The 55,344-nt window shown below is 69.4% G+C and carries 58 protein-coding genes (2 of these 58 only partly in view); 28 read left to right on the top strand and 30 right to left on the bottom strand.

Annotation, left to right across the window (positions count from 1 at the left end; genetic code table 11):
• Together ACFC06_RS21720 and ACFC06_RS21715 are read left to right on the top strand one after the other, a co-directional pair.
• Positions 1 to 25, top strand: the 3' portion of a protein-coding gene (locus tag ACFC06_RS21720; protein WP_375934039.1) for a hypothetical protein. The gene continues 560 nt to the left of window position 1, outside the view; the window shows 25 of its 585 coding nt (coding positions 561-585); the start codon falls outside the window, past its left edge; the stop codon is at positions 23 to 25.
• 14 nt (positions 26 to 39) lie between these two features.
• Entirely contained in the window at positions 40 to 453 is a 414-nt protein-coding gene (locus ACFC06_RS21715) for an actin-binding ADF family protein (RefSeq protein ID WP_375934037.1), read from the top strand.
• Between the two features lie 89 nt (positions 454 to 542).
• Here the strand turns inward: ACFC06_RS21715 and ACFC06_RS21710 are convergent, their stop codons facing one another.
• Complete coding sequence (locus ACFC06_RS21710) at positions 543 to 1,124, bottom strand: TetR/AcrR family transcriptional regulator (RefSeq protein ID WP_375934034.1); 582 nt, start codon at positions 1,122 to 1,124, stop codon at positions 543 to 545.
• A 216-nt stretch (positions 1,125 to 1,340) separates the two neighbouring features.
• On the opposite strand from ACFC06_RS21710, the gene ACFC06_RS21705 reads away from it, so the two are divergent.
• Positions 1,341 to 2,714, top strand: a complete 1,374-nt coding sequence (locus tag ACFC06_RS21705) for a wax ester/triacylglycerol synthase family O-acyltransferase (RefSeq protein ID WP_375934031.1) — start codon at positions 1,341 to 1,343, stop codon at positions 2,712 to 2,714.
• Positions 2,715 to 2,847: 133 nt separating this feature from the next.
• Here the strand turns inward: ACFC06_RS21705 and ACFC06_RS21700 are convergent, their stop codons facing one another.
• Entirely contained in the window at positions 2,848 to 3,258 is a 411-nt protein-coding gene (locus tag ACFC06_RS21700) for a hypothetical protein (RefSeq protein WP_375934029.1), read from the bottom strand.
• Positions 3,259 to 3,388: 130 nt separating this feature from the next.
• Here ACFC06_RS21700 and ACFC06_RS21695 point away from each other — a divergent pair, with 130 nt between their 5' ends.
• Positions 3,389 to 3,559 (top strand): hypothetical protein, encoded by a 171-nt coding sequence (locus ACFC06_RS21695; RefSeq protein WP_375934026.1) that lies wholly within the window; start codon positions 3,389 to 3,391, stop codon positions 3,557 to 3,559.
• A gap of 76 nt (positions 3,560 to 3,635) precedes the next feature.
• On the opposite strand, the gene ACFC06_RS21690 is transcribed toward ACFC06_RS21695, so the two are convergent.
• The 3 genes from ACFC06_RS21690 to ACFC06_RS21680 all read right to left on the bottom strand — a co-directional run bounded on the left by ACFC06_RS21690 (position 3,636) and on the right by ACFC06_RS21680 (position 5,796).
• Positions 3,636 to 3,776, bottom strand: a complete 141-nt coding sequence (locus ACFC06_RS21690; RefSeq protein WP_375934024.1) for a hypothetical protein — start codon at positions 3,774 to 3,776, stop codon at positions 3,636 to 3,638.
• A 150-nt stretch (positions 3,777 to 3,926) separates the two neighbouring features.
• Positions 3,927 to 4,916: a helix-turn-helix transcriptional regulator gene (locus tag ACFC06_RS21685; RefSeq protein WP_375934021.1), complete on the bottom strand. Its 990-nt coding sequence runs from the start codon at positions 4,914 to 4,916 to the stop codon at positions 3,927 to 3,929.
• 232 nt (positions 4,917 to 5,148) lie between these two features.
• A complete protein-coding gene (locus tag ACFC06_RS21680) occupies positions 5,149 to 5,796 on the bottom strand; it encodes a type IV toxin-antitoxin system AbiEi family antitoxin (protein ID WP_375934018.1) in 648 nt (215 codons plus the stop codon).
• 194 nt (positions 5,797 to 5,990) lie between these two features.
• Here ACFC06_RS21680 and ACFC06_RS21675 point away from each other — a divergent pair, with 194 nt between their 5' ends.
• A complete protein-coding gene (locus ACFC06_RS21675; RefSeq protein WP_375934015.1) occupies positions 5,991 to 7,064 on the top strand; it encodes a hypothetical protein in 1,074 nt (357 codons plus the stop codon).
• Positions 7,057 to 8,514 carry a hypothetical protein gene (locus ACFC06_RS21670; RefSeq protein ID WP_375934012.1) on the top strand — a complete coding sequence of 486 codons (1,458 nt, stop codon included), beginning with the start codon at positions 7,057 to 7,059 and terminating at the stop codon, positions 8,512 to 8,514. Before ACFC06_RS21675 ends, ACFC06_RS21670 begins: the two co-directional genes overlap by 8 nt.
• 15 nt (positions 8,515 to 8,529) lie before the next feature.
• Here the strand turns inward: ACFC06_RS21670 and ACFC06_RS21665 are convergent, their stop codons facing one another.
• Both ACFC06_RS21665 and ACFC06_RS21660 read right to left on the bottom strand, forming a co-directional pair.
• Positions 8,530 to 9,501: a DUF389 domain-containing protein gene (locus ACFC06_RS21665; protein WP_375934008.1), complete on the bottom strand. Its 972-nt coding sequence runs from the start codon at positions 9,499 to 9,501 to the stop codon at positions 8,530 to 8,532.
• Positions 9,502 to 9,683: 182 nt separating this feature from the next.
• Positions 9,684 to 10,514, bottom strand: coding sequence for a helix-turn-helix transcriptional regulator (locus ACFC06_RS21660; protein ID WP_375934005.1), 831 nt, complete (start codon positions 10,512 to 10,514; stop codon positions 9,684 to 9,686).
• Positions 10,515 to 10,532: 18 nt separating this feature from the next.
• Here ACFC06_RS21660 and ACFC06_RS21655 point away from each other — a divergent pair, with 18 nt between their 5' ends.
• Both ACFC06_RS21655 and ACFC06_RS21650 read left to right on the top strand, forming a co-directional pair.
• Positions 10,533 to 10,709, top strand: coding sequence for a hypothetical protein (locus ACFC06_RS21655; protein ID WP_375934002.1), 177 nt, complete (start codon positions 10,533 to 10,535; stop codon positions 10,707 to 10,709).
• Between the two features lie 330 nt (positions 10,710 to 11,039).
• A complete protein-coding gene (locus tag ACFC06_RS21650) occupies positions 11,040 to 12,386 on the top strand; it encodes a lipase family protein (protein WP_375934000.1) in 1,347 nt (448 codons plus the stop codon).
• A 49-nt stretch (positions 12,387 to 12,435) separates the two neighbouring features.
• On the opposite strand, the gene ACFC06_RS21645 is transcribed toward ACFC06_RS21650, so the two are convergent.
• Positions 12,436 to 12,585 (bottom strand): hypothetical protein, encoded by a 150-nt coding sequence (locus tag ACFC06_RS21645; RefSeq protein ID WP_375933997.1) that lies wholly within the window; start codon positions 12,583 to 12,585, stop codon positions 12,436 to 12,438.
• A gap of 196 nt (positions 12,586 to 12,781) precedes the next feature.
• On the opposite strand from ACFC06_RS21645, the gene ACFC06_RS21640 reads away from it, so the two are divergent.
• Positions 12,782 to 13,864, top strand: coding sequence for a fatty acid desaturase family protein (locus ACFC06_RS21640; RefSeq protein WP_375933994.1), 1,083 nt, complete (start codon positions 12,782 to 12,784; stop codon positions 13,862 to 13,864).
• 6 nt (positions 13,865 to 13,870) lie between these two features.
• Here the strand turns inward: ACFC06_RS21640 and ACFC06_RS21635 are convergent, their stop codons facing one another.
• Positions 13,871 to 14,566: a TetR/AcrR family transcriptional regulator C-terminal domain-containing protein gene (locus tag ACFC06_RS21635; RefSeq protein WP_375933991.1), complete on the bottom strand. Its 696-nt coding sequence runs from the start codon at positions 14,564 to 14,566 to the stop codon at positions 13,871 to 13,873.
• A 117-nt stretch (positions 14,567 to 14,683) separates the two neighbouring features.
• On the opposite strand from ACFC06_RS21635, the gene ACFC06_RS21630 reads away from it, so the two are divergent.
• Entirely contained in the window at positions 14,684 to 15,145 is a 462-nt protein-coding gene (locus ACFC06_RS21630) for a DUF5994 family protein (protein WP_375933988.1), read from the top strand.
• Between the two features lie 62 nt (positions 15,146 to 15,207).
• On the opposite strand, the gene ACFC06_RS21625 is transcribed toward ACFC06_RS21630, so the two are convergent.
• Positions 15,208 to 15,387, bottom strand: a complete 180-nt coding sequence (locus tag ACFC06_RS21625; protein ID WP_375933985.1) for a hypothetical protein — start codon at positions 15,385 to 15,387, stop codon at positions 15,208 to 15,210.
• Positions 15,388 to 15,547: 160 nt separating this feature from the next.
• Between ACFC06_RS21625 and ACFC06_RS21620 the strand changes: the two genes are divergently transcribed.
• The 3 genes from ACFC06_RS21620 to ACFC06_RS21610 are packed head-to-tail and all read left to right on the top strand — an operon-like array spanning position 15,548 to position 18,621.
• Positions 15,548 to 16,819 (top strand): hypothetical protein, encoded by a 1,272-nt coding sequence (locus tag ACFC06_RS21620; RefSeq protein ID WP_375933983.1) that lies wholly within the window; start codon positions 15,548 to 15,550, stop codon positions 16,817 to 16,819.
• Entirely contained in the window at positions 16,819 to 18,138 is a 1,320-nt protein-coding gene (locus tag ACFC06_RS21615; RefSeq protein ID WP_375933980.1) for a lipase family protein, read from the top strand. Before ACFC06_RS21620 ends, ACFC06_RS21615 begins: the two co-directional genes overlap by 1 nt.
• Positions 18,139 to 18,189: 51 nt before the next feature.
• Positions 18,190 to 18,621 carry a hypothetical protein gene (locus tag ACFC06_RS21610; RefSeq protein WP_375933977.1) on the top strand — a complete coding sequence of 144 codons (432 nt, stop codon included), beginning with the start codon at positions 18,190 to 18,192 and terminating at the stop codon, positions 18,619 to 18,621.
• Between the two features lie 10 nt (positions 18,622 to 18,631).
• Here the strand turns inward: ACFC06_RS21610 and ACFC06_RS21605 are convergent, their stop codons facing one another.
• Together ACFC06_RS21605 and ACFC06_RS21600 are read right to left on the bottom strand one after the other, a co-directional pair.
• Entirely contained in the window at positions 18,632 to 18,916 is a 285-nt protein-coding gene (locus ACFC06_RS21605) for a hypothetical protein (RefSeq protein WP_375933974.1), read from the bottom strand.
• A 156-nt stretch (positions 18,917 to 19,072) separates the two neighbouring features.
• Entirely contained in the window at positions 19,073 to 19,510 is a 438-nt protein-coding gene (locus ACFC06_RS21600) for a DUF6194 family protein (RefSeq protein ID WP_375933972.1), read from the bottom strand.
• Between the two features lie 61 nt (positions 19,511 to 19,571).
• Between ACFC06_RS21600 and ACFC06_RS21595 the strand changes: the two genes are divergently transcribed.
• On the top strand, positions 19,572 to 20,324 hold the full coding sequence (locus ACFC06_RS21595; RefSeq protein ID WP_375933969.1) for a MerR family transcriptional regulator: 753 nt from the start codon (positions 19,572 to 19,574) through the stop codon (positions 20,322 to 20,324).
• Here the strand turns inward: ACFC06_RS21595 and ACFC06_RS21590 are convergent.
• The 4 genes from ACFC06_RS21590 to ACFC06_RS21575 all read right to left on the bottom strand — a co-directional run bounded on the left by ACFC06_RS21590 (position 20,267) and on the right by ACFC06_RS21575 (position 25,160).
• On the bottom strand, positions 20,267 to 20,767 hold the full coding sequence (locus tag ACFC06_RS21590) for a pyridoxamine 5'-phosphate oxidase family protein (RefSeq protein WP_375933966.1): 501 nt from the start codon (positions 20,765 to 20,767) through the stop codon (positions 20,267 to 20,269). The two genes, ACFC06_RS21595 and ACFC06_RS21590, sit on opposite strands and share 58 nt — an antisense overlap.
• A 124-nt stretch (positions 20,768 to 20,891) precedes the next feature.
• Positions 20,892 to 22,697 carry an alkyl/aryl-sulfatase gene (locus tag ACFC06_RS21585; protein ID WP_375933963.1) on the bottom strand — a complete coding sequence of 602 codons (1,806 nt, stop codon included), beginning with the start codon at positions 22,695 to 22,697 and terminating at the stop codon, positions 20,892 to 20,894.
• 97 nt (positions 22,698 to 22,794) lie between these two features.
• Positions 22,795 to 24,489, bottom strand: coding sequence for a SulP family inorganic anion transporter (locus tag ACFC06_RS21580; RefSeq protein ID WP_375933960.1), 1,695 nt, complete (start codon positions 24,487 to 24,489; stop codon positions 22,795 to 22,797).
• Positions 24,490 to 24,500: 11 nt separating this feature from the next.
• Positions 24,501 to 25,160, bottom strand: coding sequence for a GAP family protein (locus ACFC06_RS21575; RefSeq protein WP_375933957.1), 660 nt, complete (start codon positions 25,158 to 25,160; stop codon positions 24,501 to 24,503).
• Between the two features lie 98 nt (positions 25,161 to 25,258).
• Between ACFC06_RS21575 and ACFC06_RS21570 the strand changes: the two genes are divergently transcribed.
• The gene (locus tag ACFC06_RS21570) at positions 25,259 to 25,594 is read left to right on the top strand and encodes a hypothetical protein (protein ID WP_375933954.1); all 336 of its coding nucleotides are present in this window, start codon (positions 25,259 to 25,261) and stop codon (positions 25,592 to 25,594) included.
• On the opposite strand, the gene ACFC06_RS21565 is transcribed toward ACFC06_RS21570, so the two are convergent.
• Complete coding sequence (locus ACFC06_RS21565; RefSeq protein ID WP_375933951.1) at positions 25,591 to 26,448, bottom strand: NAD(P)-binding domain-containing protein; 858 nt, start codon at positions 26,446 to 26,448, stop codon at positions 25,591 to 25,593. The two genes, ACFC06_RS21570 and ACFC06_RS21565, sit on opposite strands and share 4 nt — an antisense overlap.
• Before the next feature lie 193 nt (positions 26,449 to 26,641).
• Between ACFC06_RS21565 and ACFC06_RS21560 the strand changes: the two genes are divergently transcribed.
• The 7 genes from ACFC06_RS21560 to ACFC06_RS21530 all read left to right on the top strand — a co-directional run bounded on the left by ACFC06_RS21560 (position 26,642) and on the right by ACFC06_RS21530 (position 33,891).
• Positions 26,642 to 27,637: an adenylate/guanylate cyclase domain-containing protein gene (locus ACFC06_RS21560; RefSeq protein ID WP_375933948.1), complete on the top strand. Its 996-nt coding sequence runs from the start codon at positions 26,642 to 26,644 to the stop codon at positions 27,635 to 27,637.
• Positions 27,634 to 28,455, top strand: a complete 822-nt coding sequence (locus ACFC06_RS21555) for an RluA family pseudouridine synthase (RefSeq protein ID WP_375933945.1) — start codon at positions 27,634 to 27,636, stop codon at positions 28,453 to 28,455. Before ACFC06_RS21560 ends, ACFC06_RS21555 begins: the two co-directional genes overlap by 4 nt.
• Positions 28,456 to 28,606: 151 nt before the next feature.
• Complete coding sequence (locus tag ACFC06_RS21550) at positions 28,607 to 29,386, top strand: metallophosphoesterase (protein ID WP_375933942.1); 780 nt, start codon at positions 28,607 to 28,609, stop codon at positions 29,384 to 29,386.
• A 103-nt stretch (positions 29,387 to 29,489) separates the two neighbouring features.
• On the top strand, positions 29,490 to 31,568 hold the full coding sequence (locus tag ACFC06_RS21545; protein WP_375933939.1) for an ABC transporter ATP-binding protein: 2,079 nt from the start codon (positions 29,490 to 29,492) through the stop codon (positions 31,566 to 31,568).
• Between the two features lie 4 nt (positions 31,569 to 31,572).
• Entirely contained in the window at positions 31,573 to 32,313 is a 741-nt protein-coding gene (locus ACFC06_RS21540; RefSeq protein WP_375933936.1) for an energy-coupling factor transporter transmembrane component T family protein, read from the top strand.
• A gap of 48 nt (positions 32,314 to 32,361) precedes the next feature.
• Positions 32,362 to 33,039: a DUF1345 domain-containing protein gene (locus ACFC06_RS21535; RefSeq protein ID WP_375933933.1), complete on the top strand. Its 678-nt coding sequence runs from the start codon at positions 32,362 to 32,364 to the stop codon at positions 33,037 to 33,039.
• A gap of 213 nt (positions 33,040 to 33,252) precedes the next feature.
• On the top strand, positions 33,253 to 33,891 hold the full coding sequence (locus ACFC06_RS21530) for an ammonium transporter (RefSeq protein WP_375933930.1): 639 nt from the start codon (positions 33,253 to 33,255) through the stop codon (positions 33,889 to 33,891).
• Between the two features lie 154 nt (positions 33,892 to 34,045).
• On the opposite strand, the gene ACFC06_RS21525 is transcribed toward ACFC06_RS21530, so the two are convergent.
• The 5 genes from ACFC06_RS21525 to ACFC06_RS21505 form a co-directional block, all read right to left on the bottom strand.
• Positions 34,046 to 34,225, bottom strand: coding sequence for an antitoxin (locus tag ACFC06_RS21525; protein ID WP_375933927.1), 180 nt, complete (start codon positions 34,223 to 34,225; stop codon positions 34,046 to 34,048).
• A 72-nt stretch (positions 34,226 to 34,297) separates the two neighbouring features.
• Complete coding sequence (locus tag ACFC06_RS21520; RefSeq protein WP_375933924.1) at positions 34,298 to 36,556, bottom strand: ATP-dependent DNA ligase; 2,259 nt, start codon at positions 36,554 to 36,556, stop codon at positions 34,298 to 34,300.
• 48 nt (positions 36,557 to 36,604) lie between these two features.
• The gene (locus ACFC06_RS21515) at positions 36,605 to 36,853 is read right to left on the bottom strand and encodes an antitoxin (protein ID WP_375933921.1); all 249 of its coding nucleotides are present in this window, start codon (positions 36,851 to 36,853) and stop codon (positions 36,605 to 36,607) included.
• Positions 36,854 to 36,880: 27 nt separating this feature from the next.
• Positions 36,881 to 38,014: an MBL fold metallo-hydrolase gene (locus ACFC06_RS21510; protein ID WP_375933918.1), complete on the bottom strand. Its 1,134-nt coding sequence runs from the start codon at positions 38,012 to 38,014 to the stop codon at positions 36,881 to 36,883.
• Positions 38,014 to 38,742, bottom strand: a complete 729-nt coding sequence (locus ACFC06_RS21505; protein ID WP_375933915.1) for an enoyl-CoA hydratase — start codon at positions 38,740 to 38,742, stop codon at positions 38,014 to 38,016. Before ACFC06_RS21505 ends, ACFC06_RS21510 begins: the two co-directional genes overlap by 1 nt.
• Before the next feature lie 91 nt (positions 38,743 to 38,833).
• Here ACFC06_RS21505 and ACFC06_RS21500 point away from each other — a divergent pair, with 91 nt between their 5' ends.
• On the top strand, positions 38,834 to 39,952 hold the full coding sequence (locus ACFC06_RS21500; protein WP_375933912.1) for an NAD(P)-binding domain-containing protein: 1,119 nt from the start codon (positions 38,834 to 38,836) through the stop codon (positions 39,950 to 39,952).
• On the opposite strand, the gene ACFC06_RS21495 is transcribed toward ACFC06_RS21500, so the two are convergent.
• From ACFC06_RS21495 to ACFC06_RS21470, 6 genes are all read right to left on the bottom strand, one after another.
• Positions 39,933 to 40,787, bottom strand: coding sequence for an aldo/keto reductase (locus ACFC06_RS21495; RefSeq protein WP_375933909.1), 855 nt, complete (start codon positions 40,785 to 40,787; stop codon positions 39,933 to 39,935). The genes ACFC06_RS21500 and ACFC06_RS21495 overlap by 20 nt on opposite strands.
• Before the next feature lie 92 nt (positions 40,788 to 40,879).
• Complete coding sequence (locus ACFC06_RS21490; protein ID WP_375935686.1) at positions 40,880 to 42,391, bottom strand: carboxyl transferase domain-containing protein; 1,512 nt, start codon at positions 42,389 to 42,391, stop codon at positions 40,880 to 40,882.
• Between the two features lie 118 nt (positions 42,392 to 42,509).
• A complete protein-coding gene (locus tag ACFC06_RS21485; RefSeq protein WP_019044951.1) occupies positions 42,510 to 43,112 on the bottom strand; it encodes an ATP/GTP-binding protein in 603 nt (200 codons plus the stop codon).
• Positions 43,093 to 43,467 (bottom strand): DUF742 domain-containing protein, encoded by a 375-nt coding sequence (locus tag ACFC06_RS21480; RefSeq protein ID WP_019044950.1) that lies wholly within the window; start codon positions 43,465 to 43,467, stop codon positions 43,093 to 43,095. Before ACFC06_RS21480 ends, ACFC06_RS21485 begins: the two co-directional genes overlap by 20 nt.
• 7 nt (positions 43,468 to 43,474) lie before the next feature.
• Positions 43,475 to 43,888 carry a roadblock/LC7 domain-containing protein gene (locus ACFC06_RS21475; RefSeq protein WP_011207200.1) on the bottom strand — a complete coding sequence of 138 codons (414 nt, stop codon included), beginning with the start codon at positions 43,886 to 43,888 and terminating at the stop codon, positions 43,475 to 43,477.
• Positions 43,885 to 47,688, bottom strand: a complete 3,804-nt coding sequence (locus ACFC06_RS21470) for an ATP-binding protein (RefSeq protein ID WP_375933904.1) — start codon at positions 47,686 to 47,688, stop codon at positions 43,885 to 43,887. Before ACFC06_RS21470 ends, ACFC06_RS21475 begins: the two co-directional genes overlap by 4 nt.
• 333 nt (positions 47,689 to 48,021) lie before the next feature.
• Here ACFC06_RS21470 and ACFC06_RS21465 point away from each other — a divergent pair, with 333 nt between their 5' ends.
• The 4 genes from ACFC06_RS21465 to ACFC06_RS21450 all read left to right on the top strand — a co-directional run bounded on the left by ACFC06_RS21465 (position 48,022) and on the right by ACFC06_RS21450 (position 53,492).
• The gene (locus ACFC06_RS21465; RefSeq protein ID WP_375933902.1) at positions 48,022 to 50,064 is read left to right on the top strand and encodes an AMP-binding protein; all 2,043 of its coding nucleotides are present in this window, start codon (positions 48,022 to 48,024) and stop codon (positions 50,062 to 50,064) included.
• Positions 50,065 to 50,194: 130 nt separating this feature from the next.
• On the top strand, positions 50,195 to 50,899 hold the full coding sequence (locus ACFC06_RS21460; protein ID WP_375933899.1) for a response regulator transcription factor: 705 nt from the start codon (positions 50,195 to 50,197) through the stop codon (positions 50,897 to 50,899).
• Between the two features lie 107 nt (positions 50,900 to 51,006).
• Positions 51,007 to 52,263, top strand: a complete 1,257-nt coding sequence (locus ACFC06_RS21455) for a sensor histidine kinase (RefSeq protein ID WP_375933896.1) — start codon at positions 51,007 to 51,009, stop codon at positions 52,261 to 52,263.
• A gap of 68 nt (positions 52,264 to 52,331) precedes the next feature.
• A complete protein-coding gene (locus ACFC06_RS21450; protein ID WP_375933893.1) occupies positions 52,332 to 53,492 on the top strand; it encodes a hypothetical protein in 1,161 nt (386 codons plus the stop codon).
• Positions 53,493 to 53,543: 51 nt separating this feature from the next.
• Here ACFC06_RS21450 and ACFC06_RS21445 read toward each other — a convergent pair whose 3' ends face one another.
• Positions 53,544 to 54,182, bottom strand: a complete 639-nt coding sequence (locus tag ACFC06_RS21445; RefSeq protein WP_375933890.1) for a hypothetical protein — start codon at positions 54,180 to 54,182, stop codon at positions 53,544 to 53,546.
• 237 nt (positions 54,183 to 54,419) lie between these two features.
• Between ACFC06_RS21445 and ACFC06_RS21440 the strand changes: the two genes are divergently transcribed.
• Positions 54,420 to 55,124 (top strand): hypothetical protein, encoded by a 705-nt coding sequence (locus ACFC06_RS21440; RefSeq protein WP_375933887.1) that lies wholly within the window; start codon positions 54,420 to 54,422, stop codon positions 55,122 to 55,124.
• A gap of 57 nt (positions 55,125 to 55,181) precedes the next feature.
• On the opposite strand, the gene ACFC06_RS21435 is transcribed toward ACFC06_RS21440, so the two are convergent.
• On the bottom strand, positions 55,182 to 55,344 hold the final stretch of the coding sequence (locus ACFC06_RS21435; RefSeq protein ID WP_375933884.1) for an FKBP-type peptidyl-prolyl cis-trans isomerase. 197 nt of this gene lie beyond the right edge of the window; only the last 163 of its 360 coding nucleotides appear in the window; its start codon lies beyond the right edge, outside the window; its stop codon occupies positions 55,182 to 55,184.

The following is a 55,344-nucleotide window of genomic DNA, read 5'->3' as shown; positions in this document are numbered from 1 at the left end:
TCAGGCGAGAGGAAGACTGTCTTGACATCAGGTGTCACCGTGGCCGACGACGTAGTCATCCAGTTCAACGACTTCAAGCTCAAGCGGCCGCCGCACGACTTCCGGTATTTCATCTACAAGATCGAGAACGACGCGCAGATCGTCATCGAGTCCACCGGCCCCATCCAGACCGACTACGAAAACTTCTTCGACGCCATCTCCTCGATCGAAGACGAATGCCGCTACGCACTCGTCGACGTGCCGGTCGAAACGAGCGACGGCAGACCGACCTCGAAGATCGTCTTCATCAGCTGGTCGCCGGATACCGCGAAGATCAAGAGCAAGATGCTGTATGCCTCGAGCAAGGAAGCGATCAAGAGGGTCCTGGTCGGTGTGGGCATCCACCTCAACGCAACCGACGTCAGCGAACTCGAACGTACGAACGTACTCGACAGCATCAAGAAGTACCTCTGACCGAACAACCGGCCGCACGCTGCCCCGTCTTCGACCTGGGAAGTGCCCCGTTCCTGATTCTCGTCGTGCCGTCGGCGGGGCGGCAGCAGTCAGCCCAGCGCCCGCAGCAGTTGCTCACGAATGTCGGGCCAGCCGATCGATATGCTCGGGGTGCTCAGTGGCGCGGCGAGAAGGTAGCCACGCATGGCCGCGATCACCGTCATCAACCACCCGTCGAATCCTTCGCGCGCGGCGAGTGTCGGGAACTGCTGGCGGGCAACCTGCATCGCGAGGGTCAACGCGGTATCGAGAACCGGCGCGAAACGCTCGCGCAGTTCGATGTCGGTGTGGGCGATCAGATGCAGTTCCAGGACCGCCCCGGCGACCGGGAGGTTGTGGACCTTCCACAGCGTGTCGAGGAAGGTCTGGCACCGTTCTCGCTCCGTCGCCGCGGCAGGGGAAGCCGCGGCGACGGCCAGCCACTCGCCGACCTGACCCATCAGACGTAGCAGAGCCGCTTCCACCAGGGACACCTTGGAGGGAAAGTGGTGCTGCAGGGCACCCTGACTGACACCGGCACGACGGGCCACTGCACGCGCTGACGTTGCCGCGTAACCGCGTTCACGCAAGCTTTCCATCGCGGCGTCCAGCAACGCTTCGCGAGTTCCATGTGCCACCGGTTCGGCACTCATATGAGGATCTCGCGAAGACGGCACCACGGTGTGAGCATATCCACCCCTCGCCCAAGTCGGCGACTTGCCACCCTGCGCGTCGACGGGATAGCCTCACCGCCGACCGACCACAAGTGACCCCAGTCACTGTCTGCCAGCCGTGGTTGCACATATTGCGAGGACTCGCAGGAAGCCCAACGATGCCCGAGTCCCGCACCGCACAGATGGAGACAACCCATGGCCCTGATGTCCCCGCTGGATTCCATGTTCCTGCTCATGGAATCTCGCGAACACCCGATGCACGTGGGAGGACTGTCACTGTTCGTCCCGGACGCGGGACGCCCTGATGCGACGGCGCGCACCCTGTACGAGGATCTGTGCGCCGCGGGCGAGGTCGGCTCGGCCTTTCGCCGTCGTCCCGGCCGCCTGCTGCAGAACTTCTCGGCGCTGCAGTGGATCGCCGACGACGACATCGAGATCGAGTACCACGTCCGGCTGCTCTCACTGCCCGCGCCGGGCCGCGTCCGTGAATTGCTCGAGCTGGTCTCGATGTTGCACGGTTCGCTGCTCGATCGCCATCGTCCGCTGTGGGAGGTCTACGTCATCGAGGGCCTGTCCGGCGGGCGGATCGCGCTGTACGCCAAAACCCACCACGCCCTGATGGACGGTGTCAGCGCGGTGAGGTCCTGGCAGCGGGCACTGTCGGCGGACCCGGACGCCCGCGACTGCCGTCCACCCTGGGCACGGCGTGACGAGCACGGCACGTCCGCTCCGCCGAGCCTGCTGAGCCGGACCGCGAGCACAGCCGGCGCGATCGCGCGCCTGGGGGGTTCGCTGCCCGACACCGTGTCGGGACTACGGGCGATGGTTCGCGACTATCCCCATCCTCGCCCGTTCCAGGCACCACCCACGATGCTCAATGTCCCCATCACCGGGGCGCGCCGGTTCGCCGCGCAGTCCTGGTCACTGCAGCGATTGCGGGCGGCGGCGACGCGTTACGAGGTGTCGCTCAACGACGTGGTGCTCGCCATGTGCGCCGGCGCGTTGCGGGACTATCTCCTCGCAGAGCAGGCGCTGCCCACCGATCCACTGGTCGCGATGGTGCCGGTGTCGTTGCGAGGGCGTCAGGAGTTCGAGGGATCCGGCAATGCCGTCGGTGCGGCCCTGTGCGACCTCGCCACCGATACCGCCGACCCGCGCCTTCGGCTCGCCCGGATCCACAATTCGATGAGCCTGGCCAAGTCGACGGCGTCGAAGCTGACGCCCCTGCAGGTGCTGGGCATGTCCGCGGTGAACGTCGCCGGTCTGGCGCTCCCGGCGCTTCCGGTGCCGCTGCCGCTCTCGGCACCGCCGTTCAACATCGTCATCTCCAACGTGCCCGGAGCCGTCGAACCGCGATACTGGAACGGCCTGCGGCTCGACGCCGCCTATCCCGCATCGATTCCGCTCGACGGCCAGGCGGTCAACATCACGACGATCAGCTCGGGGGGCGGAATGCATTTCGGCATCGTGGGTTGCCGTCGTACCGTGCCCCATCTGCAGCGGCTGCTGATCGGGTTGGAGGACGCGCTGCGCGCACTGGAGGACGCCCCGCTACCCCCACGTCGGTGAGTGAGTGGCCGAGCCGATGCCCGGTTCTTCGAAATGAAGAATTCAGACCCGCCATTCAGTGTCGCGATACTAAAGAAATGTCGAAAAATTCGCCGTCGCCGATATTGTGAGACATCGACAAGTCGGCGACTTGTCATTGATGTGCAAGATAGTTGATCTCACTCCCGATCCGATCACCGTGATACCAGTCACGACAATCCGAGAAGCGAATAGAACGCTCACACAACGGAACGATCGATCGTGGGATACGGCCCCACCGCTCGCCGTGGAGAAGGAGCGTCGTGAACAAGGGATTCTGGCAGCGGAACAGCAGGGGCGCTGGATTTTCCACTGGTCGGCCCGACGGTGGTCGCCGCGGCTGGGCGCTGACCGCTGCTGTCGTCGCGGGCATGTTGTGCGCGGCGGCGCCGACCGTACCGGTCTCGGCCGAACCGGCCCCCGCCGGGATCATCACGGTCGTCACGGCCGCGTAGGGCCGGCCATCGGCACCGGTGGTTCGGTACAGCAACTGCCAGGCCTGGACATCGAGGGGCAGCAGCTGCATCGACTTCAGCGCGACCGGGCGAGACTTCAGGATCTGGCCGGGTGTGGCGGCCGCCAGGTCGGACGGCAGGTCATAGAACGCGTCGGCAGGAGGCGCGGGCTCGACGACCGAACTGGCTGTCGACCGGGTCGTGGCGACCGACGAGCTCGTCGCGGCGACGGTCCGCTTCACTGCGCGCCGCGACGGCCGAATCGCACTCGACCAGAACGGCGTCGACGTGTTCCGCGTCAGCGGCGACCGGATCGCCGAAGTGTGGTTGATCAGCGCGGATCAAGATGCTGAAGACGAATTCTGGGGCTGACCCGATCCCGTTCACGAACGAATACCGGCGCCGCCTCGACGACCCATCCGCGCGAAGGTCGTCGAGGCCGGTCGAATCAGCCGGCGCTGATGCTGCTGAACCAGTTCTGGATGAGGTTGCCGATAATGGCAGCCGCGAACTCGGAAGCCGAACCGGACAAGGCGATCTCCTTCTTTCGTGAACTCATCTGGGTGATGCGATCGAACAACTGAATCATGCATGCTTCACTTCGCCATGGTTCGATTTCGCACTTTCATCCCGGGCTTTCTGCTCACGAGACGAATCAGGTCACCGGATTTCTCCGCCACGCCGGCGACTGCGGACGAATTCAGATCGGCGAACTCGCCGGCCGACCGACAATGATCGTCTACGAAGGCATTTCGGGGTGACTCGGCGTCGTGAGGGCTCGTTCGCGGAACTCGGCGGGGCTCAGGCCGGTTTCGGCGCGGAATGCGCGGTAGAAGCTTCGGTCGCCGCTGAAGCCGCTGGCGCGGGCGATGGCGGCGACCGTTTTGTCGGGGTAGTTCAGCAATAGTTCGCGGGCGTGCTCGATGCGCAGGTGGCGCAACAGTTTCATCGGGCCGCCCCAGGGTTCGGCCAGGATGCGGTGTAGCTGGCGTCTCGACATCCGGCAGCCGCCCGCGATCGCATCGACGTCGAGGTCGGGATTCTCGAGATGTTCGCCGAGGAACGCGAACACTCGCTCGAGCGCGACGGTCCGGGCGGCTTCGTCGCCGGGCCGGGCGCCCAGTCCCAGGGCGATTCCCGCGCCGAGCAGGTCGATCCCGGCGCGTAACAGCGCAGGGGCCGCGGCTTCCGAGGTGGGCAGGGTCGACAGGCGCCGGAAGTAGTCGATGACCAGCGCGGCGCGCCCGGCGGGCTCGAGGACCACCGCCCCGGGGAACTGGTCTTCGCCGAGGCCGGAGGCGGCCATCACCAGGTCGCGGTCCGCGCGGATCATCAGCGAGGTCAGCTGGTCACTGTTGCGTAGTTCTTGCGGGTGGCGGTCGTCGATGATGTACATCGATCCGACGGGTGTGCTCCATCGCCGGCCGTCGACGAGCGCCTCGCAGTGGCCCGCGAGCGGGATGACCGCCACCACCGAGGTCGGGTTCGAGCGGGAGATGTGGCGTCCCGTGCGCCGGGCGACCTCGGCGGCGGTGCGGACTCTCGCCGTCGAGATCGCGGCCGAGTACAGCAGCGGTGTCATCGTGGCGTGGAACGGGTCGGTGCCGATCGGTTCGATCGAGCACGAGGTCATGTGCTCCTGCAGGATCGCTTCCCACATGCCGAACGCCTCGCGCGGTGGCACCACCGCGGTGGAGACCGTTTCCCCGCCCACCACGACCTCGTCCATCCAGCAAGTATTCCGCACGAGTCACCTGGAAATAGCGATCCGGGCCGGTTGTCGGTGTAGACGTGTTTCCCGCCTTGCTGCGCGAACACTTCGTTGTTGAAAACGCCGCGGCTTGATCGCGAGTCTTGTCGCTACGCGACTTTGTCACTCGGAAACGCGCGCCCACGCGTCGCGAACTGTGTGCAGCGCAGTCGCGACGACGCCGAAGTCGGTGGCAACGCGATCGTGATCGTCAATCTTCAACTCCCACCCAGCTTTCCACACGTCGGAGCACCGCGACTCGGCGCTGATCTTTCGCCAGGCGAGCCAGGTGAGCCGGATCGCTTCGGCGATAGAGGGTTTCGACCGCCGCACGCACCTCCGGTTCGGCGTTGCCTAATTCTGGGCGCCGGATGAGGTCCAATACAGTCTGCTCGGGAGTGGTCACCAATGCCGGGCCGAGTGGTGTTTCGATCCGCTCCGCGTCGAGCGCGTCGGTGTCGCGGCGGACGAATCTGATCTGTGCGGGTCTGTCGACCATCGCGATCGGCCGGTGCTGGGTGGGAACCGCGACGACCGCGGTCGCCAATGCGCGCGGTATCGCGCCGAGTAGGCGTGCCGCGCTCACGCCCATGACGATGGCGTCGTCCGGACCGTAGATCGATGTCGCGATGCCCGCCGCGGCGACCTCGAGTCCGGGTTGCCAGCGACGGCCGATCCGGTCGGGCGGGACGATGATGTAGTAGCCGTGTGCTGCTCGATGCATTGCGCCGTGGTCGACGAGCCGTGCGATCTCCGGGCCGGGTTGCGCGTAGACGTTCGCTAGGTCCTGCGGTCGAATGGTGCGCAGCGGAGCCCGTAGGAGCTCGACCGGCAGGGTGATACTGCGACGCTCAGCCATTCACCCTCCCGAGAGTATGCGAATAATTGGTTCTTACCCAATGAAATGCATACTATCAAACTCTTGGGGCGCACTGGCGTGGAGGTCGGTCCCGGACTCTGACGCGGTAGCGACCGGGCTGGGTGGGTCGGTGTGTGGAACCCGTCCGAACTATCGCCTGTCATCGATATTCTCCGTTACGTTGTTGAGCCGCAATGGTCTTGGAGGGTGTGATGGTGGAGCGGGTCGATGTGGGCGATGCCGGGGTCGATGGGGGTGGTGTCAAGGAGGGGTTCGGCCGGACCGTCGATGGGATCGGGAAGGCGGCGCGGACGGCTTCGTCGCAGTTCGCCGGGCAGTTCGGGAATGTCGCCGGGCAGTTCGGCACTGTCGCGGGGCAGTTCGGCTCGGTCAAGGACGCTGCCAAGGGGCGGGTCGAGAAGCTGACGGTGAAACAGCCGGACCCCTATGAGGTGGCCGTCGCGGAGTACAACGCCGCGTTCACGGCGATGGCCGACAAGGGTTTGTCGCTGTTGCGTCAGCGTGAGCGTTCGACGGATCTGATCGAGCTGGTCGAGCGGTTGGTGAACAGCATCGCCAACACCCCGAAGTCGTTCGATACCGAGTTCGAGGAGATCGAGGTTCATCGGCAGCGGTTCCTGAACACCGAGGACTTCGCGCAGAAGGAGCTGGAGGCGGCGCGATTGTCGGCGGTCGGCGCCGGTGCCGGGTTCGCGGCGGGGACCGCGGTGGCGGGTCTGGCGCCCTCGGCGGCGATCTGGGTCGCGACCACGTTCGGGACGGCCTCGACCGGCACCGCGATCTCGACCCTGTCCGGGGCGGCGGCCAGTCAGGCGGCGCTGGCGTGGCTCGGTGGTGGTGCGCTGGCCGCCGGTGGCGGCGGTACCGCGGCGGGCACCACACTGCTCGCGCTGGCAGGCCCGATCGGCTGGACGATCGCGGGCGCGACCCTGCTGGCGTCGATCGCCCTGTTCGCGAAGAAGAAGTTCGAGAATCGGGAGGCCAAGCATGAAGCGCTGACCGCGATCAAACGCAACACCACCCTCGTCGCGGGCATGGACGCGCAGATCGGCGACCTCCTCACGCGGACGACCTCGCTGCGCGAAGGACTGGTGACGAACTATGGCGACGCGCTGGTGCACTACCGCGCCGATTTCCAGGCACTCGCTCCCGCCGAGCGGTCGGCACTCGCGACCTTGGTGAACAACACGAAATCGTGTGCGGCCATGCTGAGTATGCGCGTCGAACAGGATGCCGAGAGTGCGTGACACCGCCGAGTTCGTCACGAACGTCCAGGAACAGGCCGTCGATTCCTGGGTGGGCTATCTCAACCAGCTCCGCATAGACACCCTGCTGAGCGCGCTCGGCAGACAGGACCAGCACCTGCGCGATGCGCTCACCAGCGTCGACGAAGCCGTCAGCAGGATCGATCTCGAGGTGGTCGCCGCCAACCGCGGCGGGCAGCGTGGCATGCATGGTTTCATCGCCGAGATCGCCGAGGTGGGGATCGGCAATGCCCGCAAGCAGATTCTCGGCCTGGCGGCCGACTACCGGTGGGTGAACGACAACGGGCCCGTCGACCTGATGCGCGGCACCGTCGAGATCCAGCAGAAGTTCGTCGCGGCGGGTGGGCGTTACTCGCTGGGCGCGATCACCGAGCACCTGCGGAAGTATCCCGAGTACGTGAGCAACGGTGGGAGGTACCAGATCCCCCGCGATCACTTCGAGGTGATCCAGCGGCTGTATGCCCTGTCACCCGAGGACGCGAGCAAGCTCTCGCGCAGTGGCGACGGACCATCCCTCGGGGACTGGCAGCGGGTTCAAACTTTCTTCCAGGACAGAGCGGTCGGCTTCGAAGCGCTCGAGCCCTCGACGCTCGACTACGACGAGGTGCAGCGCGATGTCTACGCCACGACCATGACGGCCGAGAAGGACTCGCTGCGCGCCACCGACCGGTCCCTGCGCGAGGACGCCTACCAGGACAGCAGGCCGTCGATGCGGGAAGGAGGCACCGCTGCGCTCACGGCCGCCGCGACCGCGGGCGGGACGGCGTTCGTCATGGCCGTGGTCACCAAGCGCCGGGAAGGCAAGCGGTTCAACGAGTTCAGCGGTCAGGACTGGACCGAGATCGCCGGGAAGACCGGGTCGGGATTCGGCAAGGGCGCCGTCCGTGGACTGAGTGTCTACGCGCTGACGAATTTCACCGCGACCTCCGCGGCCGTCGCCGGCTCGATCGTCGCCACCTCGTTCAGCATCGCCGAGCAGGCGAACAAGCTGCGCCGCGACGAGATCGACGAGCTCGCGTTCATCGAGAACTCCGAGCTCATCGCGCTGGAGGCCGCGGTGCGCGCGCTGTCCTCGTTCGTCGGCCAGGCGACCATCCCGATCCCGATCCTCGGCGCCGTCATCGGCACGACGGTCGGCACGGTGATGTACAAGGCCGTCGCCTCGTCGCTGACGAAGCGCGAGGCGGCGCTGATCGAACGCTACCTCGACGAGCAGCGCACCCTCGACGCACAACTCGCCGCAGAGCATCAGGCCCTACTGGCAGAGCTGGATCGGAGCATGTCGGACTACCTCGGACTGCTCGAACGAGCCTTCTCCCCCGACGTGCAGATCGCCCTCCTTGGCTCGATCGAGCTGGCGACGGAACTCGGCGTGGCCGCAGCCGAGATCCTCGATTCCGAGGAGAAGATCGACGCCTTCTTCCTCGACTAGCGGAGGTGCGCGACCCTAACGCTGGGCTTCGATGCGGCCGCCGACGGTGTGGATCACGACCACATCCGGATGCCACGGAACCAGGTCGTCGACCGCGGACTGCAGCTGCGATACCGGGGGCAGCTGGTCGGGGCCCAGCACGGTCACCGTGGCCAGCTCGCCGTGCAGGGTGACATCGACGACCTGGGCGTCGGTGTCCTCGCGCAGCCAGTCACGCGCGGCATCGGCGATCTGGCCCGCCCACAGCGTCGACAGCGAATTCACGACCAGCGGGACCGCGATGATCGCCAGTGCCGCGCCCAGCACCAGGTAGGCGCGGCCGCGGCGCAGCCCCGCGGCCTGCGCGTCGTGGTGGTAGCCGGTGAGCAGCAGGACGACGGTCGCGGTGATCACCATGGCGACCACGTTCGAGGCGAACAGCACGAAGGCGCCCAGCGCGAGAGCCGGGGCATTCGAGCCCAGGCAGACACCGACCACGCCCAGCGGTGGCACCAGCGAGATCGCGATCGCCACCCCGGGAAGCACGTCACCGACATCGCGGCGCACCACCGCGATCGCCGCGACCAGGCCCGTGGCCAGCGCGGCGGTCAAGTCCATCAGCTTCGGCGAGGTGCGCCCTTGCACCTGGGCATTCGACAGCACGTTCACCGGATTGGGCAGCACCTGCGCGAACAGGTAGCCGAGCACGACGACCACGAGCACCCCGGCACCGACGAACAGCAGACTGCGCGCCAGCACCGCGCCCCGGCCGGTGACGATGCCCAGCGCGATTCCGAGGATCGGCACCGACAGCGGCGCCACGATCATCGCGCCGATCACGGTCGCGGTGGAGTCACCGATGACACCGGAGATCGCGATGACCGCCGACAGCACCAGCATGATCCAGAACGCCGACTGTTTGGACCGGGCCTCGCCGTCGGCGAGATCGAGCCGGTCGGTGAGTTCGACGAGGGTCCGGCGTTCGGTGTCGGGGACGAGATAGCCCATCGCGCTGCTCCTTTCGAGGTCGGCTCCGGTTACATGGTCAGCGCGACCACATCCCGCGTCGCCATGTTCCTCGAATGTCTGGGCCGCACGCATCACCCGGATCGGATGAACCCGCGACATCGCCGCTCGGTGATCCTGCGCGGCCACGTCACCATCGGCGCCGGTGCGCCCGGCGGTCCACGCTACGAACCGCAGGCCTGCAATCCGGGGTGGTTTTCGTGGGTCGTCGCGTAGGCCCGGAATTCCGCGGGTGTCATGGCTTCCTCGCGCCGGAAGGTTCGGTAGAGGGTGCGTTCGTCGCGGAAGCCGGCTTGGGCCGCGATCAGGGTGATCGGTCTGTCCGGGTAGCGGCGCAGGGCTCTGCGGGCATGGTCGATGCGCAGGCGGCGCAGCCGGCCTGCGACGCCGTCGGAGCCGACGATCCGGAACAGGGTGCGCCGCGAGACCAGCAGCGCGGCGGCGACATCGTCGACGGTGAGGTCCGGGTTGTGGTAGTTGGCGTGGAGGAAGGCCGTCAGTTCGCGTTGCAGATCGGTATCGCGCCCCGAAGCGGGGCGATCGTGGCCGGTGGCGATGTCGATCGCCGCCGCCAGCAGGCCGGGTGTGTGCTCGGCCAGGGTCTGCGCGTTCCGCGGTTCGCGCACGGTCAGTTCGACGATCGAGGCTAGGAATCCGGTGATGACAGCGGCCGCCGAGGCGGGGACCTCTACCGTGGCCGCGCCGAACAGATCGCGCCCATGACGTGACTTCTCCGCTACCGCCTCGCGATTCGCACGCAGAATCAGCATGGTGCGCGGACTTTCGATCATGAGCTGCGCGGGGCGGGCGGTGTCGAACAATGTCATCGCTCCCGGCGTATAGCGGCCGGACGCGGGGAGCACCTCGGCGAGATCGATGACGGCGACGACGAATTCGACCTCGGCGCGGGCGGTGTGCGCCTTCGTGCGCGTGGACAGCTGACCCGCGCAGCGTGACCAGGTGAGATCGACCGTGTCGGTGGCGACCACCGGCACGATCTCACCGTAGAAATCATGATCACCGACCGGCACCAGAGTGACCGGCGCGGCTACTTTCTCGACGACCGACTTCCAGAAATCGACGACATCGCCGGGGTCGACCTGATCCGTACTGATCCGCCCTTGCTCACCGAACACATTGTCCCCCAATCGAAAGCAATGGATATCCGCACCGCATCAATCAGATCGTGATCAACACGCGCGCGAAACACCACCCACCCCAACCCGGCGAACATCTCTGTACGACGACTGACCATGCCTCCCGAAACTTCGTGATACTCCACTACGCGCACGCGGGCCCACGTCGCCGTCGCCCTTCTGGGTTCCACCACAGCGCGCAGCCGCTTTCACCACGACCTGACACAGCTGACCCAGACACCTCTTGCGGGGGTGGATGTGATCGGGGTAACCTCACTCCCCAGATTTGAGACGATCGCGTCTCAAACGATGGAGGAGCAGAACATGACCCCGCGGACACGGTTGTCTCGCAGGTTGGCGACCCTGGCTGTCGCCATCACAGCCATGACAGCCATCACGACCACCCTCACCAGCGCCCCCGTGGTCGCCGAACCTGCTGGGACAGTTCCGGTGCAGCCGGGACCCCCGATCGCCGTGCCGCCGGAGCTGGATGCGGCGTTCTACCGGCCCGCGCCGGAGGTGGTGGCAGGCAAGCAGCCCGGGGAGATCATCGCGGCGCGGGAGGTCGATGTCGCCAATGTGGGGCTGATCCCGCTCAATGTCGACGCCTGGCAGGTGTCCTACCGATCCAACAACACCAGGGACGAGCCGATCGCGGCGGTCGCGACGGTGCTGAAGCCGCGCGGGTCGTCGCCGGACAAACTGGTGTCGATGCAGATCGCCGAGGACTCGCTCGCGGCCTACTGTTCGCCCTCGTACGCGGTGCAGCAGTGGTCGGCCGCGGCCGCGGTCGGGCAGATCGTGGTGCCGCTGGAATTCCTTGTGGCGCAGGCACAGTTGCAGCAGGGGTGGGCGGTCGTCATCCCTGATCACCAGGGGCCCGACAGCGCGTTCGGCGTCGGGCCGCTGGGTGCGCGCATCACCCTCGACGGCATTCGCGCCGCCCGCAACTTCGAGCCGATGCGCCTGGCGCCCGAGACCCGCATCGGCATGTACGGCTACTCCGGCGGGGCGATCGTCACCGGTCACGCCGCCGAACTGAAGCAGACCTACGCGCCCGAACTGAACATCGTCGGCGCGGCCGAAGGTGGTGTTCCGGCCGACTTCGGGCCGCTGCTCGACATCGGCAACGGGCAGATCTGGTCGGGCATGATCTTCGCCGCCGTGCTCGGGCTCGGGCGCGAGTACCGCGAATTCGGTGACCTGCTCGCCCGCGACCTGGACCCCCTCGGCCAGGGACTCTCGCTGATCAAGGGCGGGCTGTGCGTGCAGTACAACACCGCGCTGTTCCCGTTCGCCAACCTCAAGGGCATGCTGCGCGTTCCCGAAGGCGACCCGATGCGCAACCCGGTCGTGCGTGACGTCCTCGACAAGACCCGCATGGGCAAGGCCGTGCCCGACATGCCGATGTTCATCTGGCAGGCCAACCCCGACGAACTGATCCCCGTCGGCCCGGTCAACACCCTGGTCGACACCTACTGCCGCAACCCCGACGCCGATGTCCAGTACACCCGCGAACACCTCGGCGAGCACATCACCACCGAGGTCTCCGGCTCCGCCACCGCCCTGCTGTGGCTGCGCGACCGCCTCGAGGGCGTGCCCGTCACCCAGGGTTGCAGCACCTCCGACGCGGGCCTGCTCGCCCTCAACCCCGACGGACTGTCCCTGCTGGCCAACACCTTCGGCGAAACCATCGCCTCACTGTTCGGCAAGGCCATCGGCGTCCGCTGATCACTCCCCGGTCGGCCGGCGGCATCCCTTCGGATCTGCGGCCGACCGGTCAGCCGGCGTCGGGCAGCCGGGGACGGGCCTGTGCTCGGCTGCGCCGCCGGACCGCGGGGCGCATCACCTCGTCCCACCAGGACTGCAGTGGGCTGGGGTCGGGCCAGGAGACATCCTGATCGGGGTCGGGTGTGGGGTGCGGCGTCATCGGACGCTCCTGTCATGGCCGCGTCGTCGGCCGGTCGAATCCGGTGGGGCGACCTCGGCGGTCGGCGCGAAAGGTTCCGGATACTTCGAGCCTACACTTGTCCGCGATGTCGCTCTACGTTGTAGACACACAGTGTAGAAGTCCGTAGCATCGACGATAGGGACGCGGACAGCGAGCGCGGATTCGGGGTTCGGACATGGCCATCACCGACGTCGCGCACTACGCGCACTTGAGTTCTTCCGACGTCGAGTCACTGGGACAGGAACTCGACACCATCCGCCGTGACGTCGAGAGCTCGCTCGGCGCGGCCGACGCCGCCTACATCCGGCGCACGATCGCCTTCCAGCGACTCCTCGACCTCGGCGCGCGCGCCCTCCTCGCCTGCACCGGAAGCCGTGCCGGATGGCTGGCGGGCACCGCGGCACTGGCGACCGCCAAGAGCATCGAGAACATGGAGATCGGCCACAATGTCTCGCACGGCCAGTGGGACTGGATGAACGATCCCGAAATCCATTCGCGGACATGGGAATGGGACATGGTGGCGTCCTCGGCGCAGTGGCGGTACTCGCACAACTACCGCCACCACGTGTTCACCAATGTCATCGGCATGGACGACGACCTGGGCTTCGGCGTCCTGCGGGTGACCAAGGATCAGCCGTGGCGGCCACGCATGCTGGTGCAACCCCTGCAGAATCTGCTGCTGGCCGCGACCTTCGAATGGGGTATCGCCCTGCACGGTCTCTACGCCGAACAGGAACAGGCCGCCACGCCGGCGGCGAAGGCGGCGGTGACCAAGACGTTGCGGCGCAAGGTCATCCGCCAGACCGTCAAGGACTACGTGCTGTTCCCGATCCTCAACGGACGACGCTGGCGGCGCACACTCACCGCCGACATCGCCGCGAACGCCCTGCGCAATGTGTGGGCCTACCTGGTGATCTTCTGCGGCCACTTTCCCGACGGCGCCGAGAAGTTCACGATGGCGGCGCTGGCCGAGGAGACCCGCGCCGACTGGTATCTGCGGCAGATGCTCGGCACGGCGAACTTCGACGCGGGCCCGGTCATGGCCTTCCTCAGCGGCCACCTCTCGCACCAGATCGAGCACCACCTGTTCCCCGACCTGCCGAGCAATCGCTACGCCGAGATCGCGGTGCGGGTTCGCGCGCTGTGCGAGAAGTACGGGCTGCCCTACACCACCGGCCCCCTGCCCCGGCAGTATCTGCAGACCCTGCGCACCATCCACACCCTCGCCCTCCCGGACGCGGCACCGGCCGCGCCCTAGGCCGGGTCATGTCCGGCGTACCACCGGGCCGGCGAGGTGGGCGGTCAGGCCGGTCAGCAGGATGTCGAGCCCCTGCTCGAGCTCGGCGGCGCCGTCGTAGTCCGCCAGGACCGGAGCCAGTTCACGCACCAGCGGGAACTCGGTCACGGGCAGCCGGTACAGGCCGAGCCGGAGCACCTCGTCGGACTCCTCCGGGCGCTCGACTACCTCCTGGAGTTCGTTGAGCACATGGCCGTAGAGGAATCCGAACAGCGCGCGGTAGACGTGCAGTGCGTCGGAACCGGCGAACCCGGCGCGGGTCAGCAGGCCGAGGATGTCCTCCAGCGGACGCACCATCGCGCGGGGGCGCGAACCCAGTGGCGTCGACAGCGGCCGGGTCACCAGCAGCGGAACCACCTTCGGGTGCCGCAGGGCCAGCGCGCGGAACGAACGGGCCACACTGCGCAGCTGCCCAGTCCAGTCGTCGTCGATGGCGTCGACCTCCAGCTCGGCGAAGACCGCCTCGGCCACGCCGTCGAGCACCGCGGCCTTGTTCGGCAGATGACGGTAGATGATCATCGGATCGCGCCCGACCGCCTCGGCGAGGCGGCGCATCGATAGACCGTCGACTCCGTCACGATCGATGATCACCAGCGCCGCGGCCAGCACCGATTCCCTGGTCACAGGCCCTGCCGACATCGCGGCGTCTCCGTTCTTCCCCATTGTCAGCAGTGTAGTCCTACATCGTTGACATGGGCAGTGGGTCAGCGTCTACTGGAGGGACAGGAGTCCACGCAGCGGCGACCTCCGCCGGTGCCCGGCCTCCGCCGAGAGGTCGTCATGTCCGTCCACGGAACCAGCTCCCGCCCGATCACCGACCACCTGAGCATGGGGACGGCTTCGGCGCAGCCTTTCGCGACCCCCACCCGCACGCCGCGGGTCCTGCTGCGCGAATCCGGGCACACCGAAGAGTTCGACGGCGCCTGGTGGCCGTGGACCACGAATCTCACCGCCGAGGTGCACGATCTGGTCAGCGTCCTCGCCCCGCGCCTGGGCCACGCCGCGCGCATCAGCTTCGACTGGAACCTGACCAGCCGCAACCAGCGCCGGATCGACGACGCCGACGGCATCCAGCTGGCAGGCCCGGATGTCGGCCAGCTGCCCGACGTCATGCACCTGGTCGGCGTGGCCGGTGTCCGGCTCACCCTGGTGGTCATCCCGGCCGACGCCGACCCCGGCGAGGCGGCCGACCAGTTCTCGGCCGCCGCGGGACGTAGTACCCGCGACGCCCCGAGCCCCTGACCTCGTCGACGTGGTGATCCCCGCCGACCGGTCACAGGGCGGCGGGGACCGACGTGTGGGGGTCAGTGGGAATAGTCGCGGAAGGTCATGATGCCGCCGACCAGGACGAGCATCACCGTGAGGATGTAGACGGTGACACGGATCCAGGTGGGGCCGTAGAAGCTGACCGCCATCGACGCGCCGAGTGCCGCGAGAATCAGCACCACGCCGTAGAAGGGTGTGCGTTGCTCTCTGTCAACCATTCCTCCAGTGTCCGCCGACACGGGGCGGGCGGCAATGGTGCGGGGGAAAAGTGTGGGGTGACCGGACGGCGGGTCCGCTTGCCATCGATGTGGCCGCTGTGTTTGCGTAACCCATTGTCTCCATCAGCACGGTCGTCTTCCCGGAAGGGTGCAAACACTGATGCGGATAGGCAGATTTCTTCGGGTGGCCGCGCTTTCTCTCGCCACGGTCGCCGGAATCGGACTCGCGGCGGCTCCGGCAAGCGCGGACAGCGAGGTGGACCGCTATCTGGACCTGCCGCTGGTGAATCGGGATGCCGCGCAGGGACCCGGTGGGGTGAATCCGGAATTGCCGTACGACGGGGCCCGATTGCGGGAGCTGCTGGATCAGGCCCGCGCACAGGGCGTGGCCCCCACCCGGTATGCCGCGTTGCTGTATCAGTACTGGCTCGTCGATGTCACCGGAAAAGCGGGGATCGACCTGCGCGGCTGGGACCCGCGGGCCGGGGTGCGGGCCAATCGGCAGAATCTGATCAATTCCTACCGGTATTACGAAGACCTCCAATTGGCGCACCGGGAATTGCAGTGGGCCGGGATGGGCGGCCAGGTCGGGGCCGATTTCGGGGGCGGGCTCGAGGACTTCGAGCTGATGACCGACATCTACAGCACGCCCGGCGTCTCCGAGTCCGCCCGCGCGGTGATCGGCGCGGTCCAGCAGGTGGCGGGCCCGCAGGCACTGGCACAGCTGCCGCGCGGGCTGTTCGCGCTGGCCGAGGCGGGCTCCCAGATCACCCCCGAGGATCTGCGCTATCTCATCGGCGCGATCCTGGTGATGCAGAAGAACATCTTCTCCGATCTGATGCCCATGCACGACGCGTATGTCACCGGAGGACTGGACGCGCTCGCCGAATTCCAGGCGGCCGGATTGTTCGGCGACGACATCATGAACGCCTGGCGCGATATCGCCTCCGGCGACAACGATCGCATCGCCCGCGGCAATGCCGTTCTGCTACGGCGCGAACAGGATTGGGTGATCGGGGAACAATGGAATCAGGCGCGCGCGTACAAGGGCGCGGTCGGTGAGGCGATCACCTATGCCAGCGGTGCGGCCGGGTCGCCGTCGGTGGCCGGGGTGCGCCCGCCCCGCGAATTCCGGCCGGTGCGTATTCCTTTCACCATGGCCGACGGAAGACCCGCGCTGCTGACATTGCCGCTGCCCGACTGGAACTGGTCGGAACTGGACCCGCGCTGGGACTACATCACCACCGAACTGCTCCCGAAATACAAGGACCAGGTCGAGAACAATTGGCCCGCACTGGAAGCGACCATGCGGACCCCGTACGAGATCCAGATGGAAACGCACCGGCCGCTGCTGACCATTCCGCAATTGCTGGATTCGGCGATCCGCGGATTGCAGATCACACCGGTGGAGCGGGAAATGGCGGTGAACTGATGAGGTACCTGACCGCGGCCCTGGCCGTCACCCTGCTCGTCGGCGGCGCGGGAGTGGCCGCGGCGCAACCGGTTCCGCCGCGCACGCCGGGACTCGGCGAGATCTTCAACGGTTTCGTGGTCGGCTCGCTCCAGGGCGCCACGCCCGGCTCCCCGGAGGAGATCTTCCACGGCCTGCTCGCCGACGACCCGTTCTACGCCGAACCCCCGCTGACCGGCACCGAGCGGCCCGGCACGCTGCTGAAGTCGAAGAAGGTCGACGTGCTGTTCACCGGGCTGAAACCGGCGAACCTGGACGCCTACAAGCTCATGTACGTCACCACCGGGCTGGACGGGGTCACCCCGGAGATCAGCACCGGAATCCTGATGATCCCGCGCGACGGGCAGCCGGTGGCGCAGAAGAAGCTGATCTCCTATCAGGAGGCCAACGACAGCGTCGGCTGGTCGTGTCATCCGAGCACGCAGTGGACCGGCGGCGCGCCGTTCGACGGGTCCTCCTGGTCGGCGCTGGGACCGCTGGCGCTGATGTTCGGCAAGGGCTACGCGGTGATGATCTCCGATGTCGGCAACGACGCCGACCGCGCGCCGCACGGGGTGTTCGCCGGCAAGTACGCCGCGCACACCCAGCTCGACGGCGCCCGCGCGGCCCTGAACTTCGGCGAGGCGGGACTCGACCCGGCGACCCAGATGGCCCTGTTCGGGATCGCCGGAGGCGGTGTCGGCGCGGCGTTCTCGGCCGAACTACAGCCCACCTACGCGCCGGAACTGAATGTGAAGTCGACCGTGCTGGAGGGGATGGTCGTCGATCAGCGCAACTTCCTGCGGGTCGCCGACGGGTCGATCGGCTCGGGATTCGGCTTCGCCACGCTGCTCGGGCTCGAGCCCCGCTATCCGGAGATGCGGGTGAACGACAAGCTCAATCCGCTCGGGCGCGCGGTGGCCGATTTCTACCGGACGCAATGCCAGGACGCCTATTTCACGATGCCGTTCGTCCCGCTGCATGCCCTGTTCGCGACCGGCCGCAGTCCCGCCGACGAGCCCGATTTCCAGCGGGCCTTCGACGACAACCTGCTCGGCCGTTCCGGCGCGCCCACCTCGAAGGTCCTCATCGCCTCGTGCGCGGCCGACGACTCGTTCATGTCGCTGGTGCCCGCCCAGGACGCGCGTAACCTCGCCGACGCCTACCGCGCGCAGGGCACCGACGTCACCTATCAGCCCACCGACTGCGGCATGCTCACCATGCTCACCGACCTCTACGGCTGGGGCACCGACCTGTTCGGGATGCAGACCATCGACTGGCTGACCGCGCAGTTCGACTGACCGCCCGCCCGTACGGCCCCGTAACCGGCGCCGTGGGGCCAGAATCGAGGGATGAGCAGTACCGCATCGGCAGTCGCCATCGCCGTCGTGTTCGTCTGGCTCGGCATGGTCGTGGCCATCTCGTTCCTCGAGGCACCGCTGAAGTTCCGCGCGCCGCAGGTCACCCTCGCGATCGGGCTGGGGATCGGACGCCTGGTGTTCCGCGCGCTCAACGGGTTCGAGACCCTGTGGGCCGCGATCGTGATCGCGACGCTGGCGCTCGACCCGCCCGGCACGACCGCCCTCGCCGCCCTGGGGACGGCCGTGCTCGCGCTGGCGGTCCAGCTCATCGCGGTGCGGCCCCGGCTGACCCGCCGCAGCGACGCGGTGCTGGCCGGTCTGGACGCGCCCCGCTCGCACGGGCACTACGTCTACATCGGCCTGGAGGCGGTGAAGACCCTCGCCCTGCTCGTCGGCGGCATCGCGCTGCTGGCGGGCGCCTGACGGGCCGGGCTCACCGCGAGCGGCGGTAGGCGGCGACGAACATCGCCACTCCCACCGACAGGACCGCGACGACGGCGATCGCCAGCAGGATCAGCGGGGTGGTGGCGGCGGCCACCCCCGCGCCGTTGTGGCGGATCAGCGCGGCGGCGATCAGCGGGCCGACCATGGCCAGCCCGGCCGCGGTCAGCACCATCCCGCCGGTGATCAGTTCGACGGGGCCGAGCGAGAAGCCCGCCGAGCGGGCCCGTCGCACAGGTTGAACTCCGGCACCCAGCAAACGATGCTCGACGGACATGGCTACCCCTTCCGGTTACCACGCGGACACCCTGTTGAACTGGTAACCGAAAGGTACCCCTTCCCGCTCTCTGCCACGCCGCACCGTGATCCGACTGACGCCGAGACCGACATCAGCAACTTCTCAGCGACCAGGTGTGCCACCGCGAGCAGCCTGTCATGCCCGCCGCTCGTAGCGCTGACGGGCGCGTTCGTGGGCGGTGCGCAGGAGTTCGCGGAGGGTGTCGGCGGTGCGCTCGGCCGGGTCGACGACGGCGAGCCAGCCCGCGGCGGCATAGAGCGGGTGGGCGTGGACCGTGTCGGGGACGCTCGGGTCGGTGCCCGCGGTGGTGTGGTCGCGGAGGGCCTGTGTGCCCGCGGCGATATTGACGCGGTAGGCGCCCGGGCGGTCCAGCCGCGACAGTTCGTCGCCCGGGTAGTTCTTGGTGACGATGGTGGCGAAGGGCTGGGTGGTGGTGGGGACCTCGCCGTCGGGGGCGTAGTAGAAGAAGGTGTCGCCCCAGCTGATCTCCGGGTGGGCGCTGCCCTCGGCCGGGCTGAGGACGAGCACGCCGCCGAGGCCGCGGACGTAGTCGATGATGTCGGTTATCGTCATGATTCGAGCGTCGCATTGAAGTGCTTGTGTGGACTTCGGCACCGATATCCGGGGGTTTCGCGTGGACAACCTCAACTCGCTGGTCGGGCGCACCGTCGATGTGGCGCGCGCGGCCGGGTACTCCACGCAGCAGGTGCGCGACCTCGAACGCGCGGGCGTGCTGCCCGCGGCCGGGCGCACGGCCGGTGGACATCGGATCTATCGCGAGGCGCACCTGCGCTCGGCGCTGGCCTACCGGGCGCTGGCGGCGGGGGCGAGTCCGGGTGCGGCGGGGGCGATCCTGCGGGCGGTGCACGCCGGGCGCACGGGCGAGGCGCTGGCCGCGCTCGATGCCGCGCACGCGCGTCTGCACACCGAGCGGGCGGATCTCGAGCTGGCCGTGCGGGCCGCGGCGGCGGTGTCGGGCGAGGCGATCGTCGAGGTGCGGCGCTCGGATTCGATGACGATCTCCGAGCTGGCCGGGGCACTCGGGGTCCGGGCGTCGGCGTTACGGCATTGGGAGGCCAGCGGTCTCGTGGTGCCGGACCGGGAGGGCACCGCCCGGCGCTACTCCCCCGCGCAGGTGCGCGACGCGCGGATCGTGCACCAGCTGCGCCGGGCCGGGTATCGCATTCCCCAGCTGCGCGCGGTGCTGCCGGAGTTGTTGCGGGCCGGTAGTTCCGGCGACCTGTCCGGGGCGCTGGCGGCCAGGGACTCGGCGATCACCGCGCGTTCGCTGGCGCTGGTGGCGGGGGCCGCCGCGCTGCACGCGGTGATTCAGTCCTCGGCGGTGCTGCCCGACAGCGGCATGGCGGGCAGGCCCAGCTTGCGGTGATCCCAGGAGCGGACCCGGTTCGGCTCCACGCGCACCACGATGCGCTTGTTCATCATCGCCTCGACGAACGGGTGCGCCTCGGGGCTGTACGGGCCGACATAGCGTTCGTAGATGTCGACGGCCGCTTTCCAGTACTCGTCGGCGGTGGTGTCCTCGAGCAGGCTCGCGGTGCCCTCGATCGCGACGCCGCGCAACTGGTCGTAGGTGTCGCCGGCTTCGGCCATGCAGGTGATGGTGGGGTCGCGACGCAGGTTCACCGCCTTCTGCGACTTGGCCTTGGTCTCGAAGTAGAGCACCCCGTCGATGTGCCCGAACCACATCGCGGTGAGATGCGGTTTGCCGTCCTTGTCGAGCGTGGCCAACGTGAGCACCCGGCTCCGGTCCAGAAATCGCGCGATCTCCTCCGCGCTCATCTGCACCGCCGCCCGCTGATTGACTCCCACGCCTGCCACCTTCCACTCCGAACCACCTGCGGCCGACCCTACCGACCCTCCACCCCCACCGAACCCGAATTCCCCAACCAGCCCCCGACCAGGGAAACGCGGCGCACAGCGTCCTATGGGCTCGTCAGGGGGTGACGATCGGGAAGTTGGGGTCGGGGGTGTCGAGGAGGGCGAAGAGGCGCTGGAGGACGGTGGGGTCGCCGGTGTGGTCGACGCCGTCGAGGCCGTTGCCCGCCAGGATGCCCAGGAGCTGGGGTTTGGTGAGGGTGAGGGTGAGGTCGATGTCGGCCTTCGAGCGGGGGTCGACGGTGCGGATCAGGACGCCGTTGGACAGGGTCAGGCGCATGACCGTGTCCAGGTCGGTGAAGTGCCATTCGATGCGGAAGCAATCCCGCGCGGCGCGCGGGCCGTTCACCCGGATGGCGAGGGTGTCGAAGAGTTGCTCGATGGTCAGGGCGGCCGCCATGCCGCCACCGAGATCCATCGGGATCACCTCGATGCCGTGGCGCAGTTCGTTGGCGCCGGTCAGGTAGAAACAGCGCCAGGTGGCGTTCTCGGCGCCGAAGCCCAGCTTCTGATAGGTCCGGGCGAGCGCCTCTTTGGCCTGCGCGTTGTCCGGCTCGGCGAACACGGCGTGCTTGAGCAGTTCGGCCGCGAAACGCAGGTCGCCCTTGTCCGCGTACTCCTCGCCCTTGGCGATCACCGTGTCGATGCCGCCGATCGTCTCGACATACCGCACCGCCTGCTCCTGCGGCGTCCGCTGCCACAGCGAGCTCGGATTCCCGTCGAACCAGCCCAGATACCGCTGGTAGATCGCCTTGACGTTGTGGCTGACCGAGCCGTAGTAGCCGCGGGCGCTCCACGCGTCGTCCAGGCCGGGCGGCAGCTCGATGGCCTCGGCGATCTCGACGCCGGTGAGGCCCTCGTTGAGCAGTCGCAGGGTCTGATCGTGCAGGTACATGTAGAGGTCGCGCTGCACCGACAGGAACGCGCGGATGTTGTCGACGCCCCAGGTCGGCCAGTGGTGGGAGGCGAAGGCGACATCGGCGTCGGTGACGAACAGCTCGATCGCCTCGTCGATGTAGTGCGACCAGATCCGCGGGTCGCGGACCTGCGCGCCACGCAGGGTGAGCAGGTTGTGCAGATTGTGGGTGGCGTTCTCGGCCAGGCACAGCGCGCGGTGACGCGGGAAATGGAAGTTCATCTCCGCGGGCGCCTCGGTGCCGGGCGTCATCTGGAACACGATGGGCACCCCGTCGACGGTTTCCTGCTGGCCGGTATGGGTGATGTCGACCGTCGGCGGGATCAGGCCGAAACTGCCCTGCGAGGTCTGGATGCCGAGGCCGGTGCCGCACTGGCCTTCCGGGCCCGGCGTCATGCCGACCCCGTACATGTAGGTGGCGCGTCGGGTCATCGCCACGCCCGCGTAGACGTTCTCCGAGACCGCCTCGGCCATGAATCCCCGCGGCGCCAGGATCGGCACGTCACCGCGGCCATCGGGCAGCACGCCCTCGACACCGCCGAAGTGGTCGCCGTGTGAGTGGGTGTAGATCACGCCGGTGACCGGCCGGTCGCCGCGATGCTCGCGGTACAGCTTCAGTCCCGCCGCGGCGCATTCGGCGGAGATGAGCGGGTCGATGACGATGATGCCCGTGTCGCCCTCGACGATGGTCATATTGGAGATGTCGAACCCGCGGATCTGGTAGATCCCCTCGGTGACCTGGTAGAGGCCGTTCTTCACGACCAGCTGGGCCTGCCGGAACAGGCTCGGGTTCACCGTGTCGGGGCAGGGGCCGTCGAGGAAGCTGTAGGCGGAGGTGTCGAACACGACGGTGCCGTCGGCCTTGGTGATGCGCATCGGGGTCAGTGTCGCGAGGAAGCCGCGGTCGGCGTTCTCGAAATCGGTGCGATCGTCGTAGTCCAATGCCATCGGATGTCAGCTCCTCAGCTCGGGTCGGTCGTCTTCTCGATGGTCGGCCGGATGGTTGCGTGGCACCTCACCCGCCACGGATGAATCCGGTGCGGGTTCAGCGATGGGTGGGTGGCGGTTCGGGGAGATCGGCGGAGGCGGCGGCGACGGTGGGATAGACGCCGATGGGGGTGTCGCCTGCTTCGGCCGAGCCGAGGGCGTCGCCGAACTGGGCGATGGAGCGGGCGATGCGGAAGTCGATGCGCCGGTGGGCCAGGGTGTTGCGGAGGTCGAGCAGCATTTCGGCGGCGGTGACGTCGAGGCCGGGTGAGGTCTCGGCGTCCAGGACGACCAGGCGGGTGTCGTCGGTGCACAGGTGCTGGATCTGCTCTTTGACGTAGTCGGCGTTGGCGAAGAACAGGCCGGATTCGACCCGGACGACGAGCAGATCGCGGCGGGCGGTGAGCTCGGGATGCCGCGCGGTGTCGACCCACAGCCCACCCGTTTTCGCCAGGGCCGCGATGTGCGGCTGGGAGGCGCGGTACACCAGCAGCAGCACCGAGACGCCGACGCCGATCAGCAGGCCGGGCAGGGTGTCGAACAGCAGCACGCCGAGCATGGCGGCCAGCGCGCCCAGGAAATCGGCGCGGGCGGCATGGCCGTAGATGCTGCCGAGCAGGTGGGTCCACACCCGGTAGAGGCGGCGCAGGGCGGCGATGTCGACCAGTTCGATCACCGCCGCGATCACCACCGCGGCCAGGGTGGCCTCGGGCAGCTTCTCGAACAGGCCGGTGAGGAACAGCAGGGTCAGTACCGTGAGCGCCGCGACGACGAGCCCGCTGACCTGGGTCTTCGCGCCCGCCCCACCGTTGACCGCGGTCTTGGACAGGCTGCCGTTGACCACCATGCCCGAGGCCAGCCCGGACCCCAGATTCGCCGCGCCGAGCCCGAACAGCTCCCGGTTGGCGTCGATGGTGTAACCCGACTTGGCCGCATAGGTTTTCGCCGCGCCGAGCCCCTCGGCGAAGCCGATCACGAGTACGCCGACGGCCGGTCCGAGCAGGTCGAGGTAGTCGTGGAAGCCGACGCCGCCCGGCAGGCCGAGCGCGGGCAGACCCGCGTCGATGTGCCCGACGATGGCGACGCCCTTGTCGTCGAGCCCGAACAGCTGCACCGCGACGATGCCGAACACCACGGCCAGCAGCGAACCGGGCACCAGCGGCAGCCAGCGTTTCACGCCGAGCACGATCGCCAGGCTGAGCAGGCCGATCAGCAGTGTGCGCCACTGGGTGTCGCCGAGATTCCCCAGCAGTCCCCAGGTCTGTTCGAAGAAGTTGCCCTCGTGCTTGTGCACGCCGAACAGCTTGGGCACCTGGCCGATGATGATCGTCAGCGCCAGGCCGACGATGAAACCCTTGAGCACGGGTTCGGAGATGAACGCGGCGATGAAACCGAGCCGGATCAGCCCGGCCAGCAGGCCCGCGATGCCGGTGGCCACGGCCAGTGCCGTGGACAGGGCGAGGTAGCGTCCGGCGTCGGCACCGGCCAGCGGGGTGATGATCGCGGCCGAGAGCGCCGCCGTCGCCGACATCGGCCCCACCACCAGGTGCCGTGAACTGCCCGCCAGCGCGTAGAGGACCAGCGCGGGCACCGCCGCGTAGAGACCGACGACCGGCGGCACCCCGGCGATCGAGGCATACGCCAGCGCCTCGGGCACCATGACCGCCCACACCGTGAGCCCGGCGACCACGTCCGGCCTGATCCAGGCGCGCCGATACCCCTGCAAGGACTCGAAGACCGGTAGCGATTTCACCCGAACTCCCTTCAGAGCCCGCCGAGGCCCTTGCCGACCACGACGGCGCCCATGACCAGCAGCACGATCGCCATCACCGCGTGGTTGTTGGCCTGCAACCACTGCCGCGCCGAGTCGAGCGTGGGCCCGAGCCGGTCGGCGGCGAGCGCGTAGCCGATGACCACCGCGAGCACGCTGGCCGAGCCGAGCAGGGTGAACACCACGATCGCGACTATCTCGCCGCCCGCGCCCAGCCCACCCGCGCCGATGGCCACGCCCGCCGAGACGCACAGCAGCAGGTTCTTGGGGTTCACCGCCGAGAGCACCGCGCCCAGACCCGCCGCCTTGACGACGGTGAAGGTGTCGATGGCCTGCATCCAGCCGGGGACCTCGGTGTCGGCGCGCGAACTCCACTGCTCGGCGGCCAGCGCGATCAGCAGCACGCCCAACACGATCTTGATCCAGGACGCCGCGGCCGACGGCTGCTTGTCGGTCGAGTCGCCGAGCAGGCCCGCGAGCAGCGTCACCACCACGGTCACCGCGAGGATGCCGCCGACCCACCCGGCCGCGAACCCCTTCGCCGCGCCGCCCGCGTTCTTCGACAGGATCATGAGAATGGCCGCGACGATCGGGATGGGCGAGATCGCCACACCGACCGCGAGCGGCAGCAGATCACCGATGACTGAGCCCATGCGGCTCACGGTAGGAGCGGCCGGGTGTTCGCGCGTCACACGTTGCGGGTGAGATCCGTGCGAACGACTACACCCCGCTGGACCCCGTCGACTTCCAGGTGCCCGGCCCCGAACACGCGGGCACCGTCTTCTTCACCACCCCCGACGGGCGCCACTGCGCCATCTACTGGAACAACGGCCCGTCAGGCTGCGACGCGGTGCCGATCGACGCACCCGAGGGGACCAACCAGGTGCGGGTGGGCATCGTCGAGGCGGCGCATTTCGTCGCCGCCGAGGAGCCGACCTTCACCCATCCGGACGCCCAGGTGCTGCCGGAGGGTCACCGGATCACGCTGGAGAACACCACCTGTGGCGTCGGCTACCAGGGGACGGTGAGCTGCGAGGTCGGTGAGCACGGCTTCGTCCTGGCGGCCACCTACAGCGTGCTGCGCTAGGCCCTGATCAGCTCGAACAGCGCGGTGACGCTCTGTTCGCCACGGCCTGCCGCGACCGCGCGTCGCAGCAGGTCGTGGATCGGGGCGTGCCAGGACATGTCGACGCCCGATTCGGCGGCGAGCTCGACCTCGGATTCGACGGCCGTGTGGAACAGCTCGATCGAGGACCCGAGCCGGGTGTAGTCCTCGCTGTCGATCTCCTCGGCCAGCACCGGCAGGATCGACTCGATCATCCGCAGCCATTTCACCGAGTGCTCGACCATGCTGTGGGCGGGGAGCCCGCGCGCGGCCAGCACCGCCGCACCCTCCACGAAGCCGAGCAGGGCGGGGAGCAGGGTGGCGCCGACGGCCGACTCGTAGAGGGCCGCGAGATCGGGTGCGGGACCGAGGAATTCGAGGTCGCCGCCGAGGACGCGCAGGGTCTCGAGATGGTCGTCGAACACCTGCCGGTCGCCCCCGAAGTACAGCGGCGTGTCCGGATCACCCACGGCCGCCGGGACGTTCTTGATCGCGCCGCCGAGATAGCGGGCCCCGCCGCAGTGCGCCCAGCGGGCGAATTCCCGTGCCTGGGAGGGGGTTCCGCTGTTGAGGGTGATGATGTCGCGACCGGCGAGCGCGTCGGCGGGCAGGTGTTCGCGGGTGGCCTCGAAGGTGGTCGGCACCGCGATGGTCAGCGTGCTCGCGGCCACGGCCTCGCCGATGGCGGTGTGCGCGGTCGCGCCCGCGGCGGCCAGCGGCGCGGTGCGCTGTGCGGTGCGATTCCAGACGTGGGTGCGGTATCCGGCCGCGAGCAGCGCGCGGGCCAGGGCGCTGCCCATCGATCCGGTCCCGAGCACGGTGACCGACTTGCTCATCTCGACTCCGATCCGCGGGATCCGGCGATCTCCGCTGGAACGAGTCTCGGCGCGGCGCGACGGGCGCCACAAGTACGCACTTTGCGCGGGAGTTGCCCACCTCCGGGTAAGGATCGAGGTCGGCGGGCTGTGAAGTGTCCAGGGTCGGCGCGAGGATCGCCGGGGTGGCGGGCCGAAGTCGTAGAGTTTGCGTATGTCGGACGCCGAAATGACCGAATTGGTGCAGCGCACGCTAGACCAGGCGCTGCTCGGTGGACCCCGGGCCTACACGCGCACGCAGGTGGGCGAGCGGTCCGGAGTGCCCGAGGCCGAGTCGCGGCGGCTGTGGACCGCGCTGGGCTTCCCGGCCACCGATGACGACCAGGTCGACTACACCGAGCTCGACATCGCCGCCGTCACCAATTTCCGCGGCATGAAAGTGGTGGCCGCCTCGGGTCTGCGCCAGCAGGCGGCCGCGGCGCGGACCATCGGTCAGGGCATGGCGCGGCTGGCCGAATGGCAGGCCGACCTGGTGGTCGCCGAGATCAAGGCGCGGGTGGCCGACGCCGACCCGGCCGTCCCGCTCGACGAAAGGGTCAGGGCGGCAACGGAATCGACACTGGCCGGCGTGGAGCAGTTGCAGACCTATGTCTGGCGCAGGCATCTGGCCGCCGCGGCCGCGCGGGTCATGGACGCGAGCGGGGCGACCACCGAGGGCTCGCTGCGCACACTGGCCGTCGGGTTCGCCGACATGGTCGGTTTCACCCGATTGACCCGGCACCTGCATCCCGACGAATTGTCCACGCTGCTGGAGGCTTTCGAGTCCACCACCACCGCGGCGATCACCGACAACGGCGGCTGGGTGATCAAGAACGTCGGCGACGAGGTGATGTTCGCCGCCGAGACCGCCGTCGACGCGGCGCGCATCGCCCTGGCCATCCAGGAGTCGACCATGCTGGTCGGCGGCACCCCCGAACTGCGGGTGGCCCTGGCCTACGGCGAGGTGCTGCAACGCTTCGGCGACCTCTACGGCTCGGTCGTCAATATCGCCGCCCGGCTCACCGGCGTGGCCCGCCCCGGCAACATCCTGATCGACGACGCCGCCGCGGCCGCCCTCGAGGGCGACCCGGAGTTCGCCATCCGCCATCTGCGCAGCGTCCGCGTCCGCGGCTTCAACCGTCTGCGCCCCCACCGCCTGCGCCCGGCATGAGCGGCGAGGTGCGCCACGACGACACCGTTGCCTACGGTATGCGGGTGGACATGGATTGGGACGGGGTGCGGCAGCGCTGCACGGTCTTCGCCGACGACGCGGTGCTCGCGCTGAACAAGCCCGCGGGGATCTCGGTGACCGGGGAACGGCACGACACCGACCTGGTGGAGCTCGCGCAGGCGGCCGGGACGCAGCTGTATCCGGTGCACCGGATCGACAAGGTGACCTCCGGGCTGGTGCTGCTGGCAACCGATCTGGCCGCGCACGGGCAGCTGACCAGGCAGTTCAACAAGCAGACGGCGCAGAAGCGGTATCTGGCGATCGTGTCGGGGGCGGAGCTGCCGGATCGTGGCGAGATCGATCTGCCGCTGAGCGTGGGGCGCAAGAACCGGGTGCGGATCGCCGCCCCGCGCGAGGCCATCCGGCGCGAGGGCGACCGCTGGTTCGTCGAGGAGGCCGATCTGCTGCCCGCCAAGAACTATCCCTCACGCACGCGCTTCGTCACCGTCGCGCGCCACGGTGAGCACGCCCTGCTGGCGGTCGAGCCGGTCACCGGGCGACGGCACCAGATCCGCGTCCAGCTGGCCTGGATCGGGCACCCCATCCTCGGCGACCCGCTGTTCGACCGCACCGCCACCCACCCCCGCACCCACCTGCACTCCTGGCGCCTGACCCTCGACGCCGACTGGCTGACTCCCCCGGTGCTCGCCCTGGAGGCCACCCCCGGCCCCGACTTCTGGGCGCCGCTCACCGACGACCCCGCGGCGGGTGCCGAACTCCTGCGCACGGCGGCCGGACTCATCTCGCCCGGCGGGTGAGCGGCGACACAGACCGGGGCTCCGGTTTCGGGTGGTGGTACGGCTCATGGAGACGGATAAGCGCAGGTCATCTAGCCTGGATGGGTGCCGATGAGTCATACCGGCGCACTCTGACGCAACGGAGCGATCCCAGAGAAGAAAGCGACTGCCGATGATCCTGGCGGCTCAGCTCAGCGACACCCATTTCGACCTCAGCACACGCAACACCGAACGGGTGGAGGCGGTGATGGGCTACCTCGCGGAGCTGCCGCGCAGGCCCGACGTCATCCTCGTGACCGGCGACCTCACCGATTCCGGCAAGCCCGAACAGTACGCGCAAGCCCGCCTGGCCCTGCGCTCCGAGATCCCCGTGCACGTGCTGCCCGGCAATCACGACGACCGCGCCGCCCTGCGCGCGGAATTCCTCGGCGAACCCGCCACCACCACGCCCGTCAACAGCGCCCATCGCGTCGGCCCGCTCACCGTGCTCATGCTCGACTCCAGCATTCCCGGCGAACCCAGCGGCCGCCTCGACGAGGACACCTACGACTGGCTGCGCGCCGCCCTGGCCGACGCACCCGCCGACGGCCCCGTCCTGCTGGCCCTGCACCACCCGCCCAAGCCCCTGTTCAGCCCCATCGTGGACGTCATCGCGCTGGCCGATCCGGGCCGCCTGGCCGCCGTGGTCGCCGGGGACCCGCGCATCGTGGGCACCCTCACCGGCCACGCCCACTCCCCCATCGCCACCACCTTCGCGGGCAAACCCATGATCACCTGCCCCAGCACCGCCTCGGTCCTGGGCGGCACCTGGGAGGTGACCCCGCCCCACCGGGTCATGGACTACGCCCCCGACCCGGCCATCGCCCTGCACGTCATCGACGAATCCTTCGGCCTGACAACCCATTTCCGCACCGTCGCGATGGGCGGCTGGCTGTCCGAACCCCCGGCCTGACGACACCGGCGTGTGCGGGCCGGTAACCCGCCCGCGCGATCTCTCCACACAACCCCCATTCAGCTCTCACCGTCCACACAGTCCGTCCTGGCAGACTGGACGCGTGACAGAGACGCCCGCGGCTTCGCTTCGCGGACCCCTACGCCCGATCGAGCTGGCCACCGCGGCGGTCATGGCCGGTCTCACCGTCGGCCTGATCACCGTCGGTTCGCTGGTTCCGATGGCCGCCGCACTCCAGCTGGTCGCGGCGGTCCCGTTGGGGTTGCTGGCCCACCGCTACCGGCTGCGCGCCCTGGTCACCGCCACCATCGCGGCCACCCTGGTCACCTTCGTGGCCGCGGGGATCATGCCCGCGCTGGGTGTGCTCGGCGCGGCCACGCTGGCGGGCATCATCGGCACCGTGAAGCGCCGGGGTGGCGGGTTGGCGACCGTGCTGATGTGGTCGGTGGTGGCGGGCGCGGGCTGGTCGCTGTTCACCGTGGGCACGCTGCTGCTGTTCAGCCGCACCAGGCAGCTGTTCTTCGACGCCATCCGCAACACCGCCCAGGGCATCCAGAATCTGGCGGCCCGGCAGTCCCAGCTCGAGCCGCTGGGCCGGATGGCCGCCGAGGCCACCGACGCGGTGCTGCGCTGGTGGTGGCTCTACATCGGCGCCTCGGTGGCACTCGGCGTGGTCACCAGCGCGGTGATCTCCTGGTTCGTGCTCGGCTCGGTGCTCGACCGGCTGGCCTGGCTGCCCGGCAGCGACCGCCTCGACGCCCCCACCGACGACCGGCCGGTGGCGCCGCTGCCGGTGAGCCTGCACGATGTCGGCTATCGCTACGAGGGGGCGAGCACCGACGCGCTGGCCGGGATCGAGCTGACCATCGGGCCCGCCGAGTTCGTCGCCGTCGTGGGGCACAACGGGTCGGGCAAGTCGACGCTCACCCGTGTGCTGGCAGGGCGCCCACCGACCACCGGCACCGTGCGACGACCCGGCTCGGCCGGGCTGGGCGAACTCGGCGGCACCGCGCTGGTGCTGCAACGCCCGGAGAGCCAGACCCTGGGTGTCTCGGTGGCCGACGACGTGGTGTGGGGCCTGTCGGCCGAGCTGGCGGGCGAGGTGGACGTGGACGGTCTGCTCACCGAGGTCGGCCTGGCCGGGATGGGCGCGCGCGAGACCGCCACGCTCTCGGGCGGCCAGCAGCAACGTCTCGCGGTGGCCGCCGCGCTGGCCCGCCGCCCCGCGCTGCTCATCGCCGACGAGGCGACCTCCATGATCGACCCCGACGGCCGCCGCGACCTGGTCGCCCTGCTGGCCGAACTGCCCCGCCGGCACGGCACCGCCGTCGTGCTGGTGACCCACCACGAAGCCGACGCGAGCGCCGCCGACCGGGTGATCCACCTGGCGAACGGCCGCATGGTCGAGCACCTGGCGAGCTGGCCGCAACCGGCCCGCGACCAGCGCCGACGCCCCATGGGCGCGCCGATCCTGGAACTGGCCGGCGTGCGCCACACCTACAACCGCGGCACGCCGTGGGAGGCGCCTGCCCTGCACGGTGTCGACCTGTCGGTGCGCCAGGGCGAGGCACTGCTGATCGTCGGCGGCAACGGCTCGGGCAAGTCGACGCTGGCCTGGATCATGGCCGGTCTGGTCGCCCCGAGCGAGGGCCGCTGCACGCTGCGCGGCGCCCCGGTGGACAAGAAGATCGGCGATATCGCGCTGGCCTTCCAGCACTCCCGGCTGCAATTGCAGAAGCAGACCGTGGGCGCCGAGATCGCCGACTGGGGTGGCCGGGCGACCGGCTCCGGCGCGGTCGGGCAGGCACTGGACGCGGTCGGTCTCGATCGCAGGCTGGCCGCGCGCTCGATCGAGGAGCTCAGCGGCGGGCAGGCCAAACGGGTGGTGCTGGCCGCGATGGTGGCCAGCCGTCCGCAGGTGGTGGTGCTCGACGAACCGCTGGCGGGCCTGGACCCGCAGGGTCGCGCCGAGATCGTGGAACTGCTGGCGCGGCTGCGCGATTCGGGGCTGACGCTGATCGTCATCTCGCACGACGTGGCCGATATGGCCGCGGTGTGCGACCGCACGGTGCACCTGGACTCGGGGGTGATCGCCGAGACCGCGCGTCAGCCGGTCACCGCGGCGGCGGGCCGCGAACCGGTCTGGCGCCTGGACAATCCGCCGCACAACGAACCGGGGTGATCCGATGAGCACTGTTCTGCTGCGCGAGGTTCCGGTCGACAGTGTCGTGCACCGGCTCTGGGCCGGGACCAAGATGATCGCCGCGTTCCTGATCAGCCTGCTGCTGATGTTCCTGCCGATGTGGCCGGTGCTCGGCCTGATCATCGCGTTCCTGGTGGTGATCTGGGTGGCCGCGCGCCTGCCGATCCGCACGCTGCCCCGGCTGCCGTGGTGGTTCTGGGGACTGGTCGCCCTCGGCGCGCTGATCAACGCCCCGATCGGCACCAAGGCGCTGCTCGGCTACGCGCAGGTGTTCGTCTTCGGCATGGTGCTGGTGGCCGCGTCGTTCCTCATCGCCTACACCACGCCGATGGGTGAGGTGGCGCCCGCGCTGGCGAAACTCGGTGCGCCCCTGCGCAAGCTGGGCCTGCCGGTCGACGAGTGGGCGGTGGTCGTCGCGCTGACACTGCGCGGGCTGCCGCTGCTGCTCGACGAGATCCGGGTGCTGCGCGCGGCCCGCAAGCTGCGCCCCAAGGACAACCTGATCCATCGCGCCGCCGACCAGAACCCGCTCATCGACATCCTCACCGCGTGCATGGCGGTGGCCTCGCGCCGGGCGGGCGAACTCGGCGAGGCCATCACCGCGCGCGGCGGCACCGGCATGCTCACCGCGCATCCGAGCAGGCCCGGGCGCAACGACGCCATCGCGCTGGTGATCGTCGTCGCGGTGTGCGCGGGTGGGGTGGTGCTCGGCGCCGCGCTCTGACGCCGGGCCTCCCGCCCGCCGCCCGCGCACCGGGCGATACTGACTCGCGTGACCGACAGCGAGCAGGCGGTACCTCCCTGGCAGCGGCCCACCGAGGGCGAATCCCGGCTCGCCGCGACGGCCGCGATCCTGGGGATCGTGGTGGTGCAGGTGCTGCTGCCCAACGAGTTCCTGCCCTCGCCCCCGTGGGTGCTGCCCGTGCTGGAACTGGGTGTGCTGCTGATCCTGCTGGTCGCCAATCCGAGCCGGATGGACCGGGAGGAACGCTGGATCCGCTTGCTGAGCCTGGTGCTGGCCGGGCTGATCAGCTTCGCCACCGCGCTGTCGGCGCTGCGCCTGCTGCACGCCATCGTCACCGGTCAGGTCGGCCAGGAACCGGCCGAGCTGCTCGGCAGCGGCGCGCTGATCTGGGCGACGAATGTGATCGCCTTCTCGCTGTGGTACTGGGAGTTCGATCGGGGCGGTCCGGCGGCGCGAGCCAACGGCCGGCAACCCGTTCCGGACTTCCTGTTCCCGCAGATGCAGGACCCGGGCGTCACCGACCGTGACTGGCGGCCGGAATACCTGGACTACCTGTACCTTTCCTTCACCAATGCCGCCTCGTTCGCGCCCGCGGACGTGTTGCCGCTCTCGCGCTGGTGCAAGGCGGTGATGCTGGCGCAATCGGTGATTTCGCTGGTCATCGGCGCGTTGGTGATCGCACGGGCGATCAACATCCTGCACTGATCTCATAGCAATTAACTATGAGAAATTTCAGGTTTAAAATCGGATTCCACTCTTCGGCAACCCGATAGCGGGCTATGGTTCAACCGATAATTCGAGCTGGACCGCTACACGCGCCGTCACTCGGTTCTCGGGGGAGCCACGACCGCGGCGCTTTCGTTTGGGCACGTCAAATCGTTTGGCACGTCACCTGATGAACCAGATGGGAACGTACACATGATCATCCGTAAGATCGCCGCGGTCGCCATCCCAGCGCTCGCGGCAGCACTCGTCGGCTCCGGAATCTCGCACGCCGACCCGGTCACCCCCAATGTCGACTACCGCACCGAACTGGTCGGCAACAAGGTGGTCACCACCCTGACCAACGGGACCTTCGAGCTCACCGGCAACGGGGTCGAGATCCGCGACCAGGCCGGGGCCACCGTGGTCGCCCTGCCGCTGTCGGTGCGTGACGGCAGTCTCGAGTACCCGCTGCCGCACGCGGTGAGCCAGAACCAGACCGTTCTGGAGATCACCGCGGTGAAGGACGTGGCACTGGCAAGGCCGAATCTCACGCCGGTCGCCTCGCCCGCGGAAAACTATGCGGCACAGGCGAACTTCGCCTCGACCTTCGGCCTGGCCACCGCCGTCGGCAGCTTCGTCGGCATGGCCATCGGCGCGGTGATCGGCCTGGTCGTCGGTGCCGCGGCCGGTGGCGTCGGCGCGATTCCCGGCTTCATCACCGGGGCCAGCATCGGCGGCATCATCGGCAGCCTGGTCGTCGGTGGTCCCACCCTGATCGTGGCGGGCCTGGACCTGATCAACACCCTGGCCGCTCCGCCCGGCACCACCCAGTGGGCTCAGCAGACCAACTAGCCCGCAGCACAGCCACTTCCGCGCCGGGCGCTACCGCCGGCCCGGCGCGGAAGTAGCTCGCGGAAACAATCGTGCCGAGGCCCGGAATCGACTCCGGGCAAACTCCCGGCACGCTGATCCGGCGGACCGGTGGCGGCCGGTCCGCCGGAGCAGATCAGTGCTGTTCGCGCAGCGCCTTCTTGGCGGCTTCCTGGGCCGAATCGACCTGGCCCGCGAACTTCCCGCCGGTCTTGGCGTCGACCACGTCACCGGCCTTGTCGATGACGCCCTCGACCTTGTCGGCGTTCTTGGCCGCCAGATCCATCGCCTTGCCCGCCAGGTTCTTGAAATCCACCGTGCACTCCTCGTGTGTCCAACCGGTTCAACGCGATCACCCTAGCAACACCACAGCTTTCGTGGACAGGGCTCAGCGCCGCGAACCCGTCACACCGTCCCACACCGGATGCCACAGCCTGCCGGTGTCGGTCCACGCCTGGAACCGGACGGTGCCGGTGAGTTCGGGGTCGACCCACTGCGCGTCGCGGCGCTCGTCGGCGGTCAGCTCGTTGACGAACGGCGACGTCGCACGCGAGAGCCGCGCCAGTTCGGTGGCGATGCGGCTCGCCTGTTCGTCGCCGAAGCCCGTGCCCACCCGGCCGATGTAGACCAGTCCGTTCTCGTGCGGAATCCCCAGCAACAGCGACTTGAACTGGCGTTTCTCGCTGCGCCGCCACCCGCCGACGACCACCTCCCTGGTGCGCCAGTTGCGCTCCTTGAGCCAGGTCTGGGCCCGCTTGCCCGGCTGATACACCGAGTCGCGCCGCTTGGCGACCACGCCCTCCTGCCCCTGGTCGCGACTGTCGGCCATCGCCTCGGCGCCCGAACCGTCCAGCAGCATGGACACATTCATCGACGGCGCCAGCCTGCCCAGCGCCTCGAGCACGGTCCGGCGATCGGTGTACTTCTTGCGCAGCAGGGAGGTGCCGTCCAGGTGCAGCACATCGAACGCGACGAAGATCGCGCGCGCCGAATCCGCTTGCAGCGCCGAGATATCCGAGAGCCCCGCCTCGTCGAGCACCACGGCCTCCCCGTCGAGCACCACCCGGTGCCCGGCCAGTTCCTGACCGAGGGCGGCCATGCGCGGATAGCGCGCGGTGACGGTGTTGCCCGCCCGGCTGCGCACGGTGACGGTGCCGTCCTCGATCTCGACGATCACCCGGAAGCCGTCCCACTTGGTCTCGAAGGCCCAGTCGCGCGCCGACAACCCGGTCACCTCACCCGCCGTCGCGAGCATGGGCGAGAGCCCACGCGGGAGCGTGCCGGAACCATTGTGCGACACCGGTTCCCGGCGGGTCTGGTCACGCATGTAGTGCATGAGCCACTGGTCGCCCTTGGTCTGGATGAAGGCGTAGCGGCCGTGCAGGCGCTCACCGTCGAATTCGACGATCACCTCGTCCTCGCGCCACTTCTCGGTGAGATAGGTGCCCGAATCCCAGATGGTCATCTCCCCCGCGCCGTACTCGCCCTTGGGGATGGTGCCGTGGAAATCCAGGTACTCCATCGGGTGGTCCTCGGTGCGCACGGCCAGGCGGTTGTGTTTCGGCTCGGTCGGCGGGCCCTTGGGGACGGCCCAGGAGGCGAGCACGCCTTCGTGTTCGAGGCGCACGTCCCAGTGCAGGCGGCGGGCGTGGTGTTCCTGCACGACGTAGCGATTGCCGGGGCCGGGCGCGGGTGCGGCGGCGGGGACGGGTTCGGGGGTGCGTTCCGGATCGCGCATGCTGCGGTACTTGGTGAGCGCGTCGGCCAGGGGCGGGTCGAGGGCGGCGAGCAGGTCGCCGTCGGCCTGCCAGCGGGCCAGTACCTCGTCGAAACGCAACTGGCGCAGGGCATCCGCGTCCTCGATCTCGGCCCAGGTGCGCGGGGCGGCGGCGTGCGGCTGGGCGCGGCCGCGCAGCGAATAGGGGGCGATGGTGGTCTTGGCGGCGTTGTTCTGGCTCCAGTCGAGGAAGACCTTGCCGGTGCGGGCCGCCTTGGCCATGGTCGCCGTCACCAGATCCGGGTGCAGCTGTTGGAGATTGGTGGCCACCTGCTTGGCCACGGTCGACGCGCCCGACGAACTCATGACGCGATCCAGCGGCACGTAGAGGTGAATTCCCTTGCTACCACTGGTGACCGGGAACGCCCGCAGACCGATCCCGGCCACCATGTCACGCACGGCCAGCGCCACCCGCGCGCACTCGGCGAGCCCGGCGTCCGGGCCGGGGTCGAGATCGAACACGATCCTGGTGGCGGGCCCGCGCCGCTCGCCGTCGAAACGCCATTGCGGCACATGGACTTCCAGTGCGGCCTGCTGACCCAGCCAGGCCAACCCCGCCTCGGAGTCGATCACCGGGTACACCACCCGGCGGCTGGAATGCTCCATGGCGACGCGCCGGATCCAGGCGGGCGCGTGCTCGGGCAGGTTCTTCTCGAAGAAGTCGGCGTGGTCCACGCCGTTGGGCCACCGCTTGCGGGTGACCGGGCGCCCCACCAGGTGGGGCAGCATCGCCGGGGCGATCGCCGAATAGTAGGCGATCACCTCACCTTTGGTCGTTCCGGTCGCCGGGTACAGCACTTTGTCGAGGTTGCTGAGCTCGACCTCGATACCCGGTTCACCCGGCGCGCCCCGGAACTCCCGGCGGACCATCGACGCGGTTCGGCGGCGGGGACCGATGCCCGGCCCCCGCGAGCCGAATCAGGCCTTCGGCCCCGGATCGGTCGGTGCGGGACCGCCGGTGGCGGGACCGGCGCCCGGCTGCTGCGGCGGAACGACCTTCTTGGCCGCGTCCTTGCCCTTTTCGATCTTGTCGCTGTACTTGCCGCCGGTCTTCTCATCGATGAACGAGCCGGCCTTGTCGACCGCGTCGTTGATCTTGTCGGCGTTCTGGGCGGCGGCGTCCTTGCCCTTACCGAGCAGGCCCTTCAAGGTATCCACGAGACTCATCTGCCGAAATTCCTTTCGCGAGGAGGTTCACTCCACATCTTCCCACCACGAAACCCGCGGTGGGAGGTCATTCGGAACCACCCGCTGGCCCGGCTTGGGCACGACCGTGGCCGTTCCGGCCGCGTCGGCGGCCTCGACCAGCCGCCGCACGGGTTCGGCCCAGCGGTGGAAGGCCAGGTTGAAGGTGGCCCAGTGGATCGGGACCAGCAGCCCGTAGCCCGGTTCACCCAGGCACAGGTCGGCGTGCGCGCGCACCGCCTCCTCGGGATTCATGTGCACATCGGTCCAGCGCTCGTCGTAGGCGCCGATGGGCAGCAGCGTCAGATCGAACGGGCCGAGCACCGCGCCCGCCTGCGCGAACGCCTTGGTGTAGCCGGTGTCGCCGCCGAAGTACACCCGCTTGGTGGGGCCGGCCAGCGCCCAGGACGCCCACAGCGTGGTGTTGCGGACCAGACCGCGACCGGAGAAATGCCGGGCCTCGGCGCAGGTGATGGTGAGTCCGCGATCGTCCTTGCCGTGGCCCAGCGAGACCGAACCACCCCAGTCCAGCTCGATGATCCGGTACTCGGGCACACCCCACTGGCGCAGGTGGGCGCCGATGCCGGTGGGCACGACGAAGGGCGCGAGCTGACCCCGGACCAGCTCGTCGACGGTGGCCTTGTCGAGATGGTCGTAGTGATCGTGGGAGATGATCACCGCGTCGACCTTCGGCAGCGTGGCCAGCGCGCCGGGCACCGGATGCAGGCGGGCCGGGCCGATCAGCGGCGAGGGCGAGACCCGCTCGCTCCACACCGGGTCGGCCAGCACGCGGTAGCCGTCGAGCTCGATCAGGGCGCTGGCGTGCCCGTACCAGGTGACCGCCAGCTCGGCGGCCTGTTCCGGCACGGCGGGGGTGACCAGCGGCACCGGCTTGCCCGGCCTGCCGACCCGGCCCTTGGTGAGCCCGGACCACAGCAGCGAGGGCGCGGCACCGGCCGCGAGCATGCTGCTGGGCTCGGTGTTGTGGAAACGGCCGTCCCGATAGGACGACTTGCCCAGGGCGGTCGGCTCGATGGCCGACGGCCCGGCGCCGAGCGCGGTGGGCAGACCCCACACCGCGCGCGCCACCCAGGCGAGCCCGAGCGAGCTCGCCACCGACCCCGCGACGCGCGCGAGGCTCATCACCGGCCCACGAATTTCGCGGGACGCTTCTCCTGCCGAGCCAATCGACCCTCCTTCGCGTCGTCACTGGTCCAGGCGGCTTCCAGCGCGGCCTGCTGGATCGCGCTGGCCGGTGCCCTGGTGCCGTCGTCGTTGAGCATGAGCTTCATCGCCCGCAGCGACAGCGGGGCCAGCGCGGCGATGGACTTGGCCCAGTCCTGGGCGTCGGCCAGGGTGCCCAGCTTGTTGGCGAAGCCGTATACGTAGGCGTCGGCGGCCGAGACCGATTCGGCGCCGAGCAGGATGGTGCGGGCGGGGCCGCCGCCGATCAGCGAGACCAGCCTGCTCACCGTCCACCGGTCCACCGAGATGCCCAGCTTGGCCGCGGGGACCGCGATGTAGGCGTCGGGCTCGATCACCCGCAGGTCCGAGGCCAGCGCCAGCTGCACGCCCGCACCGAGCGCGCCGCCGTTGATCGCCGAGATCACCGGCACCGGAAGCGATTCGATGGTGTGCAGCATGTCGAGCAGGCCGCCGAGGAACGATTCGGAGTACACCCCGGTCAGGTCGGCCCCGGCGCTGAAGATGGGGCCGCGGCCGGTCAGCACGATGACGCGGGCGCCCTGGTCGACGGCGTCGAGCATCGCGGCGCGCAGCTGGCCGACCAGGTCCTCGTTGAGCGCGTTGCGACGCTGTTCGCGCTGCAATTCGATAGTGATCACGTCACCGTCGCGGGTCACGCCGAGCATGGATCCTCCCCTGAAGGAACGGGTTCACTGAATGTCTTCACTTTGCCACAGGCCGTGGTCGACGCCCCGTAAGGCGATAGCATCGGCGGCTGTGGCGACCGACTTCGACATCCTGGTGATCGGCGCGGGCCAGGCCGGGCTGTCGGCCGGTTATCACCTGCGCAGGCTGGGACTGGTGCCCGAACGCGACTTCCTGATCGTCGACCACGCGCCCGGTCCCGGCGGCGCCTGGCAGTTCCGCTGGCCCTCGCTCACGCTCACCACGGTGAACCGCGTGCACGACCTGCCGGGGATGTCCTTCGCCGAGACCCTGCCCGCCGGCTCGGCGTCCGCGCCCGCCGCGACCGCGGTGCCGCACTACTACGAACTCTACGAAAAGCGCTTCGACCTGCGGGTTCGGCGTCAGGTCACGGTGTCGGTGGTCTGTGACCGGACCGCCGACGGCCACAGCTGCGCGGGGCGCGGCGAGGTGTTGCAGGTGGAGACCGAGGGCGCGGGGACGCTGCGGGTGCGCGGCCTGGTCAACGGCACCGGCACCTGGGAGCACCCGTTCATCCCGGTGTATCCGGGCGCGGGCGGCTTCGCCGGACGTCAGCTGCACACCCGCGACTACCGCACCGCCGACGAGTTCGCCGGCGAGCACGTGGTGGTGGTCGGCGGCGGGATCTCGGCGGTGCAGCTGCTCGACGAGATCTCCCAGGTGACTTCCACCACCTGGGTCACCAGGACCGAGCCGCGCTGGCGCGAGACACCGTTCGTGGAACAGGACGGCCGCGACGCGGTGGCGATCGTGGAGGACCGGGTGCGACGCGGGCTGCCGCCGGGCTCGGTGGTCTCCGTGACCGGCCTGCCCCTGGACGACCGGCTGCGCGCCGCGCGCGAGCGTGGGGCGCTGGACCGGCTGCCGATGTTCGAGCGGATCGAGACCGACGGGGTGCGCTGGGCCGACGGACGGTTCCAGCACGCCGATGTCATCCTGTGGGCCACCGGCTTCCGCAGCGCCCTGGACCATCTCGCGCCGCTGCGGCTGCGCGGGCCCGGCGGCGGGATCACCATGACCGGGCGGCTGGCCACCCAGGTCGCGGTCGACCCGCGCGTGCACCTGATCGGCTACGGGCCCTCGGCCAGCACGATCGGCGCCAACCGGGCCGGACGCGCGGCGGCCGTGGAACTGACCCGCTATCTGGGGATCACTCCAGACCGGCGCTGAAGGTGCCGGGATCGGGCCCGACGCGGGTGCCCTTGTCGAGGCGGTTGATCGCCTCCATCGCCTCGGCGCCGAGTTCGAAGGTGAACACGTCGAAGTTCTCCGCGATCCGCGAGGGCGTCACCGACTTGGGGATGACGATATTGCCCAGCTGCAGATGCCAGCGGATGATCACCTGCGCGGGCGTGCGGTCGAGTTCCTCGGCGATGCTCGCGATGGTGGGGTTGTCCAGCAGCGTGCCCTGCCCGAGCGGGCTCCACGCCTCGGTGGCGATGGCGTGGTTGGCGCCGTACTGGCGCAGGTCGCGCTGGGACAGGGTGGGGTGCAGTTCGATCTGGTTGACCGCCGGGGTCTCCCCCGTGTCGGCGATCAGGGTCTCCAGGTCGATCACCCGGAAGTTCGAGACACCGATCGAGCCGATCCGGCCCTGCGACTTCAGCGCCTGGAACGCGCGGAAGGTGTCGACGTAGCGGCCCGCCGAGGGCACCGGCCAGTGGATGAGATACAGGTCTAGATAGTCCAGACCCAGACGTTTCATGCTGGCATCGAAGGCGCGCAGCGTGGAGTCGTAGCCCTGATCGGCGTTCCACAGCTTGGTGGTCAGGTAGATCTCGTCGCGCGGGATGCCCGACTCACGGATGGCGCGGCCTACGCCTTCCTCGTTTCCGTAGACCGCGGCCGTGTCGATACTGCGGTAGCCGACCTTCAACGCCTCGGCCACCACTCCGGTGACGTCCTCCGCGGGCACCTGGAACACGCCGAACCCCAGTTGCGGGATCACGTTCCCGTCGTTGAGCACGATGGTGGGAACGAGGCTGCTTGCGCTACGGAAGGTCACCCTTCCGACCGTAGAAGTGCTTCGCCGTACCGTCAACGACGCCGACCTGCGTGTTTCCCCGAGTCCCGATGGGGTACGAACCGGGGCGTGGGTCAGTAGACCACCCCGGTGAGCCCGATCCGGCGGTAGCGGACCCGGCGCGCGGCACGCAACTCGACGGGCGCGACGGTGCGCAGGGCGGCGAGTTCCTCGGTGACGGCCAGCACCACGCGCCGGGCGAAGGCGACGGGTTCGGCTGCGGCATCGGGATATTCGCCGACGATGCGGTCGACGACACCGTCGCGATGCAGGTCGATCGCGCGAATACCCTGGGCGTCGGCCAGTTCCGGCGCGTGCGCGGTATCGCGGAAGACGATCGCGCTCGCGCCCTCGGGCGGCAGCGGCGCGAGCCAGCCGTGCGCGGCGGCCAGCACCCGGTCGGCGGGCAGCAGCGCCAGCGCGCCACCGCCGGTGCCCTGGCCCAGCAGGATCGAGACCGTCGGGGTGTCGAGGGTGACGAGATCGGCGAGACAGCGGGCGATTTCGGGGGCGAGCCCGCGTTCCTCGGCCTCTTTCGACAGCGCGGCGCCGACGGTATCGATCACCAGCACCAGCGGCAGCCGCAGTTCCTGGGCCAGCGCCATCGCGCGGCGCGCTTCGCGTAAAGCGGCCGGGCCCATGGTGTGTTCGCCGCGCTGGCCGGATCGGTCGTGGCCGAAGACGACACAGGGCTGTCCGCCGAAGCGGGCCAGGGCCAGCACGACGGTGCGATCGGATTCACCCTGGCCGGTGCCGCTGAGCGGAACACGGTGTGTCACATGGCGTAACAGGTCACGGATGCCCGGACGCCCGGGCCGCCGGGTGCTCAGTACCGAATCCCACGCGCTGGCAGTGGTATTCGCCGCCGTCACCGGACTCAGCACGGGCGCAGCCCATCCCGGCTCCGCCGACACCGGCATCACCGCACCGCTGGCCACGCTCAGGGCGCGGTGGGCGATGCGGCGGAACACCTCCACCGGGACGACGCCGTCGATCACGCCGTTGCGGTAGAGGTTCTCGGCGGTCTGCACGCCGGGCGGGAAGGGCTTGCCGTAGAGCGCCTCGTAGACGCGCGGACCGAGGAAGCCGATGAGCGCGCCGGGTGCGGCGAACGTGATGTGCCCCAACGATCCCCAGGACGCGAAGACGCCGCCCATGGTCGGATCACGCAGATAGACGAGATAGGGATATCCGGCGGCCTTGTGCACGGTGACCGCGCCCGCGATCTTCACCATCTGCACGAAAGCGACGGTGCCCTCCTGCATCCGGGTGCCGCCGGAGGTCGGTGAGGCGATCAGCGGCAGACCCAGTTCGGTCGCGCGCTCCACCGCGGAGACGATCCGTTCCGCCGCGGCGACACCGATCGAACCGGCCAGGAACGCGAACTCGCACGCGATCACCGCCACCCGGCGCCCGCGCAACAGTCCCTCGCCGGTGAGCACCGACTCGTCGGTGCCCGCGCGCACGGTGGCCTCCACCAGTTCCTGGCGGTAGCGCGGGGTGATCGGGGGCTCGACCGGGGGCTGATCCCAGCTCACGAAGGTCCCGGAATCGAGCAGCTGACCGAGCAGCTCATTCGCCGACATACGCACGAACAGAGCCTAGCGGGACCGGTCGCCGACGCGGATCACCGCGGCGCGACCCGGCCCGGAGCCGGACCAGGAGTGGGGGCTGCGGCCTTCATCGCGGCAGCCCCGCTTCCGGTCAGTAGCCCTGCATGACCTTGCGCAGGGCGTACTCGGTGAGCGAGACCAGGGCCTGCTTGGCGGGCTCCCGGCGACGGGCGTCGATCGACATGATCGGCACGTCGGCGGGAACGGCCAGCGCCTGGCGGATGTCCTCGAGCGGGTACTTCGGGGCGTCGTCGAACTCGTTGAGCGCCACCAGGAACGGCAGGCCGCGCGCCTCGAAGTAGTCGACGGCGGCGAAGCTGTCTTCCAGCCTGCGGGTGTCGACCAGCACCACGGCGCCGATGGCACCGCGGATCAGGTCGTCCCACATGAACCAGAACCGGTACTGGCCCGGGGTACCGAACAGGTACAGCACCAGGTCGTCGGCGAGGCTGATACGGCCGAAGTCCATCGCCACCGTGGTGGTCGACTTCATCGGAATCCCGGTCAGGTTGTCGATTCCGGTACTGGCGTTGGTGACCAGCGCCTCGGTGCGCAGCGGAACGATCTCCGACACCGCACCGACCAACGTGGTCTTACCGACACCGAAGCCACCGGCGACAACGATCTTCGCCGAAGTCGGCTTGCTCGTGCGGGTGTCGACCTGCGCCGTCGAATCAAATACGCCGGAGTCCACTGAGAACCCTTTCGATCAGCTCGCGACGTTCATCGTCGCTGGAATCGTCTTTCAAAGTCGCCGAGACTCGCACGTGACCGGCCTCGATGAGGTCGGCGACGAGAACCCGCGCTACACCGATCGGTATACCCAATTGGGCAGCTATCTCGGCAACGGACGGCGATTGCCTGCACAACTCCACGATGGACGTTTCGAGGTTGTTCAGTTCGAACTGCCGCTCCATGGCGACCGGATGCGATGCGACGAGTGCCTCCAGCGCCAACTCGACCGCCGGCCTGGTGCGGCCGGCAGTCAAGGAGTACGGGCGAACGAGGCTGGGCTCGGCGCTCCCCATGCGGTGATCGTCTATGTCCATCCCACCATCAGGAACCCATCGTGACACGTGGCGTGGCCTGGACGGTCTGGCCCACACGCTCGACCAACAAAGCCATTTCGTAGCCGACCTGACCGATGTCACACGAGGTGTTGGTCAGGACCGCGAGGTAGGAGCCGTCGCCCACTGCCATCAGCAGCAGGTAACCGTGCTCCATCTCGACGACGGACTGCAGTACAGTACCGCCTTCGAACAGATTCGACACGCCGACGGACAGACTCGCCAGGCCGGCGGTCACCGCGGAGAGCTGTTCCGCGCGGTCCACCGGGAGCTGGGCGCTCGCGGCCATCAGCAGGCCGTCAGCCGAGACCAGGACGGCATGGGCTACGCCAGGAACCTCGTTGGCGAAGTTCGAAACCAGCCAATCCAGCTGACGGTTCGTACCACCTAGATCGGGGTTCATCGGTCTCCTTTATCTCCGGTTAGGTTCATTGCCTTCATTGCGCGGCCATCCCGGACGCCCTGCTGGTGACGACTCAAGCTGGACCTGATCGTTTCGGGATCACGTTGCGGAGTGCTGTCGGCCTTGCCGGTGACACCACCGGGCACGAGCCTGCCGCCCGGATTGCGCTGAGGCAAGCCCGCGGCGGTACGAACCTCGGGTTTGGCCTCGCTGGCCCGGCGGGCAGCCTGCCAGCCGTCGTCACCGGGTGATTCGAAGGCGGCGGCCGCTTGGGACCGGTCGGAATTCTCGTCCGTGAGCCAGGCCGACATCATCTCCGCGAAGATCGGCGTTCCGCCCATGACGGAATCACCTTCCGGTGCCGGCTGCAACCTGGTCTGGAAGAACGACGCAGCCTTGGCCGGGTTCGACCGGAAACTGTGCCGACCCGGATCGCGCCCTGCCGACGCAGCGCTCTCCGGCTCCGCAGGTTCCCGATCCCGTTGCGGCAGAGCCACTCCGGGCCCGGCGTTCGCCTGCGGTACCACAGTAGCGCCGGGGGCGCGCTGCGGCAGCCCATTCGGGCCACCCGGACGCGGCGGTGCCGAGTCGGCGGCGGGCGCCTGTCCGGCCGCGGGCGCCCGCTGCGGCAGACCCGAGGACGGGTCACGCTGCGGGAGTCCACCGGTCTGCTCACGCTGGGGCAGGCCGGTCGACGGATCGCGTTGCGGGAGACCGCCGGTCTGGTCACGCTGCGGCAGACCCGTGGCCGGGTCACGCTGCGGGAGACCGCCGGTCTGCTCACGCTGGGGCAGGCCGCCGGACGGGTCGCGCTGTGGCAGGCCGCCCGGGAGGTCCCGCTGCGGGAGGCCGCCGGTCTGGTCGCGGTGCGGCAGGCGCGGGGTCGGCTCACGCTGCGGGAGTCCGTTGGCCGGGCCGCGCTGGGGCAGGCCGGTCGACGGGTCACGCTGGATCGGGGCCGAATCCCGCTGCGGGCCACCGGCACCGCGCTGCGGGAGCCCGGTCGACGGGTCACGCTGCACCGACGACGGATCACGCTGCGGCAGACCCGTGGCGGGGTCACGCTGCGGAAGTCCACCGGTCTGCTCACGCTGGGGCAGACCACCCGACGGATCACGCTGCGGGAGACCACCGGTCTGCTCACGCTGGGGCAAGCCGCCGGAGGGGTCACGCTGCGGGAGACCGCCGGTCTGCTCACGCTGGGGCAAGCCACCGGAGGGGTCACGCTGCGGGAGGCCGTTGGACGGGTCGCGCTGCGGCAGACCGCCCGTCTGCTCCCGCTGGGGCAGGCGGTTGGCCTGGTCGCCGCGCTGCGGCAGACCGGCCGACGGGTCGCGCGGCGGCGCGCCGTTGGCGCCCGGCGAACGCTGCGGCAGTCCACCCGGGGTCTGCTGCGGCTTGGCGGGTTCACGCGGCGGCAGGCCACCGGCGGGCGACGCCGACTCGCGCGACGGCGCACCGTTGGCACCCGGCTGCCGCACGGGTAGGCCACCCGAGGACTGCGGCGCACCGGCGGGCTTGGCCTCGCCCGGCTGACCGGGCGCGGCGGGCGGACGCGGCGGCCCACCCGGGTTCAGGTTGCGCTTGGGCAGGGCGGCCGCGGCGAGCTTGCCCCGCTGCGGCACATTCCCGTCCTGACCGGGCGCGGCCGGACGCAGGGTGGGTGCCGACTGCTCGGCCGCGTCCTGCTGCGCGCCCTGGGCCATCGAGTTGCCCGGCTGACGCTGCGGCAGGCCGCCGTCACCGGGGGCCGGACCGCTGACACCGGGATCGACGGTCACCATCATGTTGCCGCCCGGGGTGCGGGTGATCGCCCGGGTCTGCATGGTGCTCGGCTGGTTCTGCGGGTTCGGCTGGTTCTGCGGGTTCGGCCGCTGCTGCTGGGGCTGAGGCTGCTGCTGCGGCGCGACGACCGGCCCACCGGCACCCGAGACGATCAGGCCGACCGGCACGTGCACCGTGACGGTGACGCCCGGATCGCGCGCGGTGTCGAAGGTCGGGCGCAGCCGCACGGTGAGGCCGTGGCGCTCGGCCAGGCGGCCGACCACGAACAGACCCATGTGACGGGCGGTGTCGGGGCCCGGCTCGGCGGTCTGCTCGAGCCTGCGGTTGATCTCCGACATCTCCGCGGGCGGCATACCGATACCGCGGTCGGCGACCTCGATCAGCAGACCCTGGTCGTGGGCCTGGGCGAAGGTGAACTTGACGTCGGTCTCCGGCGGGGAGGCCCGCAGCGCGTTGTCGAGCAGCTCGGCGAACAGGTGCGCCATATCGGAGGCGGCCGGTTCGACCAGTGAGCCGCGCGGGGTGGCGCCGAGCTTGACCCGCTCGTAGTCCTCGACCTCGGAGATCGCGGCGCGCAGCACGTCGGCGATCTCGACCGGCGCCGACTTGGTGCGGCGCTGCTTGGTACCGGCGAGGATGAGCAGGTTGTCGCCGTTACGGCGCATGCGCGCGGCGAGGTGGTCGAGGCGGAAGAGGTTCTCGAGCAGGCGCGGGTCCTTCTCGTCGTACTCCATCGCCTCGATGAGGGTGAGCTGATGGTCGACGAGCGACTTGGAGCGCCGGGCCAGGGTCTCGAACATGTCGTTGACCTGCGAACGCATCTGCGCCTGATCACTGGCCAGGCGCAGCGCCTGACCGTGGATGTCGTCGACGGCGCGGGCCAGCTGGCCGATCTCCTCGTCGGAGCGCACCGGCATCGGCTCGAGCGGCACGTCCTCGGGGGCGGCGCCGTTACGCAGCTGGGCGACCTCGTGCGGGAGGTCGGACTCGGCCACGCGCAGCGCGGCCAGCCGCAGACGGTGCAGCGGCACGATCATCGAGCGGGCCACGAACACCGCGAGCAACAGCGCGGCGAGGATGGTCGCGATGACGACGCCGGTGTAGGTCCAGGCGCCGGTGGCGGCCGAACCGGCCAGATCGTCCATGGCCGACTCGATGGCCTTGGTCGACTCGTCGACGACCTTCGCGTAGCCGACGAGGCTGGTGTACAGCGAGGTACGCATCTCGCCGACGGGCAGCTTGCCCGCCTGCACCTCCGGCCCGGTCGCCAGGGTCTCCCTGGTCTCGGCCTGGGCCTTGAGGTCGGCGATCACCTGGTCGCCGTCGGGGAAGCGGTTGCTGAGCACGTCGAGCAGGTGACGCTCGGTGCTCACGCCCGCCAGGAAGTGCTGGGCGCCGGCCGCCTGGCCGCGCAGCATCTCGGTCATGCCCGCCAGCTCGTCGACGAGCACCGAACGGGTGTTGAGCGAGTCGACCAGCCGCAGCTTGGCCGCGTCCATCACCGGATCGCTGACCTGGGTGAGCGTGGTCTCGACGATGTCGACGCTGTCGCGGCGCACCGCCTCGACCGAGGCCAGCGCGGGTTCGGTGGAGGTGGTGAGCCCCTTGCCCTGCGCGCGCACCGCCTTGGCCTGCTTGATCATGCGCTCGAGGGCGGCGTGGGCCCTGGGCAGCTCCTCGAGCCTGCTCAGCGACTGCTCCGCCGCGGCGATCGCGCCGTCGAGCTTGGCCAGGTCGTCGTCGGTGACCAGGGTCGTGCCCGGGCCGGTCGGCACCATCTGGCTACCGGAGACCTGCGCCGAGGTAGCACTCAGCGCGGTGACCGACGGAATCGTGTCTACCTGCTCGTTGATACTGGAGAGCCGGTTGGCTTCCGAGAACTCGGAGGTAATCCTCGACACGCCGAGCCCGACCGCGACCGCGAGTGGCACGGCCAGTACGGCCGTAACCTTCCAGCGCAGGTCCCAGTTGCCGAGCGCCCAGCGTTTGCTGCCGGACCTAGCGGCGTCACGCATCTCCCACTCACTTTCCAAACTGGCCTCGTATACCAAGCGGTCTACCAAGCGCCACCAGCGAACCTTCACACTCGCAATGCTGGCTCGCCAGGCGGTGCTGGCCGAGAACTGCGGCTGGCCGAGAAATTGCGTCTACGACTGCCCTAATAAGTGACATCAGATTCTAACGGATCAATAACTTCTTGGCTCACTCCCGGTAGAGGTCCGCGCGATGACCTGCCCGTTCCAGGCAAAACCAAAGGTCGCGGCACCCCCTCGGGTGTCGCGTGAAGTCTGCCACAATCATCAGGATCTATCGAGCGGGCATCGAAGCGAGGCTAGGGAGTCACGGGCTTGGACACCGAACACGAGTACCGGCCGGTCTATCAGACCAGTCTGGTCGATCCAGCCCACTTCTGGTCCGCCGCAGCTCAGGCCGTCGAGTGGGACGTGGCGCCGGAACAGATCGTGGACGCGGCGGACAAACGATCGGCCCGCTGGTTCCCCGACGGCAGGCTCAACACCTGCGTGAACGCGCTGGACCGGCACGTGCGGGCGGGCACCGTCGCCGAGGGTGGGCACGCCGATCAGGCGGCTCTCATATATGTCTCCGCTATGACGGACACCACGACGACTTATACCTACGCCGAATTGCTCGACGAGGTCGCCCGATTCGCCGGAGTCATGCGTGATCTCGGTGTGGTGGCCGGTGACCGGGTCGTGATCTATCTGCCGATGGTGCCCGAGGCCGTGATCGCGATGCTGGCCTGCGCGCGTATCGGCGCGGTGCATTCGGTGGTCTTCGGCGGCTTCGCCGCGCCCGAACTGGCCGCCCGGATCGACGACGCCGAGCCGGTATTGGTGGTCACTTCCTCCGGCGGGATCGAGCCCGGCCGCCGCATCGACTACCCGCCGATCGTCATGCAGGCGCTCGACCTCACCACGACCACGTCGGTGCGCACGGTGATCGTCAAGCAGCGGCCGCAGTTCGCCACCATCGAGTTCCCCGCTCCCCTGCCCGCCACCGATGTGCTGCCCGCCTCCGAGCAGACGGTGGCCGCGCGCTGGGTGGACTGGGACGCCTCCGTCGCGGGCACCGAGCCCGCCGAGCCGGTGTCGGTCGCCGCGACCGATCCGCTCTACATCCTCTACACCTCCGGCACCACCGGGAAGCCCAAGGGCGTGGTGCGCGACAACGGTGGGCACGCGGTGGCGCTGTCCTGGTCGATGCGCAACATCTACGACGTCGGGCCGGGTCAGGTGTTCTGGGCGGCCTCGGATGTGGGCTGGGTGGTCGGCCACTCCTACATCGTCTACGCGCCGCTGCTGGTGGGCGCCACGACCGTGCTCTACGAGGGCAAACCGGTCGGCACTCCCGACGCGGGCGCCTTCTGGCGCATCGTCGACGAGCACGACGTGCGGGTGCTGTTCACCGCGCCCACCGCCCTGCGCGCGATCCGCCGCGCCGACCCCGAGGCCACCATCGCCCACCGCTCGGACCTGTCGAAACTGCGCGCGCTGTTCTGCGCGGGCGAACGCCTGGACCCGGCCACCTTCGAATGGGCCACCGACACCCTGCTCGCCGGGCATCCCGATGTGCCCGTGGTGGATCACTGGTGGCAGACCGAGACCGGCTGGCCGATCTGCGCCGACCCGCTGGGCCTGCAGGAACTGCCGGTCAAGCCCGGTTCGGCGTGCGTGCCGGTGCCCGGTTACCGGCTGCGGGTGCTCGACGCCAACGGCAACGCGGTGCCCGCGGGTGTGGAGGGCAATATCGTCATCGGCCTGCCGCTGCCCCCCGGCACCCTGACCGGCCTGTGGCGCGACCGCGACCGGTTCATCCGCTCCTACCTGGCCACCTTCCCCGGCCACTACCTCACCGGCGACTCCGGCTACTTCGACGAGGACGGCTACCTCTACGTCCTGGGCCGCAGCGACGACGTCATCAATATCGCCGGTCATCGCCTCTCGGCGGGCAGCATCGAGGCCGCGATCTCCGGACACGAGGCGGTGGCCGAATGCGCGGTGATCGGCATGCCCGACGAGCTCAAGGGCAGCCTGCCGCTGGCGTATGTGGTGCTCAAGCAGGGTGTCGAGATCGATCAGGAGCGCTTGCGCGCCGAGCTCGTCGAGCGGGTCCGCACCCAGATCGGCGCCATCGCCAGCCTCTACGACGCCATCATCGTCTCCGGCCTGCCCAAGACCCGCTCCGGCAAGATCCTGCGCAAGACCATCCGCCAGCTCACCGCGGGCGAGCACGTGGAACCCCCCGCCACCATCGAGGACCCGGCGGTCTTGACCGCGCTGTCCGACCGCATCCTGGCCAACCCCCCGCTGGGCATCCCGTCCACGGAAACCCCAGACCGCGACGGCGACCCGGTCGCACCCACCTCCTAGGGACCGTCCCCGTTCTCGGCGCGCCTCCGCCTCTGGACTGACCGGAGGGTGCGACGAAGGAGTACCCGCAGGGAGGGAAGAGGCGGAGTCAAGCGCCGAGAACCGCGGCGCCAGCCGCTAGTGTCACAGCGTGACCGAACGTGCCGCTGCCACCGTCCTGGTCGTCGACGATGACGAGGACGTCCTGGCCTCCGTCGAACGTGGCCTGCGCCTGTCCGGGTTCCGGGTGCTGGTCGCCCGTGACGGCGCCGCGGCGTTGCGCGCGGTGGCCGAGCACGGCCCCGACGCCATCGTGCTGGACATGAACATGCCGGTGCTCGACGGCGCGGGCGTGGTGACGGCGCTGCGGGCGATGGGCAACGACGTGCCGATCTGTGTGCTCAGCGCCCGTTCCTCGGTGGACGACCGGATCGCCGGACTCGAATCCGGCGCCGACGACTACCTGGTGAAACCCTTCGAACTGGCCGAGCTGGTGGCTCGCATCCGGGCGCTGCTGCGCCGCCGCACCGACACGCCGGAGCCGAGCGCGCCGGGCGCCATCGCGGTGGGGCCGCTCCAGGTCGATGTGGCCGGGTATCGGGCGTTGCTGCACGGCCGGGAAATCGAGCTCACCAAACGCGAATTCGAATTGTTGTCGACCCTGGCCAGGAATGCGGGTGTGGTTCTCACGCGGGAACGGCTGCTGGAATTGGTGTGGGGTTACGATTTCATAGCGGATACGAATGTCGTCGATGTGTTCGTCGGTTACCTTCGCCGCAAACTCGAAATAGATGACACGCCAAGGATTCTGCATACGATCCGTGGCGTCGGATTCGTGTTGCGGGAACCCAAATGACCGAAGCACCGCCGAAACGTCGTCGGAGACAATCGTTTTCGCTGAGAACGAGGGTCGCCGGCGCGGCCGCGGCCGGTGCCGTCCTGATCGTCGGGATCGCGACATTCGTGAGTTTCCAGGCGATCGAACGCAACAATGTCACCCAGACCGATCAGCAGCTCGAGATCGCCTCGCGCATCGTGCTGATCGAGCCCGTGCTGGCCACCGGTTTCGTCAACCTGACCGGCCTGCAGAACACCATGGCGCTCACCGTGCGCGACGACGGCCAGGTGACCGCCTCCAGCTCCACCCAGCTGCCAGCGCTGCCGCCCGGCTCGCAGACCGTCGAGGTCGACGACCAGCCCTATCGCGTGCTCACCACCACCGAGAACCAGCCCGCGGGCCGCACCGTCTCGCTGGCCATCCCGACCACCGAGTCGGCCAAGGCCACCGACGACCAGCAGCGCTGGGTGCTCGCGGGCGCCGGGGTGGCGGTGGCCGCGGCCGCGGCGCTGGGCTGGCTGCTGGCGGGGCGGGCAGTGGGACCCATCGTCACCCTGACCCGGCAGGTCTCGGCCCGCAGCGCCTTCCCCGATCCGGCCAATCCGGCCCAGCCGGTGGACGGTTCGGGCGTGGACGAGGCGGTGAAGCTGGCCGAGGCGGTGAACACCATGCTGGCCCGCGTCGACGAGGCGCAGGCCGAGACCGCGGCCGCCCTGGAGACCGCCCGCGATTTCGCCGCCGTCTCCGCCCACGAACTGCGCACCCCGCTCACCGCCATCCGCACCGACCTCGAGGTCCTGCGCACCCTCGATCTCACCGACGCGCAGCGCCGCGAGATCCTCGACGACCTGGCCCGCAACGAGACCCGCGTCGAGACCACCCTCACCGCACTGGAACGGCTGGCCCGCGGCGACCTCACCGCCGAGGCCGACCACGTGCCCACCGATGTGGCCGACCTGTGCGATCAGGCCGCCCACGACGCCATGCGGCACAACCCCGGCCTCCAGGTGCGCATCGAGACCGACGCCGAGCTGGTCACCCTCGGCCTGCCCGCGGGCCTGCGCCTGGCCATCGACAACGCGCTGACCAATTCGGTCAAGCACGGCGGCGCCACCCAGGCCGTGGTCGCGGCGCACCGCTATCCCGGCGACCACATCGTGATCGCCGTGGACGACAACGGCACCGGCGTCCCGCCCGGCGAACGCGAGGCCGTCTTCGCCCGCTTCGCCCGCGGCACCAATGCCACCAAGGGCGGCTCCGGCCTCGGCCTGGCACTGGTGGCCCAGCAGGCCCAGTTGCACGGCGGCCACGCCTATTTCGCCGACAGCCCGCTGGGCGGGGCCCGCCTGGTCATCGACCTGCCGATCCGCCGGGCCTACTGAGCGTTCCTCAACGAACTCTCAGACCTCCCCCAGACCACGCAGCGAACAGGCCCGATACCGTCGGCCCCGTGATCGACAAACCCCTGCGCCTGCTCAGTCTCACCGTCGCCGCCCTGCTCGCCGGTGGTGTGCTGGCCGCCTGCGCGGGGCAGGACTCCGCCCCGACCGGCTTCGCCCTGGTGAACGCCGATACCGGCCCGACCGGGGAGCGGGTCGCCAAGGCCGTGCAGGACGCGGGCGGCTACGACTGGACCGTGGCCGAGCCCGGCGAGGTCGATCCCGCCGACTACGCCGCGGTGATCACCCTGCCCGCCGACCTCACCTCCTCGATGGCGACCCTGGCCACCCCGGACCCCAAGCGCGCCAAGGTCACCGTGACCGCCCACGAGGGCGCCGACACCGGCACCGTGAACGGCGCGGTCGACGTGGTGACCCACCGCATCGGCGCCTCCGGCGTGGACGCGGCGCTGGCCGCGGTGGCCCAGGCCCGCAATCAGATGACCTCGGTGCAGTTCACCGCGCAGCTGCTCAACGCGGGTGTGAACGCGGCCGCCGCAGGCGCCGACCAGTTCAGCGGCGGTGCCGAGCAGATGCTGGGCTTCCTCGATTTCGCCAAGGAAGGCGCCGGGCAGCTCACCTCGGCCATCGCGCTGCTGAACCAGACCGTCGACGGCGCGGCCAAGCAGGCCACCCAGCTCGCCGACGCGTTGAGCGCGACCGGTGTCACCATCGCCGGGGTGCAGAGCAGCGCGGCGGCCATGGGGTCCGGGCTCGATCAGATCCTGCCGCCGCTGAAGAGCCTGCCGTTCGCGAACGATCCCCAGCTCGCCCCGATCATCGCCAAACTCGAAGCGCTGCAGACCGTCTCGAAGCAGGCGGGCACCCAGCTCGACGGCCTGAGCGAGCTGACCGGCGCGGCCGTCGACCCGAACACCGAGCTGGGCACGCTGCTGCGCACGGTGGTCGAGCGGCTCAACGGCGCCCGCGACCAGCTCACCCAGGGCGCCGCCCTCGCCGAGGGCCTGCCCGCCCTGGCCGAACAGGGCGGCGCGCAGCTGGTCTCGGCCATGGAACAGCTCACCAGTGGCGTGGGCGCGATGCAGAACATCGTCGGCAACCTCAACACCCAGACCGGCAAGGCACTGGAGGCGCTGCCGCCGCGCGGGCAGGCCCAGCAGTCCGCGCTGGCGCTGGCGCTGACCGATCCGGTCGAGGTCGTGCGCGAATAGCGCGACGGCCCGCGCCGCGAGCCGGCGCGGGCCGCTCGTCGATTCAGCCGATCAGGGCAGCACCTGCGGGATGATGTCCGGCGCGACCACGCCGACCACCGCGCCGATGAGCGCGCCGACCAGCGCATTCGGCAGCCCGACCAGGCCGACACACGGCAGGTACAGGATCATCGTGGTGATCATCGGAATGCACACGATGGCCGCGGCGATCGCACCGATACCCGCACCGATGGCGGCGGCATTCTGGACCGGATCGGGGAACTGGGCGGTGGGCGTGGTGGCGATGTCCTTCAGTTCGGTGGCCGCCGCCGGGGTGATCTGCGGGGTCACCGTGAGACCGCGCCCGTCGGCGGCGATCTCGGTGGCCAGCGCGATGACCTCGCCGCCGACCGTGCGGAACGAACCGGGGATCTCCCCGATCCTCGCCCCGGTGGCCGACTCCACCACGACGCCGTCCTCGGCCGCGACGAACCGGCCCGCGTCGAGGGAGGCGGAGACCGTCTTCAGATCCGGTGCCACCGTGCTGCGGTACCCGACCCCGTCGGTGACGCCCACGCTGGACAATCCTTCGGCGTAGCGGGTCTGCTGATCGACCTCGGCCGAGCCGGTGCCCGCACCCACCAGACTCACCGCCACCGCGATCGGCAACGCCGCCGCGAGTACGTGTCGAGCACCCTTGCGATGGAACATGATCGAGAAACTCCCTCCCGAAACCCCCGAAGAAAGCCCCGAACCCCGGGCGAATCGATCAGCGCGCACTGTCATGGACATCAGCAGTAGTAGCCCACGGGCCGACTGATAGCAAATCGACACAACCGGTCACAGACAACCCGTCTCCGCGCCCGTCTGCGCCCCGAACGGCACCACGACATCAGCCGAACCCGAAAGCCCTTGTCGGCTAAGGTGATCCCGAAAGGGGGGAACACCATGACAGGCCCTGACACCCCGTATCCCGGCAGGCCGCAGCCCGCGCCACCACCGCAACCGGGCTACACGCCGCCGCACCAGCCGGGCTACGCGCCGCCGCCCGGCCCGGTCCCGCCCGGGGCCTATCCCGCGCAATCGAACTGGCCGCCGCAGGGCGTGCCGCAGCCACCCGCCACCGCGCGCAAGGTGTGGCCCGCCGCCCTCGCCACCGGGCTCGGCGGCATGGTGCTGGCGGGCGGGATCGTCGCCGGTGTCGCCGCCGCGCTCTGGCCGGACCCGCCCGCACCCGACCCCGCCGCGTCCGCTCTGGCCCAGACGACCGCGAACCGGGAAGCCGCCCGCGTGGCCAGCTGCGACTACGCGCGCGTGGTGTCTACCTACGACTCCACCAACCTGGACGACTACCTCGCGCGATCTTCGGCGGGCGCGACCGACCCGTACAAGACGGAGTTCGACGACGCGTCCCAGGCGCTGCGCCAGGCGATGGAGACCGCGCAGGTGAGCTCCCGCGTCGAGGACCTGGAGTGTTTCTACAAGTCCGGCGAGGGCGCCGAGATCGTCATCCTCGACATCATGTCCCAGTTCCGCCGCTCGCTCACCCAGCCGGTCGAGGACAAGCAGACCTTCGTCATCGAGATGACCATGCGCAAGGTCGGCGACCGCTGGCTTGTCAGCAAGATGAACTCGCCGATGCTGAAGAAGTAGGCACAACGACCGCGGCCCACCTTCCGGGGGGAAGGTGGGCCGCGGTGCGGTGTCAGGTCAGTTCGCGTCGAGCAGGTCGATCACGAAGACCAGGGTCTTACCCGAGAGACCGTGTCCGGCACCAGCCGGACCGTAGGCCAGCTCCGGCGGGATGGTCAGCTGACGGCGGCCGCCGACCTTCATGCCGGGGATGCCGTCCTGCCAGCCCTGGATCAGGCCG

Origin of the sequence: Nocardia sp. NPDC056064, assembly GCF_042266925.1 — a bacterium.
Lineage (GTDB): Bacteria > Actinomycetota > Actinomycetes > Mycobacteriales > Mycobacteriaceae > Nocardia.
The sequence above is the reverse complement of the archived record's forward strand: the minus strand, read 5'-3'. Positions and strand labels throughout refer to the sequence as shown.

Excerpts from the sequence above, each read along its gene's own strand:
- ACFC06_RS21710 (WP_375934034.1), bottom strand. The coding sequence starts at position 1,124 with ATGAGTGCCGAACCGGTGGCACATGGAACTCGCGAAGCGTTGCTGGAC.
- ACFC06_RS21705 (WP_375934031.1), top strand. The coding sequence starts at position 1,341 with ATGGCCCTGATGTCCCCGCTGGATTCCATGTTCCTGCTCATGGAATCT.
- ACFC06_RS21700 (WP_375934029.1), bottom strand. The coding sequence starts at position 3,258 with ATGCAGCTGCTGCCCCTCGATGTCCAGGCCTGGCAGTTGCTGTACCGA.
- ACFC06_RS21690 (WP_375934024.1), bottom strand. The coding sequence starts at position 3,776 with ATGATTCAGTTGTTCGATCGCATCACCCAGATGAGTTCACGAAAGAAG.
- ACFC06_RS21685 (WP_375934021.1), bottom strand. The coding sequence starts at position 4,916 with ATGGACGAGGTCGTGGTGGGCGGGGAAACGGTCTCCACCGCGGTGGTG.
- ACFC06_RS21680 (WP_375934018.1), bottom strand. The coding sequence starts at position 5,796 with ATGGCTGAGCGTCGCAGTATCACCCTGCCGGTCGAGCTCCTACGGGCT.
- ACFC06_RS21675 (WP_375934015.1), top strand. The coding sequence starts at position 5,991 with ATGGTCTTGGAGGGTGTGATGGTGGAGCGGGTCGATGTGGGCGATGCC.
- ACFC06_RS21665 (WP_375934008.1), bottom strand. The coding sequence starts at position 9,501 with ATGGGCTATCTCGTCCCCGACACCGAACGCCGGACCCTCGTCGAACTC.
- ACFC06_RS21655 (WP_375934002.1), top strand. The coding sequence starts at position 10,533 with ATGATCACCGACCGGCACCAGAGTGACCGGCGCGGCTACTTTCTCGAC.
- ACFC06_RS21650 (WP_375934000.1), top strand. The coding sequence starts at position 11,040 with ATGACAGCCATCACGACCACCCTCACCAGCGCCCCCGTGGTCGCCGAA.
- ACFC06_RS21645 (WP_375933997.1), bottom strand. The coding sequence starts at position 12,585 with ATGACGCCGCACCCCACACCCGACCCCGATCAGGATGTCTCCTGGCCC.
- ACFC06_RS21640 (WP_375933994.1), top strand. The coding sequence starts at position 12,782 with ATGGCCATCACCGACGTCGCGCACTACGCGCACTTGAGTTCTTCCGAC.
- ACFC06_RS21635 (WP_375933991.1), bottom strand. The coding sequence starts at position 14,566 with ATGGGGAAGAACGGAGACGCCGCGATGTCGGCAGGGCCTGTGACCAGG.
- ACFC06_RS21630 (WP_375933988.1), top strand. The coding sequence starts at position 14,684 with ATGTCCGTCCACGGAACCAGCTCCCGCCCGATCACCGACCACCTGAGC.
- ACFC06_RS21625 (WP_375933985.1), bottom strand. The coding sequence starts at position 15,387 with ATGGTTGACAGAGAGCAACGCACACCCTTCTACGGCGTGGTGCTGATT.
- ACFC06_RS21620 (WP_375933983.1), top strand. The coding sequence starts at position 15,548 with ATGCGGATAGGCAGATTTCTTCGGGTGGCCGCGCTTTCTCTCGCCACG.
- ACFC06_RS21615 (WP_375933980.1), top strand. The coding sequence starts at position 16,819 with ATGAGGTACCTGACCGCGGCCCTGGCCGTCACCCTGCTCGTCGGCGGC.
- ACFC06_RS21610 (WP_375933977.1), top strand. The coding sequence starts at position 18,190 with ATGAGCAGTACCGCATCGGCAGTCGCCATCGCCGTCGTGTTCGTCTGG.
- ACFC06_RS21605 (WP_375933974.1), bottom strand. The coding sequence starts at position 18,916 with ATGTCCGTCGAGCATCGTTTGCTGGGTGCCGGAGTTCAACCTGTGCGA.
- ACFC06_RS21600 (WP_375933972.1), bottom strand. The coding sequence starts at position 19,510 with ATGACGATAACCGACATCATCGACTACGTCCGCGGCCTCGGCGGCGTG.
- ACFC06_RS21585 (WP_375933963.1), bottom strand. The coding sequence starts at position 22,697 with ATGGCATTGGACTACGACGATCGCACCGATTTCGAGAACGCCGACCGC.
- ACFC06_RS21575 (WP_375933957.1), bottom strand. The coding sequence starts at position 25,160 with ATGGGCTCAGTCATCGGTGATCTGCTGCCGCTCGCGGTCGGTGTGGCG.
- ACFC06_RS21565 (WP_375933951.1), bottom strand. The coding sequence starts at position 26,448 with ATGAGCAAGTCGGTCACCGTGCTCGGGACCGGATCGATGGGCAGCGCC.
- ACFC06_RS21560 (WP_375933948.1), top strand. The coding sequence starts at position 26,642 with ATGTCGGACGCCGAAATGACCGAATTGGTGCAGCGCACGCTAGACCAG.
- ACFC06_RS21555 (WP_375933945.1), top strand. The coding sequence starts at position 27,634 with ATGAGCGGCGAGGTGCGCCACGACGACACCGTTGCCTACGGTATGCGG.
- ACFC06_RS21550 (WP_375933942.1), top strand. The coding sequence starts at position 28,607 with ATGATCCTGGCGGCTCAGCTCAGCGACACCCATTTCGACCTCAGCACA.
- ACFC06_RS21540 (WP_375933936.1), top strand. The coding sequence starts at position 31,573 with ATGAGCACTGTTCTGCTGCGCGAGGTTCCGGTCGACAGTGTCGTGCAC.
- ACFC06_RS21530 (WP_375933930.1), top strand. The coding sequence starts at position 33,253 with ATGATCATCCGTAAGATCGCCGCGGTCGCCATCCCAGCGCTCGCGGCA.
- ACFC06_RS21520 (WP_375933924.1), bottom strand. The coding sequence starts at position 36,556 with ATGGTCCGCCGGGAGTTCCGGGGCGCGCCGGGTGAACCGGGTATCGAG.
- ACFC06_RS21515 (WP_375933921.1), bottom strand. The coding sequence starts at position 36,853 with ATGAGTCTCGTGGATACCTTGAAGGGCCTGCTCGGTAAGGGCAAGGAC.
- ACFC06_RS21510 (WP_375933918.1), bottom strand. The coding sequence starts at position 38,014 with ATGAGCCTCGCGCGCGTCGCGGGGTCGGTGGCGAGCTCGCTCGGGCTC.
- ACFC06_RS21505 (WP_375933915.1), bottom strand. The coding sequence starts at position 38,742 with ATGCTCGGCGTGACCCGCGACGGTGACGTGATCACTATCGAATTGCAG.
- ACFC06_RS21490 (WP_375935686.1), bottom strand. The coding sequence starts at position 42,391 with ATGTCGGCGAATGAGCTGCTCGGTCAGCTGCTCGATTCCGGGACCTTC.
- ACFC06_RS21480 (WP_019044950.1), bottom strand. The coding sequence starts at position 43,467 with ATGGACATAGACGATCACCGCATGGGGAGCGCCGAGCCCAGCCTCGTT.
- ACFC06_RS21475 (WP_011207200.1), bottom strand. The coding sequence starts at position 43,888 with ATGAACCCCGATCTAGGTGGTACGAACCGTCAGCTGGATTGGCTGGTT.
- ACFC06_RS21470 (WP_375933904.1), bottom strand. The coding sequence starts at position 47,688 with ATGCGTGACGCCGCTAGGTCCGGCAGCAAACGCTGGGCGCTCGGCAAC.
- ACFC06_RS21445 (WP_375933890.1), bottom strand. The coding sequence starts at position 54,182 with ATGTTCCATCGCAAGGGTGCTCGACACGTACTCGCGGCGGCGTTGCCG.
- ACFC06_RS21440 (WP_375933887.1), top strand. The coding sequence starts at position 54,420 with ATGACAGGCCCTGACACCCCGTATCCCGGCAGGCCGCAGCCCGCGCCA.